50 protein-coding genes and 13 pseudogenes (1 of these 63 cut by a window edge) are annotated in these 56434 nt (G+C 66.3%); 33 read left to right on the top strand and 30 right to left on the bottom strand.

All coding sequences use genetic code 11. From position 1 onward, the window contains the following. The 6 genes and pseudogenes from PE067_RS14480 to PE067_RS14455 all read right to left on the bottom strand — a co-directional run. Positions 1-363, bottom strand: the 5' portion of a protein-coding gene (locus tag PE067_RS14480) for an ATP-dependent helicase C-terminal domain-containing protein (RefSeq protein WP_276190330.1). The gene continues 135 nt to the left of window position 1, outside the view; the window shows 363 of its 498 coding nt (coding positions 1-363); the start codon lies at positions 361-363; its stop codon lies off the left edge, out of view. Continuing rightward, complete coding sequence (locus tag PE067_RS14475) at positions 329-688, bottom strand: hypothetical protein (protein ID WP_276190329.1); 360 nt, start codon at positions 686-688, stop codon at positions 329-331. The genes PE067_RS14480 and PE067_RS14475 overlap by 35 nt, the downstream gene beginning before the upstream one ends. Further along, positions 685-948 carry a hypothetical protein gene (locus PE067_RS14470; RefSeq protein WP_276190328.1) on the bottom strand — a complete coding sequence of 88 codons (264 nt, stop codon included), beginning with the start codon at positions 946-948 and terminating at the stop codon, positions 685-687. Before PE067_RS14470 ends, PE067_RS14475 begins: the two co-directional genes overlap by 4 nt. Beyond that, positions 930-1436, bottom strand: coding sequence for a hypothetical protein (locus PE067_RS14465; protein WP_276190327.1), 507 nt, complete (start codon positions 1434-1436; stop codon positions 930-932). Before PE067_RS14465 ends, PE067_RS14470 begins: the two co-directional genes overlap by 19 nt. Positions 1437-1711: 275 nt before the next feature. Further along, the gene (locus tag PE067_RS14460) at positions 1712-2245 is read right to left on the bottom strand and encodes a hypothetical protein (RefSeq protein ID WP_276190326.1); all 534 of its coding nucleotides are present in this window, start codon (positions 2243-2245) and stop codon (positions 1712-1714) included. 273 nt (positions 2246-2518) lie between these two features. Further along, a pseudogene (locus PE067_RS14455) lies at positions 2519-3724 on the bottom strand (PLP-dependent aminotransferase family protein). A 182-nt stretch (positions 3725-3906) separates the two neighbouring features. On the opposite strand from PE067_RS14455, the gene PE067_RS14450 reads away from it, so the two are divergent. The 11 genes and pseudogenes from PE067_RS14450 (at position 3907) to PE067_RS14400 (ending at position 14181) form a co-directional block, all read left to right on the top strand. Beyond that, positions 3907-4590: a hypothetical protein gene (locus PE067_RS14450; protein ID WP_276190325.1), complete on the top strand. Its 684-nt coding sequence runs from the start codon at positions 3907-3909 to the stop codon at positions 4588-4590. After that, the gene (locus PE067_RS14445; RefSeq protein WP_276190324.1) at positions 4587-5423 is read left to right on the top strand and encodes a hypothetical protein; all 837 of its coding nucleotides are present in this window, start codon (positions 4587-4589) and stop codon (positions 5421-5423) included. Before PE067_RS14450 ends, PE067_RS14445 begins: the two co-directional genes overlap by 4 nt. 81 nt (positions 5424-5504) lie before the next feature. Then, a complete protein-coding gene (locus tag PE067_RS14440; RefSeq protein WP_276190323.1) occupies positions 5505-6875 on the top strand; it encodes a YcjX family protein in 1371 nt (456 codons plus the stop codon). 9 nt (positions 6876-6884) lie between these two features. Continuing rightward, positions 6885-7148, top strand: coding sequence for a hypothetical protein (locus PE067_RS21915; protein ID WP_346429702.1), 264 nt, complete (start codon positions 6885-6887; stop codon positions 7146-7148). Continuing rightward, positions 7145-8059: a TIGR01620 family protein gene (locus PE067_RS14435; protein ID WP_346429701.1), complete on the top strand. Its 915-nt coding sequence runs from the start codon at positions 7145-7147 to the stop codon at positions 8057-8059. Before PE067_RS21915 ends, PE067_RS14435 begins: the two co-directional genes overlap by 4 nt. Positions 8060-8196: 137 nt before the next feature. Next, a pseudogene (locus tag PE067_RS21910) lies at positions 8197-8952 on the top strand (IS5 family transposase). Positions 8953-9009: 57 nt separating this feature from the next. Beyond that, positions 9010-9483 (top strand): GNAT family N-acetyltransferase, encoded by a 474-nt coding sequence (locus PE067_RS14420; protein ID WP_276190321.1) that lies wholly within the window; start codon positions 9010-9012, stop codon positions 9481-9483. 262 nt (positions 9484-9745) lie between these two features. Next, a pseudogene (gene pbpC / locus PE067_RS14415) lies at positions 9746-11798 on the top strand (penicillin-binding protein 1C). Between the two features lie 67 nt (positions 11799-11865). Then, positions 11866-12297: an alternative ribosome rescue aminoacyl-tRNA hydrolase ArfB gene (gene arfB / locus PE067_RS14410; protein ID WP_276190320.1), complete on the top strand. Its 432-nt coding sequence runs from the start codon at positions 11866-11868 to the stop codon at positions 12295-12297. Beyond that, positions 12294-12809: an NUDIX hydrolase gene (locus tag PE067_RS14405; protein ID WP_276190319.1), complete on the top strand. Its 516-nt coding sequence runs from the start codon at positions 12294-12296 to the stop codon at positions 12807-12809. Before arfB ends, PE067_RS14405 begins: the two co-directional genes overlap by 4 nt. Then, complete coding sequence (locus PE067_RS14400) at positions 12763-14181, top strand: inorganic phosphate transporter (protein ID WP_276190318.1); 1419 nt, start codon at positions 12763-12765, stop codon at positions 14179-14181. The genes PE067_RS14405 and PE067_RS14400 overlap by 47 nt, the downstream gene beginning before the upstream one ends. Before the next feature lie 237 nt (positions 14182-14418). On the opposite strand, the gene PE067_RS14395 is transcribed toward PE067_RS14400, so the two are convergent. Continuing rightward, positions 14419-16080 (bottom strand): thiamine pyrophosphate-binding protein, encoded by a 1662-nt coding sequence (locus tag PE067_RS14395; protein ID WP_276190317.1) that lies wholly within the window; start codon positions 16078-16080, stop codon positions 14419-14421. 200 nt (positions 16081-16280) lie between these two features. Here PE067_RS14395 and msrA point away from each other — a divergent pair, with 200 nt between their 5' ends. Both msrA and PE067_RS14385 read left to right on the top strand, forming a co-directional pair. Next, positions 16281-16865, top strand: a complete 585-nt coding sequence (gene msrA, locus PE067_RS14390) for a peptide-methionine (S)-S-oxide reductase MsrA (protein WP_276190316.1) — start codon at positions 16281-16283, stop codon at positions 16863-16865. Continuing rightward, entirely contained in the window at positions 16866-17735 is an 870-nt protein-coding gene (locus PE067_RS14385; protein WP_276190315.1) for a 50S ribosomal protein L11 methyltransferase, read from the top strand. 159 nt (positions 17736-17894) lie between these two features. On the opposite strand, the gene PE067_RS14380 is transcribed toward PE067_RS14385, so the two are convergent. Both PE067_RS14380 and PE067_RS14375 read right to left on the bottom strand, forming a co-directional pair. Next, the gene (locus tag PE067_RS14380) at positions 17895-18089 is read right to left on the bottom strand and encodes a DUF1127 domain-containing protein (protein WP_276190314.1); all 195 of its coding nucleotides are present in this window, start codon (positions 18087-18089) and stop codon (positions 17895-17897) included. A gap of 228 nt (positions 18090-18317) precedes the next feature. After that, positions 18318-19041, bottom strand: a pseudogene (locus PE067_RS14375) (16S rRNA (uracil(1498)-N(3))-methyltransferase). A 13-nt stretch (positions 19042-19054) separates the two neighbouring features. Here PE067_RS14375 and ubiA point away from each other — a divergent pair. The 3 genes from ubiA (at position 19055) to PE067_RS14360 (ending at position 22953) form a co-directional block, all read left to right on the top strand. Next, on the top strand, positions 19055-20002 hold the full coding sequence (gene ubiA / locus PE067_RS14370) for a 4-hydroxybenzoate octaprenyltransferase (RefSeq protein WP_276190313.1): 948 nt from the start codon (positions 19055-19057) through the stop codon (positions 20000-20002). Positions 20003-20105: 103 nt separating this feature from the next. Beyond that, positions 20106-22589: an OmpA family protein gene (locus PE067_RS14365; RefSeq protein ID WP_276190312.1), complete on the top strand. Its 2484-nt coding sequence runs from the start codon at positions 20106-20108 to the stop codon at positions 22587-22589. 19 nt (positions 22590-22608) lie between these two features. Then, on the top strand, positions 22609-22953 hold the full coding sequence (locus PE067_RS14360) for a hypothetical protein (protein ID WP_276190311.1): 345 nt from the start codon (positions 22609-22611) through the stop codon (positions 22951-22953). Positions 22954-23055: 102 nt separating this feature from the next. Here the strand turns inward: PE067_RS14360 and PE067_RS14355 are convergent, their stop codons facing one another. The 7 genes and pseudogenes from PE067_RS14355 to glmU all read right to left on the bottom strand — a co-directional run bounded on the left by PE067_RS14355 (position 23056) and on the right by glmU (position 31570). Beyond that, positions 23056-24240, bottom strand: a complete 1185-nt coding sequence (locus PE067_RS14355; RefSeq protein ID WP_276190310.1) for an amino acid aminotransferase — start codon at positions 24238-24240, stop codon at positions 23056-23058. Between the two features lie 3 nt (positions 24241-24243). Further along, positions 24244-25095 (bottom strand): 3-mercaptopyruvate sulfurtransferase, encoded by an 852-nt coding sequence (gene sseA / locus PE067_RS14350; protein WP_276190309.1) that lies wholly within the window; start codon positions 25093-25095, stop codon positions 24244-24246. A 79-nt stretch (positions 25096-25174) separates the two neighbouring features. Next, positions 25175-25645: an SsrA-binding protein SmpB gene (smpB, locus tag PE067_RS14345; protein ID WP_276190769.1), complete on the bottom strand. Its 471-nt coding sequence runs from the start codon at positions 25643-25645 to the stop codon at positions 25175-25177. Between the two features lie 128 nt (positions 25646-25773). Beyond that, entirely contained in the window at positions 25774-27267 is a 1494-nt protein-coding gene (locus tag PE067_RS14340; protein ID WP_276190768.1) for a TonB-dependent receptor, read from the bottom strand. Beyond that, positions 27264-27758: a TonB-dependent receptor plug domain-containing protein gene (locus PE067_RS14335; RefSeq protein WP_276190308.1), complete on the bottom strand. Its 495-nt coding sequence runs from the start codon at positions 27756-27758 to the stop codon at positions 27264-27266. The genes PE067_RS14340 and PE067_RS14335 overlap by 4 nt, the downstream gene beginning before the upstream one ends. Positions 27759-28413: 655 nt before the next feature. Then, positions 28414-30226, bottom strand: a pseudogene (gene glmS / locus PE067_RS14330) (glutamine--fructose-6-phosphate transaminase (isomerizing)); the annotation flags it as partial. Between the two features lie 3 nt (positions 30227-30229). Further along, positions 30230-31570: pseudogene (gene glmU / locus PE067_RS14325) on the bottom strand (bifunctional UDP-N-acetylglucosamine diphosphorylase/glucosamine-1-phosphate N-acetyltransferase GlmU). Positions 31571-31688: 118 nt separating this feature from the next. On the opposite strand from glmU, the gene PE067_RS14320 reads away from it, so the two are divergent. Together PE067_RS14320 and PE067_RS14315 are read left to right on the top strand one after the other, a co-directional pair. Further along, a complete protein-coding gene (locus PE067_RS14320; protein WP_276190784.1) occupies positions 31689-32084 on the top strand; it encodes a hypothetical protein in 396 nt (131 codons plus the stop codon). Beyond that, entirely contained in the window at positions 31970-32377 is a 408-nt protein-coding gene (locus PE067_RS14315; protein WP_276190767.1) for an HAD family hydrolase, read from the top strand. Before PE067_RS14320 ends, PE067_RS14315 begins: the two co-directional genes overlap by 115 nt. 186 nt (positions 32378-32563) lie before the next feature. Here the strand turns inward: PE067_RS14315 and bfr are convergent, their stop codons facing one another. Then, positions 32564-33079 (bottom strand): bacterioferritin, encoded by a 516-nt coding sequence (gene bfr / locus PE067_RS14310; protein ID WP_276190307.1) that lies wholly within the window; start codon positions 33077-33079, stop codon positions 32564-32566. Continuing rightward, positions 33027-33317 (bottom strand): (2Fe-2S)-binding protein, encoded by a 291-nt coding sequence (locus tag PE067_RS14305; protein ID WP_081614927.1) that lies wholly within the window; start codon positions 33315-33317, stop codon positions 33027-33029. The genes bfr and PE067_RS14305 overlap by 53 nt, the downstream gene beginning before the upstream one ends. Before the next feature lie 129 nt (positions 33318-33446). Here PE067_RS14305 and PE067_RS14300 point away from each other — a divergent pair. The 5 genes and pseudogenes from PE067_RS14300 to lpdA all read left to right on the top strand — a co-directional run. Continuing rightward, positions 33447-33941, top strand: a pseudogene (locus PE067_RS14300) (S-adenosylmethionine:tRNA ribosyltransferase-isomerase); the annotation flags it as partial. A 110-nt stretch (positions 33942-34051) separates the two neighbouring features. Then, positions 34052-34189, top strand: a pseudogene (locus PE067_RS14295) (S-adenosylmethionine:tRNA ribosyltransferase-isomerase); the annotation flags it as partial. A gap of 82 nt (positions 34190-34271) precedes the next feature. Further along, positions 34272-35750, top strand: coding sequence for an MFS transporter (locus tag PE067_RS14290; protein ID WP_276190305.1), 1479 nt, complete (start codon positions 34272-34274; stop codon positions 35748-35750). Between the two features lie 57 nt (positions 35751-35807). Continuing rightward, entirely contained in the window at positions 35808-36389 is a 582-nt protein-coding gene (locus PE067_RS14285) for a DUF924 family protein (protein ID WP_062562066.1), read from the top strand. A 45-nt stretch (positions 36390-36434) separates the two neighbouring features. Beyond that, positions 36435-37827, top strand: a pseudogene (gene lpdA, locus PE067_RS14280) (dihydrolipoyl dehydrogenase). A gap of 84 nt (positions 37828-37911) precedes the next feature. On the opposite strand, the pseudogene PE067_RS14275 reads toward lpdA, so the two are convergent. The 7 genes and pseudogenes from PE067_RS14275 to PE067_RS14245 all read right to left on the bottom strand — a co-directional run bounded on the left by PE067_RS14275 (position 37912) and on the right by PE067_RS14245 (position 43366). Then, a pseudogene (locus tag PE067_RS14275) lies at positions 37912-39085 on the bottom strand (M20 aminoacylase family protein). Between the two features lie 148 nt (positions 39086-39233). Further along, on the bottom strand, positions 39234-39365 hold the full coding sequence (locus PE067_RS14270) for an FAD-dependent oxidoreductase (RefSeq protein ID WP_276190304.1): 132 nt from the start codon (positions 39363-39365) through the stop codon (positions 39234-39236). Positions 39366-39602: 237 nt separating this feature from the next. Beyond that, entirely contained in the window at positions 39603-40466 is an 864-nt protein-coding gene (locus tag PE067_RS14265) for an FAD-dependent oxidoreductase (RefSeq protein WP_276190303.1), read from the bottom strand. Between the two features lie 51 nt (positions 40467-40517). Then, a complete protein-coding gene (locus tag PE067_RS14260; protein ID WP_346429700.1) occupies positions 40518-41036 on the bottom strand; it encodes a thiamine pyrophosphokinase in 519 nt (172 codons plus the stop codon). Positions 41037-41198: 162 nt separating this feature from the next. Further along, complete coding sequence (locus PE067_RS14255) at positions 41199-41411, bottom strand: DUF2842 domain-containing protein (RefSeq protein WP_276190302.1); 213 nt, start codon at positions 41409-41411, stop codon at positions 41199-41201. Between the two features lie 34 nt (positions 41412-41445). Continuing rightward, positions 41446-42740: pseudogene (locus tag PE067_RS14250) on the bottom strand (adenylosuccinate synthase). Continuing rightward, positions 42653-43366, bottom strand: coding sequence for a hypothetical protein (locus tag PE067_RS14245; protein ID WP_276190301.1), 714 nt, complete (start codon positions 43364-43366; stop codon positions 42653-42655). Before PE067_RS14245 ends, PE067_RS14250 begins: the two are co-directional and overlap by 88 nt. A 175-nt stretch (positions 43367-43541) precedes the next feature. Between PE067_RS14245 and PE067_RS14240 the strand changes: the two genes are divergently transcribed. From PE067_RS14240 to ureG, 9 genes and pseudogenes are all read left to right on the top strand, one after another. Continuing rightward, positions 43542-43784: a hypothetical protein gene (locus tag PE067_RS14240; protein WP_276190300.1), complete on the top strand. Its 243-nt coding sequence runs from the start codon at positions 43542-43544 to the stop codon at positions 43782-43784. 15 nt (positions 43785-43799) lie between these two features. Next, the gene (locus tag PE067_RS14235) at positions 43800-44102 is read left to right on the top strand and encodes an urease subunit gamma (RefSeq protein ID WP_276190299.1); all 303 of its coding nucleotides are present in this window, start codon (positions 43800-43802) and stop codon (positions 44100-44102) included. 98 nt (positions 44103-44200) lie between these two features. Then, a complete protein-coding gene (locus PE067_RS14230) occupies positions 44201-44677 on the top strand; it encodes a HupE/UreJ family protein (RefSeq protein ID WP_276190298.1) in 477 nt (158 codons plus the stop codon). Continuing rightward, entirely contained in the window at positions 44674-45015 is a 342-nt protein-coding gene (locus PE067_RS14225; RefSeq protein ID WP_276190297.1) for an urease subunit beta, read from the top strand. The genes PE067_RS14230 and PE067_RS14225 overlap by 4 nt, the downstream gene beginning before the upstream one ends. A gap of 3 nt (positions 45016-45018) precedes the next feature. Beyond that, positions 45019-46728, top strand: a pseudogene (gene ureC, locus PE067_RS14220) (urease subunit alpha). A 134-nt stretch (positions 46729-46862) separates the two neighbouring features. Further along, a complete protein-coding gene (locus tag PE067_RS14215; RefSeq protein WP_276190296.1) occupies positions 46863-47072 on the top strand; it encodes a hypothetical protein in 210 nt (69 codons plus the stop codon). 31 nt (positions 47073-47103) lie between these two features. Further along, complete coding sequence (locus PE067_RS14210) at positions 47104-47577, top strand: urease accessory protein UreE (RefSeq protein ID WP_276190295.1); 474 nt, start codon at positions 47104-47106, stop codon at positions 47575-47577. Next, entirely contained in the window at positions 47564-48232 is a 669-nt protein-coding gene (locus PE067_RS14205; RefSeq protein ID WP_276190766.1) for an urease accessory UreF family protein, read from the top strand. The genes PE067_RS14210 and PE067_RS14205 overlap by 14 nt, the downstream gene beginning before the upstream one ends. Continuing rightward, positions 48229-48848, top strand: a pseudogene (ureG, locus tag PE067_RS14200) (urease accessory protein UreG). The gene PE067_RS14205 and the pseudogene ureG overlap by 4 nt, the downstream one beginning before the upstream one ends. 179 nt (positions 48849-49027) lie before the next feature. Here ureG and PE067_RS14195 read toward each other — a convergent pair. The 4 genes from PE067_RS14195 to recA form a co-directional block, all read right to left on the bottom strand. Continuing rightward, positions 49028-49822: a class II glutamine amidotransferase gene (locus PE067_RS14195; RefSeq protein WP_276190765.1), complete on the bottom strand. Its 795-nt coding sequence runs from the start codon at positions 49820-49822 to the stop codon at positions 49028-49030. A gap of 60 nt (positions 49823-49882) precedes the next feature. Continuing rightward, positions 49883-50182: a DUF1330 domain-containing protein gene (locus PE067_RS14190; protein WP_276190294.1), complete on the bottom strand. Its 300-nt coding sequence runs from the start codon at positions 50180-50182 to the stop codon at positions 49883-49885. After that, entirely contained in the window at positions 50179-52836 is a 2658-nt protein-coding gene (gene alaS, locus PE067_RS14185) for an alanine--tRNA ligase (RefSeq protein ID WP_276190293.1), read from the bottom strand. The genes PE067_RS14190 and alaS overlap by 4 nt, the downstream gene beginning before the upstream one ends. Before the next feature lie 163 nt (positions 52837-52999). Further along, the gene (gene recA, locus PE067_RS14180) at positions 53000-54070 is read right to left on the bottom strand and encodes a recombinase RecA (protein WP_276190292.1); all 1071 of its coding nucleotides are present in this window, start codon (positions 54068-54070) and stop codon (positions 53000-53002) included. Between the two features lie 231 nt (positions 54071-54301). Between recA and PE067_RS14175 the strand changes: the two genes are divergently transcribed. Next, entirely contained in the window at positions 54302-54913 is a 612-nt protein-coding gene (locus PE067_RS14175) for a sulfotransferase family 2 domain-containing protein (RefSeq protein WP_276190291.1), read from the top strand. Between the two features lie 26 nt (positions 54914-54939). Here the strand turns inward: PE067_RS14175 and PE067_RS14170 are convergent. Next, positions 54940-56434: ATP-binding protein (locus PE067_RS14170; protein WP_276190290.1), on the bottom strand; the 1495-nt coding region annotated here is incomplete at its 5' end.

The following is a 56434-nucleotide window of genomic DNA, read 5'->3' as shown; positions in this document are numbered from 1 at the left end:
CGTCGTCACGGCAATCGGCTTGGCCCCCGGCGACAGCATGGTGATACGCAAGGGGCGGTTCCCGACCATCGGATGCCGCGTCACGCCGAACAGTTCCTGCAGGCGGCAGCTCGATCCCCGGGCCCTCTGCGTCGTAATCGATCGCGACCCGCCGACCCAGGGGTGTTTCGCGAATGCCCCGGCGCGGCCTGATCCAGCCGGCCCGCATCCCGTCATGGCCGGCGCGGGCGCGCGCGCCTCGGTCAGGTCCAGCCCGCGCAGATCGGCCCGCGTGCGCGCCTTGCCCAGGCAAGGCAGCAGCCAGTCGCCATCCGCCAGCAGGCTGCCGTCATCGACCGGCCCCAGATCCGGCAACAGCGCCATCCGCGCCCGCAGACGCGCGGCCGGTGGGGTCCATGGCAGCCCCTCGATCCGCAACCCCTCCAGCGCGGCCAGCGCCATTGCATCCGCCGAGGGCGTTTCCAGCGCCCGATCCGACGGGATCAGCGCGCCCAGCCTGTTCCTGCAACCGCGCCAGAATGCGGCCCTCGCGGCGCGACCATGCGACAGTTTCGACCGGCCGGATGCGATCGGCGTAAAGCGCGCGCAGATCGGTTTCGTCCGGCGCGACCGCCATTCGGATCCGCGCCTCGCGCGTGTCGCCGTCCAGATCGGTCGCGACGATCAGCGCTGCGCGGCCGGGCGTCATCGGCGGCCAGCACGGGCGCCCTTGCCGCCCGACAGAACGTAACGCGCTTCATCGCCCTTGCGCCGCAGCCCGATGCGGTCGGGATAGGCCAGCGCGGCCATGGCACCGGGCGACATCGCGGCCGCTTCTGGCGCCAGCCTGCGCAGCCGCGCGGCCATCGTCGCGGATGCGCTGGATGGTGGCGCGGTTGACCATGCGGAGTGCGGCGCCGGATGGTTGCGCAGGGCCTGCAGGCGCAGGTTCAGGTCCGTCGCCCGCACCTTTCAACGGATCGCGTTCCGCCGAGCGCGGCCAGATCGGCGGCGCCGCGGCCCGCCGTGGACCAGCATATGCGCCAAGCCGCGGATGCAGCGGCAGCGCGGCCAGCGGCCTGCCCGTGCGTCGGTGATCCGCCCCGCGCGCGTCCAGCGCGCCCAGATCGCGCAGCAGGCGCCCGCGCCTCGGTCATGGCGGCGGCCTCGGCGGCGGGGTCAGAAAGGCCAGATCGGCGCCGTCCGCGCCCCATGACCGCCAGTTCCAGCGCCAGCCCGGCCAGATCGGCCACCGCGATTTCCGGGGGCGCAAAGGCCGGCAGCGCGCCTTCCTCGGCCCGCGCCCACAGGCGGTAGCAGATGCCCGGCGCCACCCGCCCGGCGCGGCCCCGGCGCTGTTCGGCCTCGGCCCGGCTGACGCGCTCGGTGACCAGCCGCGACATGCCCGAGCCGGGGTCGAAGCGCGCCCGCCGCGCCCGGCCGGCATCGACCACCACCTGTGACACCGGGAATGGTCAGCGAGGTTTCGGCGATGGCTGTCGCCAGCACGATCCGCCGGACCGGCGCCGGGCGGGGACAGCGCCGCGCTGCTGGGCGCTTGAATTCCATGCGCGCCGATACAGCGGCAGGACCTCGGCCGGAGCAGATCGGACAGCTGGGCAGCACGGCGGCGGATCTCGCCCTCGCCGGGCAGAAAGGCGAGGATCGTGCCGCCCTGTTCGCCGGGTTTCGCGGCCTCGGCCTGAGCGACCAGACGCGACGGCCTCGGGATCTAGATGCGGCGCCGGCGGGCAGCGGGCGGTCCAGCCAGCGGGTCTCGACCGGAAAGGCGCGGCCCGTCGGACCGCGTGATCAGCGGCGCGCCGTCCAGCAGCGCCGCGACAGGCTCGGCGTCCAGCGTCGCCGACATGACCACGCAGCCGCAGGATCGGGACGCAGCGCGCCCCGCGCCTCCACAGCAAGGGCCAGCGCCCAGATCGGCGTTCAGGCTGCGTTCGTGGAATTCGTCGAAGATCACGCAGCCGATGCCGTCGAGCGCGCGGGTCCGGATTGGAGCATCCGGGTCAGGATGCCGTTCGGTCACCACCTCGATGCGTGTGCCGGGCACCGACTTTCGCCGCGCATGCGGTAGCCGACGCGGCTGGCCCAGCGGCTTCGCCCAGGCTGTCTCGGCCAGCCGCTGCGGCGCTGCTGCGCGGGCGGCCAGGCGGCGGGGTTCCAGCATCAGGATGCGACCGGGGATGCCGGGCAGCAGCGCCAGGGGCACCCGCGTCGTCTTGCCCGCCCCCGGCGGCGCCACCAGCACGGCGCGGCCATGCGCCGACCAGCGCAGCGATGCAGGTCGGGCAGCACGGCGTCGATGGGCAGGGCGTCATCATGCGGGCATATGGCAGGTCCGCGAAGTCTGCAGCGCCGCCAGAATTTCTGCGCAAGCTGGAAAGAGGATGCCATTTCCCCCGCCACAAGCAGAGAACACTCATTCAGGGCGCTGAAGGTAGCGACAGCCTGACCACACCCCGGAGGCTTGGAGCGAGGCGGACGACAGCCGCCAGCCCGCATGTACTAGCTGCTGATCCGGTCAGCCGCGCAGCAGCGTGCCGATGCGGGCGATGCCTTGGTCGATCTGGTCATCGTCGCGCAGGAATAGCTGAGCCGCGCCAGTGTTGCGGTTGCTGCCATCGGCGTAGAAGGCCCCGCCGGCACAAAGGCCACGCGCTGTTCGGCGATGGCGCGGGCCAGGAATTCGGCGCCGTCGATGTCTTGGGGCAGGGTCAGCCAGATAGACATGCCGCCTTCCAGGGCAGGTCGAGGTCACGCCTGCGGGCATCTCGCGGTCCAGCGCCGCCAGCATGCGGTCGCGGCGGTGCTGATGGGCCGATCTGATCCGCGCCACATGGTCGTCGAAACAGGCGCGCGCGACGATATTCGTCGCCATCTGGCTGAGCGTCGGGGAATGCAGGTCGGCGGCCTGCTTCATCAGGACCAGCCGCCCGATGCTCCTGGGCGCGACCACCCAGCCACGCGCAGACCAGCGCCAGCGTCTTGGAAAACGAGCCGCAATAGATCGTGCGGCACTGTTCGATATCGCCCTTGCGCGCGATTTCCAGCGCAAGGATCGGGGCAGCACCCGCCTCGCCGTCGAAGCGCGAGGACTGATAGGCGGCATCCTCGATCACGGCGATGTTCAGCGCTTCGGCCTGATCCAGCAGGGCATGGCGGCCCTTCAGCGTGACCGTCTCGCCCGTGGGGTTGGCGAAATCGGCAGAAAGATAGGCGAATTTGACCGCGCCGCCTGCCTCCCGCGCCTCGGCCTGCAGGGCGGCGGGATCGGCGTTGGAAAACGGGTCCAGCCGGATATAGCGCGGCTCATAGGCGTTGAAGGCGCCAAGCGCGCCCAGATAGGTCGGCCAGCCGACCATCGCGGTATCGCCCGGCGACAGCAAGAGCTTGCCCAGATAATCCAGCGCCTGCTGCGCCCAGAGGTGATCAGGATATTGTCCGCATCGCAGGGAATGCCGATCGCGGCCATCTGCCCGACCAGCCCAGTCCGCGCCAGGGGGCGATAGCCTTCGGACGCCGAATATTGCAGCGCGACCGAGGCATTGCCCGGCTCCATCGCCTGCTGGAATGCCTGCGCAAAGGCATCGGCGGGAAACAGGTTCGGGTCGGGAATGCCGCCCGCGAATGAAATGATGTCGGGCTGATCCAGCAGCTTCAGCAGCTCTCGGATTTCCGAGGCCTTCATCCTCGTGTTGCGCGTGGCCAGGACATCCGTCCATTGCATGGCTGTCGACTCCGGTTGACATCAGAACGGCGCGAAACCTGCGCCTGCGCCCCGGAAAGTGCAATGGGGAAAGCGCAACGGCAAAGATCGCGGCCCGGCTTTCGCGCTTGACGCGCACGGGCTTTCGCGCTTGACGCGCAAGGGGTCCGGGATCGACAGAGATGCAGGCGTGTCGTGAATGGGTGAACAAGATGTTGAATGGCTGGCTTTTCCTGCTGCTGGTGCCTTTTGCCGGTGTGGCGATGGCGTCGCTTCTGGACGATGACGACGACGGGCCGGATATTGTCCCGCAACCCGAACCAGAGCCGGAACCGCAGCCTGAGCCTGAGCCTGAGCCTGAGCCTGAGCCTGAGCCTGAGCCTGAGCCTGAGCCTGAGCCTGAGCCTGAGCCTGAGCCTGAGCCTGAGCCTGAGCCTGAGCCGGTCGACCCCACGCAGGGCACCGATGGCAATGACGAACTGCACAATCCCGCAGGTTTCGAGGGGCTGATCGACGGCGGCACAGGCGATGACGGCATCACGCTGACCGGCGCGGACAACCCGGCAACCGGCCATATCCTGCGGACCAGATGGAACCCGGCCAGCGGTGATGCCGACTATGAGTGGCGGGGCACGGATGGCACATCATGGGCCCCGAATGACAGCGATGACGACCTGCCCGCCGGGCTGATTTCGGGCCGTGGCGGGGCGGGCAATGACACGCTGACCGGCGCGGGCGCGGGGCTGGATCTGGATGGCGGGGGCGGCGACGACCTGATCGCGATTTCGGGCCTGCCTGCCGGCAATCCGGCCAGCGTGCATGCGAAGCCGCCGCGCGGGGTGGCGCGGGCAATGACACGATCAACGCCGATGGCGACGGCATCGTGACGACCGGGGGCGCGGGCGACGACCTGATCGCGGCGTCGGGTGCGTATCACTGGATCAACCGCGGCGCGGGCGCGGATCGCATCGCGGTCTCGGGCCTGCGCGACAGCACCGTGGTTCTGGACGCGCAAGACAGCATCGAAGGGCGCGGCGCGGGCGATGACGGACTGACCTTCTGGCTGACGCAGGGCGCGCAGTTTCAGGGCGACGACGGCGCCGACCGGATGATCGTCAGCACCGGGTCGCAGGGCGATGGCGGCGCGGGCAACGACCTGTTGCGGACCGATGACCAGATGGGGGGCGAAAACACCCTGTCGGGCGGGGCGGGCAATGACACGCTGATCGGGAATTACGGGTTTGCCGATTACGGCCCATCCATGAACGACCGTTTCGCGGATCATGTCGGACGCAGCAGCGACCCGCTGGATGGCGGCGACGGCGATGACGTGATCCGCTTTGACCTTGCCGACACCGTCACCGGCGGCGCGGGCGCCGATCATCTGACCGGCTTTCTGCAGCAGGGCGAAACCGCGACCGTCACCGATTTCGACCCGGCCGAGGACAGCCTGCGCGTCAACCTGAACCCCGCTGAGACGGGGGCGGATTTCGGCAATGTCGGCATCTCGGAAAGCGAGGGCAACACGCTGATCACCGTCAACGGTCAGGTCGTCCTGCAGATCGAGGGCCGCACCGGCCTGTCGATCGGCTTCGCTCATGGCGACAGTTTCAGCGGGTCGGACGACAGCGACCAGACCCATACCGACCCTGACGGCAACGCGGTCCAGCCCGAGGCGCTGGATGTCATCATCGACGCATGGGAAGGTCTGGTGACCTGACCGCGCGGGCACCATGCCCCTACACGTCGCGCCCCGGCCCGCCTATCTTGAAGGCTCAAGAACAGGCGGACCGGGGACAGAATGGGCTTTGCCGACGATCTGATGCAGGGGCTGGGTCTGAGCGATCCGGTCATCCGGCTTGGCGTGACCGGGCTGTCGCGCGCGGGCAAGACGGTGTTCATCACCTCGCTGGTGGCCAATCTGCTGGACCGGGGCCGGATGCACGCGCTGCGCGCAGCGGCGGATGGCTCGATCAAGGCGGCCTGGCTGCAGCCGCAGCCCGACGACACCATTCCGCGCTTTGACTTTGAACGCCATCTGGCCGCGATGACCGGCCCCGACCCGCATTGGCCCGAAGGCACCCGCCATGTCAGCGAAATGCGCCTGTCGCTGCGCGTCCAGCCGCGCGGGCTGATTGCCGGGATGCGCGGCCAGCAGGTCCTGCATGTCGATATCATCGACTATCCCGGCGAATGGCTGCTGGACCTGCGGCTGATGGATCGCAGCTATGCGCAATGGTCGGACGAGGTCCTGACCCGCATCGAAAACCGCCCGCTGGCCGATGACTTCCTGTCGCTGGTCCACCGTATCGGACCCTCTGCCGCCTTCAGCGAAACCGCCGCGCAGGATCTGGCCCGCGCCTATACCGACCACCTGCGCGCATCCCGCGCGGCGGGCTGGTCGGACTGCACCCCCGGCCGTTTCCTCATGCCCGGAGAGATGGAGGGCTCGCCCGCCCTGACCTTTGCCCCCCTGCCCGCGGGCTTTCAGGGCAGCGCCTTCTGGCAGGAATTCTCGCGCCGCTTCGCCGCCTATAAATCCCGCGTCGTGCGGCCGTTCTTCCGCGACCATTTCGCAAGGCTGGACCGGCAGGTGGTGCTGATGGATGTTCAGGGCGCGATCCACGCCGGGCCGCAGGCGGTCGAGGACATGCGCCGGTCGATGGCCGACATCCTGTCCGCCTTTCGTCCCGGCCGCGCGGGCTGGCTGGCGCAGCTTCTGGGCACGCGGCGGGTCGAACGCATCCTGTTCGCCGCGACCAAGGCCGACGACCTGCACCACAGCCAGCACGCCCGCCTGACCAATATCGTCTCGGCCATGCTGCGCGAGGCCCGCGACCGCGCCGATTTTTCCGGCGCCCGGACCGCGGCGATGTCGATCGCATCCCTGCGCAGCACGACCGAGGAAATCATCAGCCGCGACGGCCATGACCTGCCCGCCGTGCGCGGCACCCTGATGGATGGGCGGCAGGCGGTGCTGTATCCGGGCGAGTTGCCCGAAAACCCGGCGGAACTGCTGGCCCTGGCCCGGCAGGGCGCGGCGGGCTGGCTGGATGCGGATTACGCGATCATGGATTTCGCGCCCGCGCCGAACACCCTGCGCCCCGGCGAAGGCCCGCCTCATATCCGGCTGGACCGAGCCGCCGAATTCCTGCTGGGCGACCGGATCTAGGGGCCGCAGATGACCGACGACACCGAAAACACGCCTGCACGCAAACGCCCCGGCCCCGTTCTGATCGAGGTCGAACCCGACCGCCCGGCGCGCGCCGCCGCCGCCCGCATCTGCAGGCCGATCCGCTGGAAACCGCGCCCCATGAAACCTCGCCCCACGGCGACGACCGCAGCCGCCGCGCGCCGCGCGACCCAAAGGCCGCCCGGCCTTCGCCCGCCGATGCACCGCCGGTCGATGACGGCGGCATCGCGCTGCCACAGCCGCGCACGATGATGCTGGTCTCGCGGCTGGTCGGGGGCAGGTCCTCGCGGCTGACGCGGTTTTTCATCAATACCGGCGCCGCGCTGTTCACCTTTCTGCTGTCGGTCGCGGCGCTGCGGTTCATTTCCAACCTGCTGAACAGCTATCCGCTTCTGGGTTGGGTCGGCATGGCGCTGTTTGCGCTGTTCGCCATCGGCGCGCTGGCCATGGCATGGCGCGAATACCGAACCTGGGCGCGCTTCGCCGCCATCGACCAGATCAGCCGCGCGGCGGGCGCGGCGCTGACCAATGGCGACCTGTCGGCGGCGCGCCAGGTCACCGACCAGTTGCAGCGCCTGTATCGCCCGCGCCCCGAGACGCAATGGGGTCTGGCCCATCTGCAGGACCGCCAGAACGAGGCGCTGGACGCCGAAAGCCTGCTGTCGCTGGCCGAATCCGACCTGCTGGCCACGCTGGACCAGCAGGCAAGGCGCGAGATCGAGGCCGCCGCCCGCACCGTCGCTGCCGCCACCGCCCTGATCCCGCTGGCGCTGGCCGATGTCATCGCGGCGCTGGCCGCGAACCTGCGCATGATCCGCCGCATCGCCGAAATCTACGGCGGCCGCGCCGGATCGGTCGGCGGCTGGCGGCTGGCGAAAACCGTGATGACCCATCTGGTCGCCACCGGCGCGGTCGCGGCGGGCGATGACATGATCCAGACCATCGCGGGCGGCGGCCTGCTGTCCCGCCTCAGCCGCCGCTTTGGCGAAGGCGTCGTCAACGGCGCCCTGACCGCCCGCGTCGGCATCGCCGCAATGGAGGTTTGCCGCCCCCTGCCCTTCATCCACCAGCGCAAGCCCTCGGTCGGCAATCTGGTGTCGCGCGGGTTGAAGGGGCTGTTTGGCGAGGATGAGGCGGCAACGCACGGCCCCGAGGCAGATTAGCCCCGACGCTCCCGGTTGCTCTGCGTTGCGAAGAGCCCAGAGCAGCCATTCACGATCTGCACATAAAATGCCAGGCTCAGGACCCATTGATTTCCGACTGGCGGCGTGATTCACGGTTCGAAAAGCGAGCGGTGACCATGTCTGATCTTTTTTGGTTGACGGACGCGCAGATGGCGCGTCTTGAGCCTTTCTTCCCAAGTCCCACGGCAAGCCTCGCGTCGATGATCGACGCGTGTTAAGCGGGATTATCTTCATCAATCGCAATGGCTTACGGTGGCGCGATGCCCCGGCAGCCTATGGCCCGCACAAGACACTATACAACCGTTGGAAGCGGTGGAGCGACAAGGGCATCTTTGCCCAAATGATGGCGGGTCTGGCGGCCGGGCACGGCGAAGAGAAGACCGTGATGATCGACGCCACTTACCTGAAGGCCCACCGCACCGCGACCAGCATGGGCGTGAAAAAGGGGGGCGTGGGCGCCTGATTGGTCGCACCAAGGGCGGCATGAACACCAAGTTGCACGCCATCTGCGACAGCCAGGGCGCCCCCTCAACCTGTTCGTCACTGCCGGACAGGTCAGCGATTACATCGGCGCGCGGGCATTGCTGAGCAGCCTGCCGGATGTCGATTGGCTGCTCGGGGATCGCGGCTATGACGCCGACTGGTTCAGAGAAGCGTTGAAAGACAAAGGGATACGCGCCTGCATCCCAGGCCGGAAGCAGCGGAAGAAAACCGTCAAGTACGACAAGCGCCGGTACAAACGGCGCAACCGGATCGAGATCATGTTCGGCAGGCTCAAGGATTGGAGGCGTGTGGCGACCCGGTACGACCGTTGCCCCAAGGTATTCTTGTCAGCAATCGCACTTGCTGCCCTCGTCATCTACTGGCTTTGAAACTCAATGAGTCCAGACCCTAGTGCTGGCTTCGAATTCATGGCGTGAGGATGCACAGTGGCAGAGCTAACATTCCGCAAGGCAGTCCTTGGTGATCTTTCCCAAATTGTCGCCATGCTGGCGGATGATGAGCTGGGGCGGTCGCGGGAAGTTGTTGGTGACCCTATCAGTGACGACTATGTTTCGGCCTTCAACAAGATCGACAGCGATCCGAACCAGATTCTGGCAGTCGTGGCAGGTGAGCGAGGCGCTCTGCTTGGCACGCTGCAAATCACATTCTTGCACCATCTTTCCCGAAGGGGCAGCTCGCGCGCGCAGATTGAGGGTGTGCGGATTTCGAGCGCTGCGCGTGGTCGTGGTCTTGGGTCAATGATGATCCAATACGCGATTGATGAAGCGCGTGGGAGAGGGTGCCGGATCGTGCAACTCATGAGCGATGTGCGGCGGCCCGACGCCCACCATTTCTATGAGAAACTTGGCTTCAAGCCATCTCACCTCGGTTTCAAACTCAACCTCGACCTCTCGGAGTGACACTGTCGTTCAAGTGTCTTGCATGGCCACAATTTTTGACGGCACGGCTTGCTGCCTGTTGCGCAAGCAGACGTGAACCGTCCGCTTCGTCCCGCATAGCAGACACAAGCCCCCCACAATGACCAGCCTTGTTAACCCAAGCGGCCGCAGACAACGGTCAGCTTGGGTGATGACGCTGCGCATCTGCGTGCCCGACCGAGATCCTGGACGCGGGCTTAGCAGACCTCTCACCCTCTCTACCGCGACGACTATCATACCGGTCATGCCACACCCGCGCCGCCTGTCCCTGACGATCCTTGCCCTTGCGGCTCTGCTGGGTATCGCAGCGGCCGGGCGCGACCGCGTGGACGACTGGATTGCGGCAACCGAACCGCTCTCTTGCTGGACGTCCCCGTCGGGACCAGGTGCTGGCGCGGACGGTAGCCTCGCTGCGCGCCTGCCGGGTCGCGGACGGGCGCTGGCGGCTGGATCCCGGCCCGGTCGATCCCCTGCTGGTCCGCATGCTGCTGGCACGGGAGGACCGGCGTTTCGCCGACCACCACGGCGTCGATGCCCGCGCCATGTTGCGGGCCGCATGGCAGGCGGCGGCGCATGGGCGGGCGGTGTCGGGCGGGTCGACCCTGACGATGCAGGTCGCGCGCCTGCTGGAGGACGGGCCGACCGGCGAATGGCAGGGCAAGATCCGGCAGGTGCGGCTGGCGCTGGCCTTGGAACGACAACTGACCAAGGATCAGATCATCGACCTCTATCTGCGGCTTGCCCCCTACGGCGCCAATGTCGAAGGGGTCCGCGCCGCATCCCTGCAGTGGTTCGGCAAGGAACCGCGCCGCCTGACGCCCGCGCAGGCAGCCCTGCTGGTCGCCCTGCCGCAATCGCCCGAACGCAGGCGCCCCGACCGCCATCCGCAGGCCGCGACTCAGGCGCGCGACCGGGTGCTGGTGCGCGTGGCCGAACTGGGCGTCATCCCCGAAAGCGACGCCCGCGCCGCGACGGCGGAACAGGTGCCGACGATGCGCCGCGCCTTTCCGGCGACGGCCCCCCTGCTGGCTGCGCGCCTGCGCCGCGAACATCCCGGTGCGACGCGGATCGACACGACCATCGACGCCACCCTGCAACGCCGCGCGGAAACGCTGGCGGCCCGCGCCACGCGCGCGCAGGGCGGGCGGCTGTCCGCCGCGATCGTGCTGGCCGATCACCGCAATGGCGAGATCCTGGCGCTGGTCGGCGCGGCAGAATTCACCGACGACCGTTCGGGCGGGTTCATCGACATGACGCAGGCGGTGCGTTCGCCCGGATCGACGCTGAAGCCGTTCGTCTACGGGCTGGCCTTTCACGATGGCATCGCCCATCCCGAAACCCTGATCGAGGATCGCCCGGCTGTCTTTAGCCGCTGGCAGCCCCAGAATTTCGACCGCCAGTTTCGCGGCACGGTCAGCCTGCGGCAGGCGCTGATCTGGTCGCTGAACATCCCCGTGGTCAAGCTGGCCGAGGCGGTCGGCCCGAACCGCATCACGCAGGCGCTGGAACGTGGCGGGATCCACCTGCGTCTGACCGGCAGCCCCGGCCTTGCCATCACGCTTGGCGGGGCGGGCGTCACGCTGACCGATCTGGCGCAGGGTTACGGCGCACTGGCGCGCGGCGGGCGCGGCATCACCCTGTCGCCCCTGCCGGGCGGCGCGCAGGACCAGCCGCTGGCGATGTTCGGCCCGGTCGCGGCCCGGCAGGTCACGCATATTCTGGCGCAGAACCCGCCGCCGACGGGCGCGGCCAGCGGGCGGATCGCGTGGAAGACCGGGACCTCCTACGGCCACCGCGACGCGCTGGCGGTGGGCTATGACGGTGCGCATGTCGTGGCGGTCTGGATGGGCCGGCCCGATGGCACCCTCGTTCCCGGCGTCTTTGGCGGGGATCTGGCCGCGCCCGTCATGTTCGACCTGTTCGACATGCTGCCCCGCAAGGCGCTGCCGAATCCGCCGCCACAGACGCTGACGCTGCCGAATGCCGCGCTGCCCCTGCCGCTGCGCCGGTTCGCCCCGGCGGGCACGGCCAGCGCGGTCGCGGCGCGGCCGAACCGGCCCGAGGGGTTGCAGCCGACCTTTCCCCCCGATGGCGCAACGCTGGACAGCAAGGGCAGACTGACCGCCAAGGCCCGCGGCGGCCGCGCGCCCTATACCTTTTTGCTGAACGGCACGCCCGCGGCGGTGTCGCAACCCGCGCCAAGCGCCGAACTGCCCAATCCCGGCCCCGGATTTGCCCGGCTGACCGTCATCGACGCCGATGGCCTGTCGGCAAGCGCGGCAATCCGGTTGCAGTAGGGGATCAATCTGTCGCGAGGGTGCAGATTAACCTTTCATTATCCCGGATGATGTACATATTCCGCCCATGCTGCGGATCGACGATCATATCTTTATCCAGGAATGGGAACTGTCCGAACAGTTCACCCGGTCTCAGGGACCGGGCGGACAGAATGTGAACAAGGTCGAAACCGCCGTCGAACTGCGGTTCGAGGCCGAACGCTCGCCCCATCTGCCTGCGGCCGTGAAAACCCGCCTGCGCCGTCTGGCCGGACGGCGCTGGACCGTGGATGGCGCCATTGTCATCCTGTCGCAGGAAACCCGGTCGCAGCTTCGCAATCGCGAAATCGCACGCGAAAGGCTTGCCGATCTGATCCGTCAGGCTATCGTTGCGCCAAAACGCCGGATCGCGACCCGCCCCACCTTGGGCAGCCAGCGCCGCCGCATCGCCGCCAAGGTGCAGCGGGGCACGGTCAAGGCCCTGCGCGGTCGGATATCCGGCGATGGTGAATTGGAATGATCGACCTGTTGCGTGACAAACTGGGCCTGTTCCTGGGCCGCCGTCCCGCGCCGCTGCAAATCGCGGCGCTCTGCCTTGACCTGTCCAGCGGCAAGGTCCTGCTGATCACCAGCCGGGGCACCGGCCGCTGGATCCTGCCCAAGGGCTGGCCGATGACCGGCCGCTCCCTCGGCGAGGCCGCCCAGCAGGAGGCATGGGAAGAGGCCGGCGTGCGCGGCCCCCTGATGCGCCATGAATTCGGCACCTATCACTATGACAAGAAACAGGATCGCGGCTTTGGCATTCCGGTTCTGGTGCATGTCTTCGGCATCGAGGTGCAAGAGCTTGCCGACGACTTCCCCGAGGTCGGCCAGCGCCGCCGCGCCTGGTTCACCCCGGCCGAAGCCGCCGAACTGGTCGAGGAAACGGGCCTGAAAACCCTGCTGCGCGAGCTGCCCGATCCTGCGGAGCTGGCCTGGACTTCCGATGGTTCGACCGCTGCGCGAGTTTCGCATTCTCGACAAGGATCTTGAGCGGCTGACCAATGCCGAAACCGCCAGCGCGCGGTTTTTTCGTCCGCAGTTGCGGCTGGCGATCGCGATTGTCCTGATCGCACTGGGCGGGTTGCTGGCCTTTGGCGCCCTGGGGGGCGAAACCGATGCCGGGATGCTGGCCGCCGGTCTGGCGGTTGCGACCTATATGGCCCTGTCGATGGGCGGCAACGACGCGGCGAACTCGCTTGGTCCGGCGGTCGGCGCGGGGGCGATCGGGCTGACGGCGGGGCTGGTCCTTGTCGCGATCATGCAGATATCCGGCGTCGTTCTGGCCGGGGCAGAGGTGACCGACCGGCTGGCCCGCGATCTGGTCACCGTCGATCTGTCGCTGACGCCGGGCCAATCCGTCCGCATGATGGTGGCCGCGCTGCTGGCCGCGTCGATCTGGGTCAGCCTGGCCACCTGGGCCGAAGCGCCGGTCAGCACCACCCATGCGGTCGTCGGCGCGATTGTCGGCGCCGGGATCGCGACGCTTGGCTGGCAGACGATCAACTGGCCGGTCATCGCGCTGATCGCGGCGGGCTGGCTGCTGTCGCCGATGGTCGCGGGGGTGCTGGCGGCCCTGCTGCTGGCGATGCTGCGGCGCCAGATCATCGACACCCCCGACCCGCTGGCCTCGGCCCGGCGCTGGCTGCCGCCGTTGATTGCCCTGACGGTGTCGCTGTTCGTCTTTCACATTCAGGTCTATGTGATCGGTTTCGGGGCGCTGCAATCGGGCGTGGTCGCGCTGGTGCTGGCGGCGCTGGCATGGGGGCTTTCCCTGCGTCGCATCGACCTGATGGTGGCGCGCGAAAGCGATGCGAAATCCGCGATCAAATCGGTGCTGAACCTGCCTCTGGTCATTTCCGCGCTGCTGATGGGTTTCGCCCATGGTTCGAATGACGCTTCGAACGTGACGGCGCCGCTGACGGTCATCCTTGACGGCACCCGTGCGACCGGAGGCATGGTGCAGGGACTGGCCCCGCTGCTGGCGGGTCTGGGGATCGCGGCGGGCACGCTGCTGTTCGGGCGCAAGCTGGTCCATATGGTCGGCAGCAAGATCACGCGGCTGAACAACAACCGCGCCTTTTGCGTGACGCTGGCGACGGCGATCACGGTCATCACCGCCTCGGCCGTGGGAATGCCGCTGTCGACGACCCATGTCGCGATCGGCGGGGTCTTTGGCGTCGGCTTTTACCGCGAATGGCGCGACCGGCGTCTGGCCAGACCCCGCGCCCAGATGCCGACCGAGGAACGCCGCCGCCGCCATCTGGTCCGCCGCTCTCATGTGCGGACGGTTTTCGGTGCATGGCTGGTGACGGTGCCGGTGGCCGCCGCGCTGGCGGCGCTGGCAACGGTGCTGATCGGCTGAACAGGGGTCGCAAGGCGCGGGCCTGCGAAAGGCCCGCGACCCGCAGACCTGACACCCGCGCCGGAACCTTCCGCAACGCCATCACGCAGCGGCGCCGCCCGGAACTGCCTGCGCCCCGACAGACTGCACCCCCGGCCTGCCCATACCCATCGCGGGATTTGTCCGGATGTCGCGGCACGATCCGTTTGCCACCCCGCATCCTGCCGCAGGCCGGGGGCCTGCCCGCGCGGCAGCCGCCTAACCGCGCCCCGCCGCAGCCAGCCCCGCCGCGCGCGTTTCGTCCAGCGTCGCGCCGGGGGTCAGGGCCTGCTGGTCCAGACGCAGCTCGATCACGGACAGGCGGCCGGATGCCCGCGCGCGCTGGAAGGCCGGGGCGAAATCGGCATCCGTGTCCACAACCTCTCCGTGGCCGCCATAGGCGCGGGCCAGCGCCGCGAAATCGGGATTGAACAGCGCCGTGCCCGAAACCCGGCCCGGATAGTTGCGTTCCTGATGCATGCGGATCGTGCCGTATTGGCCGTTATTCGCGACGATCACGATGACCTGCGCATCATGCTGCGCGGCGGTGGACAGTTCATTCACCGTCATCTGGATACAGCCATCCCCGGCCAGACAGACCACCACCCTGTCGGGGTGCTGCAATTTGGCGGCAATCGCCGCGGGCAGGCCGTAGCCCATCGACCCCGAGGTGGGCGCAAGCTGCGTGCCATAGCGGCGAAAACGATAGTAGCGATGCAGAAAGGACGCGTAATTCCCCGCGCCATTGGTCAGCACCGCATCATCGGGCAGATTGTCCGACAGCCAGCGGATCACCTGTTCCATCCTGACCGCGCCGGGGGTCGTGCGGAGCTGCTGCCAGCCCTCGTAAGCCGCGCGCAGGCTGGCCGTCCATTCGTCCCAACGGCGCGGCGCGGGTTGATCCGCCAGCGCGGCCACGACCCGACGCGGATCGGCCGCCAGCCCCGGATCGGGGCGCCACAGACGACCGATTTCGTCGGGCGAGGGATGGACGTGGATCACCCGCGCATGGGGCCGGGTCGGGTTCATCAGCTCATATCCGCGCGTCAGCGTATCGCCAAGCCGCGAGCCAAGCGACAGGATGCAATCGGCCCGTTCCAGCGCGGCGCCAAGGGCGGGGTTCATGCCGACGCCCAGATCTCCGACATATTCGGGCAGTCGGTTGTCCATATGGCCCTGACGGCGGAACGGCACGGCGACGGGCAGGCCCCAGTTCGCCGCGAAACGCGCCAGATCATCCGCCGCCTGCTGCGACCACAGCGAACCGCCCGGCACGACCAGCGGGCGCTGCGCCCCGGCCAGAGCCTCGGCAATCGCGCGGACCGCATCCGGCGCGACATCGCCCAGCAGGGGCCGCGCGGGGGCCAGATCGGGCACATCCGCGCGGGCGGAAATCATATCTTCGGGCAGGGCCAGCACCACCGGCCCCGGACGGCCCGTGGTCGCGATCTGAAAGGCGCGGGCCAGATATTCGGGGATGCGTTCGGTCTGGTCGATTTCCGCCACCCATTTCGCAAGGGGGCCGAACATGGCGCGGTAGTCGACTTCCTGAAACGCCTCGCGGTCGCGGTCGGCGCGGGCGATCTGGCCGACGAACAGGATCATCGGCGTCGAATCCTGCCGCGCGACATGGACCCCCGCGCTGGCATTCGTCGCACCCGGCCCGCGCGTCACCATGCAGATGCCGGGCTGTCCGGTCAGCTTGCCATGCGCCTCTGCCATCATCGCGGCGCCGCCTTCGTGACGGCAGACGACGTTCTGGATGCCCGAGGCATGCAGCCCGTCCAGCACCGCCAGATAGCTTTCGCCCGGCACCGAAAAGACGCGCGTGACCCCGTTCAGGCGCAGGGCATCGACCAGAATCTGTCCACCGTGGCGCATCTTGGATCCCTTTCCCGCCGCTGTCTGTGCCACAGGCTAGCGCAGCCGCGACGGCCAAGGCAACGCCCCGCGCAGATGACGCCGATCCAATCTTGCCGCCCGATCTTGCCGCCCGCGCGAACCCGATGATGCGGGTTTGCGTTGCACGATGAGGCGCCAACGCCTACCTAGAAGCCAGCTATCGAAAGGATACCACACAGATGACCGCTGCGACCCACAGGATTTTCGGCCGTCCGATGGATGCGCCCGTTCCGCATGGTTATGACCAGATCATCCTTGGCATGGGCTGTTACTGGGGGGTGGAGCGCCTGTTCTGGCAACAGGAAGGCGTCTGGCTGACCGAGGTCGGCTTTGCCGGGGGCACCGCCGAAAACCCGAGCTACAAGCAGGTCTGCACCGGCACCACCGGCCATGCCGAGGTCGTGCGCGTCGTCTATGACAGTTCGCGCATCAGCACCGAACATCTGCTGAAGCTGTTTTGGGAAAACCACGATCCGACGCAGGGCAACCGGCAGGGCAATGATGTCGGCACGCAATATCGCTCGCTCATCATGTATTTCACCGAAGCCCAGCATGCGGCGGCCGAGGCGTCGAAAATCGACTATGACAACCGCCTTGCCGTGCAGGGCTATCCCGCCATCACCACCCAGATCCTGCCCGCCGCGCCCTTCTGGCCCGCCGAAGAGGATCATCAGCAATATCTGGACCGCTATCCCGACGGCTATTGCAACATGCACGGCACCGGGGTGCAGGCCGCAGATCTGGAAGGGCTGGAGCGTAACTGAATGTCCACCTGGACCGCATTGACCCATCTTGTCGGCCGCGAAGCCGCCGAAAACCTGGCCGAAATCGCCGAGGATCTGGTCCCCGAACCCGTCGGCACCGGCGTTTTCGAAATCGAGGACGGCTCGAACCGGTGGGAGGTGGGGGTCTATTTCACCGAACAGCCCGATGAAATCGCGCTGGCGCTGCTGGCGATCGCGCATGGCGCGGAACCCTTTGTGGTGTCCGAACTGCCAGAGGTCGATTGGGTCGCCCATGTCCGGCGCGAACTGACACCGGTCGAGGCCGGGCGCTTTTTCGTCCACGGCAGCCATGACGCCGACCGCGTTCCCGAAGGCACCGAGGCCCTGCTGATCGAGGCCGCGATGGCATTCGGCACCGGCCATCACAACACGACCAAGGGCTGTCTGCTGGCGCTGGACCGGCTGTATGAGGGCGGGGCCGCATTCGACCGCATCGCCGATATCGGCGCGGGCACCGCGGTTCTGGCGATGGCCGCCGCCCGGCTTTACCCGGTGATCGTCGTCGCGGGTGATATCGACCCGGTGGCGGTCGATACGGCGCGCGCCAATGTCATTGCAAACGGGCTGACCGGCCGCGTCGAATGCGTCGAGGCGGTGGGTTTCGACCATCCCCTGCTGGACCGCGCCGCGCCCTATGATCTGGTCTTTGCCAATATCCTGAAACAGCCGCTGATCGACCTTGCCCCGGACATGGCGCGCCATGTCGCACCGGGCGGGCGGGCGATCCTGTCGGGGATTCTGGAAACCCAGCTCGAAGAGGTCGCCACCGCCTATCAGGCGCAGGGCTTTACCGTCGAAAGTCGCGATATCTTGGGCGAATGGGCGGTTCTGGTGGTTGTCCGCAACTGATCCGGTCTGTCCCGATCCGGTCGGGCCCCGCCCATACGCCCGACCCCGCCCAAAAGCGCAGCCGCGTCCACCCGAACCCGAAAACCCGGGTGCCAGACAAGAAAAAGGCCCCATCCGAAGCTCGGAGAGGCCGTTCTCTGGTGCCGGGTTGGTCCGGGCTCAGCCGCGCAGGGCGACGCTTTCGATATCGCCACGGTTCAGGCCGATATCATCCAGCTCGCGATCTGACAGGCGGCTCAGTGCGTTGCGCGTCACGCGCGCGTCATTCCAATGCTGCAGCGCAGCAATGAATTTCGAAACAAACCCAGCATTGCGCGTCCCGCCATGGACGCGGTTCGTGTCAATTGCCGACATCACTTCACCTGTTTTGATATTGCCCGCCTATCGGGCGTTTCGTCGATGCTGGTGATGTAGATCGGGCAGGTCATGAAAGCTAGGTCTGCCACCGGCAATGCTGCTATGCAGCCAAGGCATAAGGCAAAGAAATTACTACGTTTTTCTCACACCGTCGTGATCGCCCCCGGACAAGGATGCCCGGTTTTTCTGCGGTATGACAGCTAAGTGCTTGTGTCCTTGTGAAACTTATGCATTCCAGTCGCCCAGGGCGGCCTGCCACAAGGTGATCGCCGCAACCGCCGCCGTATCGGCGCGCAGGATGCGCGGCCCCAAGGCCATGCGCGTCACGCCCGGAACTGTTGCAAACCTGCCACGCTCTGCCTCGGACCAGCCGCCTTCGGGACCGATCAGAATGGCCCAGGGCCCCGGCTCCAGCCCCGCCAGAGCCTGCGCGGGGCCGGCAATCGCCTCATCCGCCCAGAGGATCTCGCCGATTCGCATCCCAAGCGTCCAGCAGCCGCGACAGCGGGCGCAAGTCGTCGACGGCGGGGACAAAGGTGCCGCCGCATTGTTCGGCGGCCTCGACCGCATGGGCTTGCAGGCGGTCCTGACGGATGCGTTCGGAATTGGTGTGGTCGGTCTGGACGGGCAGGATGCGCGCGACGCCCAGCTCTGCCGCCTTTTCGACGATGAAATCGGTGCGGGCTTTCTTGATCGGTGCAAAGACCAGCCACAGGTCGGGCGGGTTGCGCTGTGGCGCGGTCTGTTCCAGCGCCTGAGCCAGACCGCCGCGCCTGGTCAACTGGTCCAGCCGCGCCCGCCATTCGCCATCCCGGCCGTTGAAGACCAGAATTTCCTGCCCCGCAGCCATGCGCATGACGCTGGACAGGTAATGCGCCTGATCGGGGTTCAAGGCAAAGCCTTGTCCCTCGGCCAGTGGGTGATCTATGAACAGCCTGATTTTCGCCATGATAGGCAGGATAATGCAGACTGACAGCCGGACGCCAGCCTCTGTTGCCGACGCGCCAAAGGGTAATTGGGTCGATCTTTATGCGCCCGAACGGTTCAGGCCGTGGCTCAGGCTGTCGCGCGTTGACCGTCCCATCGGGATATGGCTGCTGCTTTTCCCGTGTTGGTGGGGCGTCGGACTGGCGATGATCGCGGACGGGGCACATTGGTCCGATCTGTGGATCATGCTGGCCTGCGCGGTCGGTGCCTTTGTCATGCGCGGTGCGGGCTGCACATGGAACGACATCACCGACCGCGACATCGACGCGCAGGTGGCCCGCACCCGGTCGCGCCCGATCCCGTCCGGGCAGGTCAGCGTCGCGGGGGCGGTGGCGTGGATGGTGGCTCAGTCGCTGGCCGGGCTGGCGATCCTGCTGACGCTTGGCGGGGCGGCGATCGTGCTGGGCATCGCCTCGCTGGCGCTGGTCGGGATCTATCCCTTTGCCAAACGCTTTACATGGTGGCCGCAGCTTTTTCTGGGGCTGGCCTTCAACTGGGGTGTGCTGCTGGCATGGGCCGCCCATACCGGCAACCTTGCCCCCGCGCCCGTGCTGGCATGGCTGGGCGGCATCTGCTGGACGATCTTTTACGACACCATCTATGCCCATCAGGATATCGAGGATGACGCGATGATCGGCGTCAAATCCACCGCCCGCCTGTTCGGCGCGGATTCGCCGCGCTGGATCGCGGGCTTTGCGGCGGCTGCCGTGGTGATGCTGGCGGTCGCGGTGATGGCGGCGGGACCCATGGGCGCGGGCGCCGTGCTGGCCGGGGCCGGTGTGCTGGGCTTTGCCGCGCATCTGGTCTGGCAACTGGCGCGCTTTACCCCTGACGACAACGCAAGCTGCCTGCGGCTGTTTCGGTCGAACCGCGATGCCGGGCTGATCCCGGCCGCCGCGCTGGTGCTGGCCGGGCTGTTCTGACGGCATCCGCGATCCGTCATCAGAGGGTCGTGATCAGGCCATGATTGCGGTTCCACCCTTGGGGCGGTAAACCCGCCGCAGCGGAAAATGCACGAAGATCACGATGGCAGATCAGGACAATCGCAAGACTTCGGCCGCGCGGCCGCCCCGTCGGTCGCCCCGTCGCTCGACGGCGCTGATCGCGGTTCTGGCGATGGCCGCCGCCGGTGGCGGTGCGTGGCTGGCCGCAAGCAGCGCCGCCGATTACTTTGAACGCCGCCTTGCCACGGATGCGCGCGCCGCGCTTGATGCCGCGAACCTGTCCTGGGCCGAGGTTTCGACCGATGGCACGCAGGTCCATATCGCCGGCACCGCCCCCGATGAGGTCGCCCGCTTTCGCGCCCTGACCGCCGTATCCCGCGCGACCGAGGCCGGGCGCGTCATCGACGACATGCAGGTCGAGGCCCTTGCCTCGATGCAGATCCCCGAGTTCGAGGTCGAGCTGCTGCGCAATGACGACGGCATTTCGATCATCGGGCTGGTGCCCGCCGGGCTTGACCGCGCTTCGGTGGTCGAGGGGCTGCAAAAACGCACCGGCCTGCAGAATATCGCGGACCTGCTGGAAACCGCCGATTACGAGGTCCCCGCCCATTGGGACGAGGCCTTCGCCTTCGGCCTGCGCGCCGCCCAGCTTGCGCCGCGCGCCAAGATCTCGATCGAGGCGGGGCGGGTCACGGTCCGCGCCATCACCGACAGCCGCGATCAGCGCATCGCGCTGGAGGACGCGCTGCGCCGCAACAAGCCCGCGACCGTCGCGCTGACCACCGACATCACCGCGCCGCGCCCGGTGATTTCGCCCTTTACCCTGCGCTTTGTCATGGATGGCGACGGCGCGCGCTTCGACGCCTGCGCGGCGGATACGGAACTGGCGCGCGACGAAATTACCGCGGCGGGGCGGCGCGCGGGCATTCCCGGCCAGCCCGGATGCCAGCTTGGTCTGGGCGCACCCTCGCGCGATTGGGGCCGTGCGGCGGCGCTTGGCATCGACGCGGTGGCCGCGCTTGGGGCGGGGTCGGTCACGCTGTCGGATACCGATGTCGCGCTGCAGGTGCCCGCATCCGTCGAACAGCAGCTCCTTGACGAAACCGTGGCGCGGCTGGAAACCGCCCTGCCCGCGCCCTTCACCCTGACCGCCCGCAAGGACGAGGCGCAGGACGGCATGCAGGGCCCGGTGGAGTTTTCCGCGACCGTCACCGGCCCCGATCAGGTCGCGCTGCGCGGCCGGATCGGCGATGCGCGGATGCGCGACACGGTCGAAACCATCGCCCGCTCGCGCTTTGGTCAGGTCGACAGCGCCCTGCGGCTGGACAGCGACGCGCCAAGCGGCTGGACCGTCAGCGTCGTCGCCGGGATCGAGGCGCTGGCCGGGCTGGAACGCGGCAGCGTCACCGTCACCCCCGACCTGATCCGGCTGAGCGGCACCTCGGGCAATCAGACGGCATCCGATATCGCCGCGATGACGCTGGCCGAACGGCTTGGCGCGGGTGCGAATTACGAACTGGCGATCCGCTATGACCGGCGGCTGGACCCGCTGCTGGCCCTGCCCTCGGGCGAGGAATGCGTGGACCGGCTGAACACCGTCATGCGCGAATCGCTGATCGGGTTCGAACCCAACAAATCGACCATCGCGGGCGATCCCGAACCGACGCTGGCATTGCTGGCCGATGCCATGACCGATTGCGACGAATACCGCATCGAGGTCGGCGGCCATACCGATTCCCGTGGTTCGGAAAGCTTCAACGCCGATCTGTCGCACAAGCGCGCACAGGCGATTCTGGACGCGATGACCGGCGCAGGCATCGCCACGCGGCTGATGGATTCGCATGGTTACGGCGAATCGGAACCCATCGCCGACAATGGCACCGAAGCCGGGCGCGAGGCCAACCGGCGCATCGAATTCCGCCTGAAGGACGAACGTCCCGTTGCGCTGACCCCGGTCGCGCCCGCCCAGACCGTGACCGGCACCACGACCGAGGAACAGGTCACCGACGCGCAGGACCAGCCGCAGGTCGATCCCGCCGAACTGACCCGGCATAGCATCGCAACCATCGCGGTGCGCCGGATCCTTGGCGCGGGGGCGACCGATGTCGGGATGAGCGCGCCGGTGCTGGTCATCGGCCCGGGGCGCGCGCCGGATGCGGCCGGCGACGATGCTGCGCAGGATGATCTGGCGACCCATGCCCTGATGATCGCGACAATCATCGTGAACGAACTCGCGGCCTCACCGGAAGTGGCCATTGATATCTCCGAGGAACTGGGCGACGACAGCGAGCCCGCAACCCGGCATACCCCGGTGACGAACGGGCCTGCGGCTGATACCGATGCGCGGGATCTGTCCGCAGATGACGCAGCACCGGGCAGCGAGGCCGAGGATGGGGATGGGGATGGGGATGACGATGGCGCGCCCGCAGCGGCGGCCACCGGCGATCTTGACCCGCAGGCGCGCTTTGTCGCGACCACGACCGCGCTGGCCGTCACCGGGCTTGGCGTGACCGTGCAGACGCCCGATGACGACACGCCCCGCCCCAGCAGGCGGCCCGACAACTGATCCAAAGGGCTGGTGCCTCATGAACCGCAACGAATTCATCATCGCCACCGCCGTGATCCTGTTCGCGGCCTTCATGCTGGGCTGGATCGTCAGCGCGCTGATCAGCCGCTTCAGCCGCGTCGCGCCGCAAAGCATGGACGAGTTGGACCGCATGGCGCAAAAGCTGCATCAGGCCGAAGAGGCCCGCGATGCCGCCGTGCTGAATCTGGAAACCCGCGAACAGGAGCTGACCGAACGCCTGTCACGCACGGCGACCGAACTGCGCTCGGCGCTGGACAACCTGCACGAAAGCCGCACCGAGATCGAGGAATTGCGCGACTACATCGACCGCCGCCTGAACAAGGGTTCCAAAGACGGCGCGTAAGACAGATGTCCCACCCCCTGCGCCACATGCAGGTATCGCCACGGTTTCCAGAATCGAACAGGGCCCGCCTTGGCGGGCCCTTTCGTTCACGTCGCGGCCGGATCACACGCCTGCGTCGATGATCGCGCGGGCCAGGATCGGGACGGTGTCGTTGTTCAGGCCCGCGATATTCAGGCGCGAATCGCCGACCAGATAGATGCCGAAATCATCCTTGATCCGCTTGACCTGTTCGGGCGAGGCGCCAAGGCGCGAGAACATGCCACGGTGATGGGCCACGAAATCGAAACGGTCGGAACCCGACAGGTTGCGCAGTTCCGCAGCCAGCAGTTCGCGCAGTTGCAACATGCCCTTGCGGACCTCCTCCAGCTCGGCACGCCAGTCGGTGGCAAGGTCGGGGCTGGTCAGGACGGTCGCGACGATCCGCGCGCCGTGATCGGGCGGGAAGCTGAAGGTCTGGCGGTTGAGGAACGCCATCGCGCCCTGCGTCAGATCGCGGGTCGCGCTGTCCGGGGTGATCGCGATCAGGATGCCTGAACGGTCGCGGTAGATGCCGAAATTCTTGCTGCAGGACGCGGCGATCAGCACTTCGGGCAGGCGCGAGGCGATCAGGCGGGTGCCGGCGGCGTCTTCTTCCAGACCGTCGCCAAAGCCCTGATAGGCCAGATCGACCATCGGGATCGCACCGGTCTTTTCCAGGATCGCGACGACTTCGTGCCACTGATCCAGCGTCAGATTGGCGCCGGTCAGGCCATGGCAGCAACCGTGCAGCAAAATCACGTCGCCTTTGACGGCGTGGGCCAGATCCTGCTTCATGCCTTCGAAATCGACGCCACGGGTCGCGTTGTCGAAATAGCGGTAGGGCACGGCTTCGACGCCCATGAATTTCAGGATGGAAACGTGGTTCGGCCATGTCGGATCCGAATAGAACACCCGCATTGCAGGATTCGCCATCCGCGCCAGTTCAAAGCCCTGACGCAGCGCGCCCGTGCCCCCGACCGAGGCCAGCGAGGCCGTCCGGCCCGCATCCAGCACGTCGCCCAGAACCATCTGCGTCATCGCATCGCGGTAATCCGCCTCGCCCGCAAGGGCGGTATAGGATTTCGTGGTCTGGCTGTCCCAGATGCGCTTTTCCGCCTCTTTGACGGCGCGCATGACCGGGGTGTGGCCGGTCGCGTCCTTGTAGACGCCGACGCCCAGATCGATCTTGCCCTGCCGCGTGTCCGCCTTGAACTCGCCCATCAGGGCAAGGATCTTGTCAGGTTCTTGTGGTTTCAGATTGGACAGCATGTCTCAGGCGTCTCCGGTTGCGACATCAAGGTCAGGGAAGCTGCCCCATTCGGCCCAGCTTCCATCGTAAAGCGAATGGTCGCGGTGCCCGATCCGTTCCAGCGCAAGGAACAGGACGGCCGCCGTGATGCCCGAACCGCAGGTGGTGATCGCGGGGCGGGACAGGTCGATGCCCGCCGCCTCGAATTCGGCGCGGATTTCGGGTTCGGATTTCATCGTGCCATCGGCGTTATACAGCCGGCCAAAGGGCAGGTTCTTGGCGCCGGGGATATGGCCCGCGCGCAGACTGGGGCGCGGTTCGGCGGCATCGCCACGGAAGCGTTCCGGACTGCGGGCGTCGATGATTTCGTGATCGTTCAGCTTGGATGCGGCGGCAACCTGCGTGACGTCGCGCACCAGCCCCGCCTGACGCTGGACGGTGATGTGGCGGTCGCGGGTGATCGGGGGCATGTCCTCGACAGGGTGGCCTTCGGCCTGCCATTTGGCGAAACCGCCATCCAGCACGGCCACGTCCTGCTTGCCCATCAGGCGGAACAGCCACCAGACGCGCGCCGCCGAACGCACCGGCGAATTGTCATAGACCACGACCTGATGGCCGTCGCCCACGCCCATCGCCCGCATCCGGCTGATGAATTTTTCGACCTGCGGCGCCATATGCGGCAAGTCCGAGCGGTTGTCGGAAATTTCGTCGATGTCGAAGAACCGCGCATTCGGGATATGCGCGTCATTATATTCGGAGCGGGCATCGCGGCCCGCGTCCAGAAACCATGTCGCGTCCAGAATGCGCAGATCCGGATCGTTCAGGTGAGCGGCCAGCCACTTGGTCGAAACCAGCGTCTTTGGGTCGTCGGACATGGAACTTCCTCGCTGCAAACAAACACTGTTTCGGATGTAACCGGGCTTGGCCCGCGCCGTAATGCCGCCTTGGGTCGCATTACCCCTGTTTCAGCAGCCTTTGCTTCTGGCGGTTCCAGTCGCGCTTGGCCGAGGTCTCGCGCTTGTCCGCGACCTTCTTGCCCTTGGCGATGCCGATCTTCAGCTTCACGATGCCGCGATGGTTGAAATACATGACCAGAGGCACCAGCGTCATGCCTTCGCGGCCGATGGCCTGCCACAGACGCGCCAGTTCCTTTTTCGACACCAAGAGCTTGCGGCGGCGGCGTTCCTCGTGTCCGAAGACGCCCGCCTGTTTGTAGGCGGCGATATAGCCGTTGATCAGCCACAGCTCGCCGTTTTCGACCGAGGCATAGCTTTCGGCGATATTCGACTGGCCGGTGCGCAGGCTTTTCACCTCGGAGCCGGTCAGCATGATGCCCGCCTCGAGGTCGCTTTCGATGAAGTAATCGAAGCGCGCCCGGCGGTTTTCGGCGATGATCTTGTAGTTGGGGTCGGATTTCGTGGCCATGATCGCGCAGAGATAGGGCGGCAGCGCGCGCCTGTAAAGGCTGTGTGACCGCCCGATGGCGCGCGGCAGGGCGGCATTCCGGGCCGGATCCATATGGAAACCCGGCCCGGCCTGTGCCTCGGATCGCCTTAGAAGGTGCCGCGAAGCGTCAGCGTGGCGCTGCGCGGTTCGCCATACCAGTTGCCGCCGTTCGGCACCCCGATGGTGGCGTAATAGGTCTTGTCGAACAAGTTGTTGACGTTCAGCGACAGGTTCCAGCGGTCGTCGATGCGATAGTCCACATGCGCATCCCAGACCGCATAGCCGCCCTGCTGGATCTCGAACCGGGGCTGCGTCCAGCCATCCGGCCCCATCTGCCAATAGGTGCCGGTATTGGCATGTTTGCTTTTCACCGTCACGCCGCCGCCGATGGTCCATGCGTCATAAGCACCCGGCAGATTATATTCCGACCACAGCTTGAGCATGTGCCGGGGCGTCAGCGCGTGATAGACTGCGTCCTCGTTTTCGTTCTTGTTGCGGTTGTAGGTATAGCCGGCAAAGATCTGCCAGCCCGGCACGACCTCGCCCGAAACTTCCAGATCCAGACCCTGGCTGACAACCTTGCCCAGAGGCAGATAGAACGTGCCTTCATCCTCATAGCGTGTATCGGCGATCCCCTCGCCCTCGCGCTCGATATGATAGAGCGACGCCGCGACATTCAGGCCGCCATTCAGGATCGCACCTTTGGCACCCAGTTCGAAGTTGCGGCCGGTGATCGGGTCCAGCTGGGTCGGGTTTTCCGGCGGACCGGCAAAGGTATTGCCCTGCGGCTTGTAGATTTCGGTGATGCTGGCATAGGCGGTCCAGTCGGGCGTCACGTCATAGGTGACACCGGCATAGGGCGTGAAGGTGCCGTTCTCGGTCCAGTGCCAGCTGGAATCGCGCTCGGTGACGTTGCCGTCCTCATCGTAACGCAGATACAGTTCGTTATGCTCGTAATTGGCATAGCGGCCCCCGACGATGACGTTCAGCTTGTCGGTCACCTCCATGTCCAGCCGAGCATAGACGCCTTTCTGCACCCCCCCATACGCCGGCCAGCCGTGATTATATCCGCCCGAGCTCGTCGGGGAGGGCAGATCGAGACCCGGAAAATCGTCGATCGAGACTGTCCCGTCCGGGAAGACTTCGGAATATCGGTTGCGCATCTGCTTGCCATAGCTGCGCCGCCAGTCGGCACCGGCTGTCAGCTTGTATTCCTTGCCCCAGGCATTGAAACGACCGCTGATATTGAGGTCCACCACGTCCGAGTGGTTGCCCACGTCTTCGGAAAACGCACCCGGGTCCCCAAAGATACCTGTCGCGGGATCGACCGGCCCGCCAAGGGAAAGCTGCATATAGTCGTAATCGAAACGCTGCCGCATGGCGCCGAATTTCAGCATCCAGTCGTCATTGAAGCGATGCTCGGCCCCGACAAAGATCTCTTTGGTGGTGGTTTTCCGCTTGGCCCAGTCGGCTGTCAGCGCAATCCCGCGATCAAGACCCAGCTGGGTGCCGTCGCTATAGGCCGGCAGGCCGGTCGCCCACCGCGTGCCGTATTGGTATTGATAGCTGACACCGGCATGAACCGTGGTGTCAGGCGTCAGATCATATTCCAGAATCCCGTAAAGGACCTGCTTTTCCTCGTCTGCCGGCGAATAGAAATAGTCGCGGTCACGCCGAGACCCCGATCATCCGCCCGCGCAGCCGCCCGTCCGACGTGATCGGACCGCCGATATCGGCCTCGACGCGGCGGTTGCTCCAGCTGCCATAGCCCAGTGAGATCGAGGCTGAATTCGTCCGTCGGCCGCTTGCGGGCCAGATTGACGGTGCCGCCCGGTTCTCCGGCGCCGGAAAACAGCCCCTCGGCGCCGCGCAACACCTCGACCCGGTCATAGATCGACAGGTCGAAATCCGGGCGCCATGTCCAATCGTAATTCGTGCCAAGCCCGTCGATCTGATAGGTGCCGATGTCAAAGCCGCGCGCGGAATAGACCGGGTTGCCGCCACCGTTTATCGTCGCCACGACGCCGGGGGCCTTGATCATCGCCTCGGACATCGTGGTCAGGTTCTGGTCCTGCAGCGTCTGATGGGTCATGACCGTGACGGCCTGGGGGACCTCTTTCAGGCTGTCGGCGCCGCGCGCGATGCTGGCCGCACCGGTCGCATAGGAATTGCTGTCTTCGGTCGCGCCCGAGGCCGACGACCACCGTCACCTCATCCAGCACGACGACGCCGGATTGATCCGCTGTTTCGGTCGTGGTTTGCGCCAGTGCCGCGTGCCACGGTGCCAGCAGGCCGATCCCCAGGGCGATAACGCTGGTTCCTGCGGCGAGTCTGGCTTGCCCCGGATTTCGCATCTGTTCCACGAACTCTGTCCCGTATAAGCGCCACGGGCACAGGCAATGCCCCGGCGAATGCGCCGGGAGGTCCCACAGCTTTTGATGTGTTTTCAGGATGTTTGCTGGCGGATCGGCAAAGCGACCGGGACATGGCTACAGCGCCGCTTTCAGGCGCGCGGCAAAATCACCGATTCCCGCTGGCTTGACGAGACGTCACGGTAAAGAAAACGTGATTGTGGCAAGAACGTAACATCCCTGCCGCGCGGTCGCGGCGGCTGCCGGATCGAACGGATTCAGCCCAAAGCTGCGGGCGAGGTTGCCAGACCCACCGCGATCAGCCGTCGCCCGCCGAAGAGGCCGGCCCCAAGGCCGGCCAGCGTCTTGGGCCGGTTTTCTGGACCGGGGTCGTTCTTCGACCGTCCGCGATTTCGCCAGATTGCGCGGCTGGTCCACATCGGTGCCCTTGGCGACCGCCGTGTGATAGGCCAGATATTGCATCGGCAGCGCATAGAGGATCGGCTGGAACATCCCGCCGCCCGTGGGCATCGCCAAGGCCGCCTTGAAGCCCTGCCCCGCCGCCTCGATCCCCTCGGGTCCGAAATCAGCAGCACCTGCCCGTGCCGCGCCATGACCTCCTGCATATTCGAGACGGTCTTGTCGAACAGCCCGTCGCGCGGCGCCAACACCACCACCGGCACATTGCGGTCGATCAGCGCGATCGGCCCGTGCTTCAGCTCGCCCGAGGCATAGCCCTCGGCGTGGATATAGCTCAGTTCCTTCAGCTTCAGCGCGCCCTCCAGCGCGACCGGGTAAAGCGGGCCGCGCCCCAGATACAGCACGTCCTGCGCCTCGGACAGCCAGCCAGCCAGACGGCGGCAGGTGTCGCTGAGCGCCAGCGCCTGGTTCAGCAGCCCCGGCAGGCTGCGCAGGTCGGCAAGATGCGCGGCAAGCTGCGCCTCGTCCAGCCGCCCGCGGTCGCGCGCCGCCTTCAGCGCCAGCACCGCCAGCACCGCAAGCTGGCAGGTGAAGGCCTTGGAGGAAGCCACGCCGACCTCGATCCCGGCCAGGGTCGGCAGGGCGATATCCGCATCGCGGGCGATGGCCGAGGTGCCGACGTTCACCACGCCGACCGTGCGCGCCACCTTGTCGCGGGCATAATGCAGCGCCGCCAGCGTATCCGCCGTCTCGCCCGACTGGCTGACGAAGAGCGCCCAGCTGTTCGGCGACAGCGGCGGCTCGCGATAGCGAAACTCGGATGCCACATCCAGGTCGCAGGGCAATCCGGCCAGCGTCTCGAACCAGTAGCGCGCGACATGGGCGGCATAATAGGCGGTGCCGCAGCCGACCAGCGTCAGCCGGTCCACGTCGCGAAAATCCAGCGCATCGGGCAGGACGATGCGATCCCCTTGATGTAGTGGTTCAGCGCATCGCCCAAAACAACCGGTTGTTCCGCGATCTCCTTGGCCATGAAATGCCGATAGCCGCCCTTGTCGATCTGGGTGGCGCCGACGTCAATCTGCTGGATCTCGCGATTGGCGGGGCGGCCCTCGGCGTTAAAGATCTCGGCACCCGAGCGGCGGATGATGGCGTGGTCGCCGTCCTCGAGATAGGTGATGCGGTCGGTAAAGGGCGCCAGCGCGATGGCGTCCGAGCCCAGAAACATCTCGCCCTCGCCATGGCCCACGGCCAGCGGGCTGCCCTTGCGGGCGGCGATCATCAGGTCGGGCTCACCCTCGAACAGGAAGGCCAGGGCAAAGGCGCCATGCAGGCGCGCCAGCGTCGCGCGCGCCGCCTCGGCCGCATCCAGGCCCTGCGCCATGTGCCAGGCGGTCAGCAGCGCCACGGTTTCGGTGTCGGTCTGCGATTCCGGCTGCAGGCCCAGCGCGATCACCTCGTCGCGCAGTTCGCGAAAGTTCTCGATGATGCCGTTATGCACCACGGCGACCGGGCCGCGGCGATGGGGATGGGCGTTCACCTCGGTCGCGGCGCCATGCGTGGCCCAGCGGGTGTGTCCGATGCCGGCGTGTCCCGTCAGCGGCTCATGCACCAGCCGGTCCGAGAGGTTGACCAGCTTGCCCACCGCCCGGCGCCGATCCAGCCGGCCGGCGTCGTCCACCGTCGCCACCCCGGCGCTGTCATAGCCGCGATATTCCAGCCGCTTCAGCGCCTCGACCAGCTGCGGCGAGACCTCGTGCTGTCCCAGGATTCCGATGATGCCGCACATGGCTCAACTCCCCTTTTTCTGGCGCAGCGCCTGCATCAGCCGGGTGGCGAGGCCGGGCTTCGTCACCTGTTTCGCGCGGCCCAGCGCCAGCGCATCGTCCGGCACGTCCTCGGTGATGACCGAGCCCGAGCCGGTCATCGCCCGCGCCCCCACCCGCACCGGCGCCACCAGCATGGTGTCCGAGCCGATGAAGGCATGGGCGCCGATCTCGGTCCGGTGCTTGCCGACGCCGTCGTAATTGCAGGTCACGGTGCCGGCGCCGATGTTGGTCGCCTCGCCGACATGGGCATCGCCGAGATAGGTCAGGTGGCCGACCTTGACGCCCTCGTCCAGCACCGGGTTCTTGATCTCGACGAAATTGCCGACATGCACGTCGCCGCCCAGTTCCGCCCCGGGCCGCAGCCGGGCAAGGGGCCGACGGTGGCGCCGGCGCTGACATGGCAGCCCTCGAGATGGCAGAAGGGCAGGATCTCGGCGCCGCTTTCGACGGTCACGCCGGGGCCGAAGACCACGTTCTGTCCGATCACCGCGTCGCGGCCGATGCAGGTGTCCAGCGAGAACCAGACCGCCGCCGGATCGGACAGCGTAACGCCGTTGTCCAGCGCATCCGCACGGGCGCGGGCCTGAAAGGCCGCCTCGGCCGCGGCAAGCTCGGCGCGGGTGTTGATGCCCAGGTTTCGTCCTCGTCGCAGGTCACGACATCGACGCGGTGACCGGCGGCGCGCGCCAGCCCCACGACGTCGGTCAGATAGTATTCGCCCGCCGCATTGTCATTGCCCAACTGCCCGACCAGATCGGCCAGCAGCGCCGCATCGGCGGCGATAACGCCAGGAATTGCACAGGCGGATGGCCCGCGTCGCCTCCATCGGCATCCTTGAATTCGACGATCCTTTCCAGCCCCTCGGGGCCGGTGACCAGACGACCGTAGCGGCCCGGATCGGCCGCCTCAAAGCCCAGAACCGCGACATCGGCGGGATGTTCGGCCAGTGCCAGCAGGGTTTCGGCCGTGATAAAGGGCGTGTCGCCATACAGAACGACCGCCCGCCCCCGAAAACCCGACAGCAGCGGCAGCGCCTGCGCGACCGCATGACCCGTGCCCAGTTGCTCCGCCTGCAGCGCGGTCTGGGCTTCGGCGTCCAGCTTTGCCAGCGCCTTTTCGACCAGCGCCGCGCCGTGGCCGGTGACGACCACCACCCGCTCGGGTTCCAGACTGCGCCCGGCGGCCAGTGCATGCGCGACCAGAGGCACGCCCGCCAGCCGGTGAAGGACCTTGGGCAGGTCGGATTGCATCCGGCTGCCCTGTCCGGCAGCCAGAACGATCAACGCAACGGGGTTTTCCGGCATTCCTGACTCGAGCCGCATTCATTGTCTTTCGGCTCTTCTAACTTTACGCAGATGCCGGGCCAAGGGCCAGCGGTTCACAGATCTTGACGGAAGGTTACAATGGCGGGAACGGTGGTCTTTGATACCGGACGGGACGCTTGCCGATACCTCGGGCGACCTGATTGCCGCCGGGAACGCCTGTTTCATCGACCGCGGGCTTGGCCCGCTGCTGGACCCGGCGCGCGATGCGCTGGTGGCCTTTCAGGGCGGCCGCGCGATCCTGCAGGCGGGCTATGCGTATTCCGGCGGATACGATCCTGCCCCCGAGGCGCTGGAACAGGACTATCCCCGCCTGATCGCCCATTATGGCCGCGCCATCGCGCCACCCATACCCGGCTTTACCCCGGCACCGAGACGGCGCTGGACCGGCTGGCCGACGCCGGCCACCGGCTGGCGGTCTGCACCAACAAGCCCTCTGCCCTGGCCGAGGTGCTGCTGCGCGAGCTGGGCATCCGCGAGCGTTTCGCCGCGATGATCGGCGCCGACACGCTGCCGGTGCGCAAGCCCGACCCCCGCCCCTATCGTCGCCGCCGTCGAGGGCGACGGGCGGCGAGCGTCGCGCAGTTCGTTCCGGGTCGGCGACACCGTTACGGATCTGCGCACGGCGCGGAGCGGCGGGAGTGCCTGTGGCCGCTGATCTCGCGCGCCTGGTCCCGAAGGCAAGGGCTGGCGCGGCTGGCGCCCGATGCGACGCTGGATCGGCGGCGGCCTGCCCGCGCTGGCGCAGAAGATGCGCTGGCCCGCGACACGCCTTCGGCGGCGTCCTGAGCGTCGACCTGCTGTCAAGATTTCCATGTCGACGAGATCCTGCGACCGGCAGCTGGACGACGCAGGAGACTTCTGCAATCAGAACAATCGGGACAATGTATCACGGCACGGGCCACCCATGCCGGTGGGCGGCTGACGACGGAAGGCCCATCGCGGGCGGCGCACCGCCTGCGACATGATTGCGCGTCAGGCCGGACCATCTGCCCGGCCGTGGCGCGGAACGATCGTTCCGCCTGACTTGGCGTTCAGCAGGCCATAGTTCTGTTCGCCGATGGAGGCGTAGAGATCCAGCTGGGTCTCGAGGAAGTCGATATGGCCTTCCTCGTCGGTCAGCAAATCATCGAACAGGTTCTTGCTGACATAATCGCCGACGTTGGAACAGTATTCGCGCGCCTCGATATAGAGCGTGCGGGCGTCATGCTCGGCCGCCAGGTCCGACTCGAGGGTCTCCTTGAGGTTCTGGCCGATCCGCAGCGGGTCCAGCTTCTGCAGGTTGGGATGGCCTTCCAGGAAGATGATTCGCTCGATCAGGCGATCGGCGTGGTTCATTTCCTCAATGGATTCGGCGCGCGACTTGTCGGCAATCTTGCCGAAACCCCAATCCTGTTGCAGCCGATAATGCAGCCAATACTGGCTGACCGCGGTAAGCTCAGACCGAAGCGCTGCGTTGAGATACTCGATGACCTTGGCGTCGCCCTTCATGGCTTTCCCCTTTGCGCGTGGCTTTCAGCCCCCGCAGGATCGGGGGCACGGCCAGATTATCGCATCCGCGCATGGTGTCCAGAAACAAGGGCATACAGCCGCCACAATCCGCGCGCTTGCCAAGCGCGTGATAGATCTTGCCGGGGGTGATGATCGTCTCGGGGTCCGAGGCCCGCATCCAGTCGACAGCCGCCTTGATGTCGTGGTCGGAAATCTGTGTGCAGTGGCAGACGATCATGGGTTCACCTGAGATTTGGCTATAACTGACAGATTCGCTCAGCGAAGTAAAGCCCGAGTTTTTCACTTTGGCTTCATCGCCGCGCGGGCCGGCTTGACGCCCCGGCGCGGCAGGGACAGAACCCGGGGCATGAGACTTGAGGATTTCGACTTCCACCTGCCCGAGGGGCTGATCGCGACCCGCCCTGCGCGGCCACGGTCCGCGGCGCGGTTGCTGCTGGCCCAGGGGGACGTGATCCGCGACCTGCATGTGGCCGACCTGGCCGAACTGCTGGGGCCGGGCGATCTTTTGGTGCTGAACGACACCAAGGTCATCCCGGCACGGCTGACCGGCACCCGCCGGCGCGCCACGCCGCAGGGCGATGCGGTGGCCAAGGTCGAGATCACGCTGCTGGAGCCCGCCGCCGACGGCTGGAACGCGCTGGCGAAGCCCCTGCGCAAGCTGAAGCAGGGCGAGGTGATCCGCTTCTCGGACGCGCTGTCGGCCGAGGTGGCCGAGATCGGCGAGGCCGGGCTGCGGCTGCGCTTCGACACAACCGGCGAGGCCTTCGACGCCGCGCTGGCCCAGGTCGGCGCCATGCCGCTGCCGCCCTATATCGCCGCGCTGCGCGCGCCGGACGAGGCCGACCGGACCGATTACCAGACCGTCTGGGCCCGCCATTCCGGCGCCGTCGCCGCCCCACCGCCAGCCTGCATTTCGACGAGCCGCTGCTGGCGGCGCTGCGCGCGCGCGGCGTGCGCTTCGCCCATGTCACGCTGCATGTCGGCGCCGGCACCTTCCTGCCGGTCAAGGTCGAGGACGTGACCACCCACAAGATGCACGGCGAATGGGGCGAGGTCACGGCTGAGGCCGCCGCCGCGATCAACGCCGCCCGCGCCGCCGGCGGCAGGGTGATCCCGGTCGGCACCACGGCGCTGCGGCTGATCGAGATCGGCGGCCACGCCCGAGGGACTGGTGAGGCCGTTCCGCGACGTGACCGAAATCTTCATCTATCCGGGCTATCGCTTCCGGGTGACGGATGCGCTGATGACGAATTTCCACCTGCCGAAATCGACGCTGCTGATGCTGGTCTCAGCCCTGATGGGCCAGGATCGCATCCGCTCCATCTATCGCCATGCCGTCGAGATCGGGCTATCGCTTCTTCAGCTATGGCGATGCCTCGCTTCTGATACCGTCGAGGGAATGATGCTGACCGTTCTGCGCACCACCTGGCCGCTGTTGCTGGGCATCCTTCTGCTGATGGTCGGCAATGGCATGCAGGGCACCCTGCTGGGCGTGCGCGGCAAGATCGAGGGCATCTCGACCACGCAGATGTCGGTGGTGATGGCGGCCTATTTCGGCGGCTTCCTGCTGGGTTCGCGCGTGGTGCCGCAGATGATCCGCAGCGTCGGCCACGTCCGGGTCTTCGCGGCGCTCGGCTCGCTGATCTCCTCGGTGCTGATCCTTTATGCGGCGGCGCCCGAATGGCTGGCCTGGGCGGCGATGCGGCTCTTGATCGGCTTCTGCTTTTCGGGCGTCTACATCACCGCGGAAAGCTGGCTCAACGCCTCGACCAGCAACGAGACGCGCGGCCAGGCGCTCTCGGCCTACATGATCATGCAGATGCTGGGCATCATCACGGCGCAGCTGCTGATGAACACGGCGGACCCGGCGGGCTACCTGCTGTTCGTGATCCCCTCGGTGCTGGTCAGCCTGTCCTTCCTGCCGATCCTGCTGTCGCGCCAGCCGGCGCCGCAATTCGCCACGCTGAAGCGGATGAGCTTTCGCGACCTTTTCGCCGCCTCGCCGCTGGGCTGCATCGGCATGTTCCTGATGGGCGGGGTGTTCTCGGCGTTGTTCGGCATGGCTTCGGTCTGGGGCTCGATGAAGGGCCTGTCGGTGCGCGAGATCTCGGCCTTCGTCGCGGCGATCTATGCGGGCGGCCTCTTGCTGCAATATCCGGTGGGCTGGCTTTCCGACCACGGCGACCGGCGGCTGATCGTGCTGGGGCTGGCGATTCTGGGCACGGCGGTGGCGGGCGCGACGGTGCTGCTGCAACCCGGGATCTGGGGCCTGCTGCTGGCGGCGGCCGTGGTCGGCGGCGTCGCCAACCCGGTCTATTCGCTGCTGCTGGCCTATACCAACGACTTCCTCGACAACAGCGACATGGCGGCGGCCTCGGCCGGGCTGCTGTTCATCAACGGGCTCGGCGCCATGGCCGGGCCGCTGATCACCGGCTGGCTGATGTCCTGGCTGGGCCCGGACGGATTCTGGGTCTATATCGCCGCGTTGCTGGCGCTGCTGGCGCTTTATACCTTCTATCGCCGCACCCGCCGCCCGGCGCCGATGCTGGACCAGAGCTTTGCGGTCATCGCCCCCTCGGCCACCCCCATCGCGGTCGAGGCGGCGCTGGAGACCGCCGGCCCCGACGACGGCCCGCCGCGCCCCGACTGACGGGGTTGCGGCGGCCGGCCGGCTCTGCAACCATCCTGCGGAAACGGAGGGCCGAGCATGACCGAAACCGTCACCCCGCAAGCGATCAACCGCTTCTGGCTCGATGAGGTCGGCGAAACCGGCTGGTATGTCCGCTCGGATCTGCTGGACGAAACCATCCGCCAGCGCTTCCTGCCGATATGGGAACGCGCCGCCGAACTGGCCCCCGCCTGGGCCGCAACGCCCGAGGGCGCGCTGGCCGCGCTGATCCTGACCGACCAGTTCCCGCGCAACCTGTTCCGCGAGGACGCCCGCGCCTTCGCGACCGACCCGCTGGCCCGCGACCTGGCCCGCGCCGCGCTGGACCGCGGCTTTCCCCGGCGCATCGGCCTGCCGGCGCGGCAGTTCTTCTTCATGCCCTTCGAGCATTCCGAGGACCTGGCCGACCAGGACCGCGCCGTGGCGCTGTTCCAGGAATTCATGCCCGGCGAAAGCCTGCGCCACGCGCAGATCCACCGCGACACGATCGCGAAATTCGGCCGCTTCCCCTGGCGCAACGCGGCTCTGGGCCGCAACCCGACTCCGGCGGAAATCCGCGTGATGCAGGCCGGCGGCTATGCCGCGCTGGTCTCCGGCAAGCTGTCGCTTGTGGATGTCTGAAAAATGGTTTAACGCTGAACTATCTTTTTCCAGAGGGGGAATTCCATGGCGCAAGGCTTCGACATGGTGGTGATCGGTTCCGGCCCGGGCGGCTATGTCTGCGCCATCCGCGGCGCGCAGCTGGGCCTGAAGGTCGCGGTGATCGAACGCGAGCATCTGGGCGGCATCTGCCTGAACTGGGGCTGCATCCCGACCAAGGCGCTGTTGCGCTCGGCCGAGGTGTTCCACCTGATGCACCGCGCCAAGGAATTCGGCCTCTCCGCCGACAAGATCGGCTATGATCTCGGCGCCGTGGTGCAGCGTTCGCGCGGCGTGGCGAAACAGCTCGCCGGCGGCGTCGGCCACCTGCTGAAAAAGAACAAGGTCACCGTCATCATGGGCGAGGCGACGCTGACCGCCCCCGGCAAGCTGTCGGTCAAGACCGACAAGGGGGCCGAGGAGGTCACCGGCAAGGCCATCGTGCTCGCCACCGGCGCCCGCGCCCGCAACCTGCCGGGGCTGGAAGCGGACGGCGACCTGGTCTGGAACTACAAGCACGCGCTGCAACCGCCGCAGATGCCCAAGAAGCTGCTGGTGATCGGCTCGGGTGCGATCGGCATCGAATTCGCCAGCTTCTTCAACACGCTGGGCGCCGACACCACCGTGGTCGAGGTCATGGACCGCGTGCTGCCGGTCGAGGATGCCGAGATCTCCGCCTTGGCCAAGAAGCAATTCGTCAAGCAGGGCATGAAGATCCTGGAAAAGGCCACGGTCAAGAAGCTGGACCGCGCCCCCGGCAAGGTCACCGCCCATATCGAGAAGGACGGCAAGACCGAGACGCAGGACTTCGACACGGTGATCTCGGCCGTCGGCATCGTCGGCAATGTCGAAAACCTCGGGCTGGAAAAGCTGGGCGCCAAGATCGACCGCACCCATGTCGTCACCGACGAATATTGCCGCACCGGTGTCGAGGGACTCTATGCCATCGGCGACGTGGCCGGCGCGCCCTGGCTGGCGCACAAGGCCAGCCATGAAGGCGTCATGGTCGCGGAAGCTGATCGCCGGCCAGCACCCGCACCCGATCAAGCCGAACTCGATCCCCGGCTGCACCTATTGCAACCCGCAGGTCGCCTCGGTCGGCCTGACCGAAGAGAAAGCGAAAGCAGCGGGTTACGAGATCAAGGTCGGCCGCTTCCCCTTCATCGGCAACGGCAAGGCCATCGCGCTCGGCGAACCCGAGGGACTGATCAAGACCGTCTTCGACGCCAAGACCGGCGAGTTGCTGGGCGCCCACATGGTCGGCGCCGAGGTCACCGAGCTGATCCAGGGCTATGTCGTCGGCCGCACGCTGGAAACCACCGAAGCCGAGCTGATGGAGACGGTGTTCCCGCACCCGACCCTGTCCGAGATGATGCACGAATCCGTGCTCTCGGCCTATGGCCGCGCCATCCATTTCTGACGGACAAGGGGCCGCGCGCCCCTGCTTCTTTCTTGCCGAAATATCCTCGGGGGTCCGGGGGCAGACAGCCCCCGGCGCAAGGGTTCAGCCCAGCGGCATCCGCGCCTCGGCCATGCCGGCATACCAGCTCGAACCGGCCGGAATCGCATTGTCGTCGAAGTTGTAGGCCGGATGATGCACCATCGCGGTGTCGCCATTGCCGACGAAGATATAGGCGCCGGGCCGCGCATTCAGCATATAGCTGAAATCCTCGCCCGCCATCAGCGGCGCCATCTCGGTATTCACGTCACCCGCCACAGATCGCGCGACTTCCGCCGCATAAACAGTGGATTGCGGATCATTCATCGTCACCGGATAGCCGCGTTCATATTGAACCTCCGCCTGGGCGCCAAAGGCGGCGGCGGTGTTGGTGGCGATGCGGGCGATGCCGTCCTCGAGCTGGTCGCGCACCTCGGGATGCGAGGCTGCGGGCGGTGCCTTTCAGCGTCACGACCTGGGGAATGACGTTATGGGCGGTCGAGTCGGTCTGCACCACGCAGACTGAGATCACGCCGCTTTTCAGCGGGTCGACGTTGCGCGAGACCACCGATTGCAGCGCCACGATCGATCTGCGCCGCGACCAGCGTGGTGTCGATCGCCTCATGCGGCTTGGCGGCATGGCCGCCCTTGCCGGTCACCACGATGTCGAACTGGTCGGTGGCGGCCATCATCGCGCCCTCGCGGATGGCGAAGCTGCCGACCGGATAGCCGGGCATGTTGTGCATGCCATAGAATTCCTGGATGCCCCAGCGCTCGACCAGCCCGTCCTCGACCATGGCGCGCCCGCCGCCGCCGCCCTCTTCGGCGGGCTGGAAGATGACCACGGCACGACCGTCGAAATTGCGCGTCTCGGCCAGGTATTTCGCCGCGCCCAGCAGCATGGCGGTGTGGCCGTCATGGCCGCAGGCATGCATAACCCCCGGATTTTTCGAGGCATAATCCACGCCGGTCTTTTCGGCGATCGGCAGCCGCGTCCATGTCGGCGCGCAGCCCGATCACCCTGCCCTCGGCTGTCGCTGAACGGCCCCCGGATCACGCCCACGACGCCGGTCCGGCCGATGCCCTCGGTCGACCTCGTCCACGCCGAATTCGCGCAGCAATCGGCCACCCGCCCCGAGGTGCGGGGCAGGTCATACATGATTTCCGGGTGCCGGTGAAAATCCCGGCGCCACGCGGTCATTTCTGGCAACAGTTCCGCAAATCGGTTCTTGATCGGCATGATGGGCTCTCCTTCGTCGGGATAACCGCGCCTGGGGAAACTGCGCGGCCCGCGCCTTAAAGACCCGGCCCCAGAACGATCGGCGACCCGTCGGTAAAGCGCCCATAGCGGAACCGCGTCAGATCATGCCCCGGATCGCGCCCCCGCATCAGATCGGCCATGACCTATCGACGCCCGGCCCGATCCCGAACCCATGGCCGGACAGGCTCGTCGCGATAAAGAAACCCGAAACCGGACTTTCATCCAGCACCGGCACCTGATCGGGCAAGGTGTCGATCATCCCGGCCCGTGCACGCGCCAGTTCGACCTGCTGACGCGCGGAGCGCGGGCGAAATCCTGTTGCAGCCTGGCCAGCCGACCGGGATGGGCGCGGGGTCCAGAACGCGCATCCGCTCGAACGGGGAAATCTCTTCAGCCTTCCAGCGCCGCGCGGTGCCCCAGCCATCCGGAAAGCCCTTTGGCGACAGCGGGCGCAGCCGGGTATGGCGCAACTCGCGCCGGATCAGTTCGCGACAGTTTAGATGGCGCATGGCGTAGGAACCAGCATCATGTTCGACTTCGGCGCCAGCGTATAGTTGCCGTCCTTCGCGGCGAAAGGCGAATTGCTGTCCGCCGCGCCTTCGAAATCAGCGGCAGTGGGACCGTCGCGGCCACTGTCGCCCGCACCGCAAGCTGCGGCAGGGGCGTTCCGGCATTCCCGCCAAACAGCCCTGACCATGCCCTGCCCGCCAATAACACCCGGCCGGCCCGGATCAGCCCGCGTTCCGTGGTGAACGCCCGTCACCGCGCCATTCGCGACCTCGACCGTGCGGGCGGCGCAGTTTTCCGCGATGCCCAGCCCTTCGGCATGGGCCATGGCGGCGATGGCGGGAACGGCAGTCCAGGGTTCGGCCCGCGCATCCGACGGCGTCGTCAACCCGCCGATCCAGCCCGAGGCATTGGGCAGAACCGCATCCAGTTCCGCCCGGTCGACCAGCCGCGTATCCAGCCCGTGATCGCGGGCAATCGCCAGCCAGTCCTGATAGCGCGCCATCGTCGCCTCATCCTCGGCCAGATAGGTGACGCCGCCGCGCACCAGCCCGACATGGGCGCCCAGTCCCTGATCCAGCCGTTCCCACAGGCGCAGCGATCTGATCATGATCGGCAGCTCCGCCGGATCGCGCCCCTGCTGGCGCACCCATCCCCAGTTGCGAGAGCTTTGTTCCGCCGCGATCCGGCCCTTTTCGCACAGGAACACCCGCAGCCCGGCGCGGGTCAGATACAGCCCGGTCATCACCCCGGCGATGCCGCCGCCGATGATGACGACATCGCAGACGCGCGGCGGATCGTCCGAGAAACGCACGGGATCGGTCAGGGAAATCGGGCCTCCGATACGGGTCATGCCACAAGGCCCGCAAATTGGTCGGATCTGTCCACGCCTGCCCCTACCCGCTTATCCCCGTTCAGGTCGTATCATGCCGTGGAAAAGCTGGCGGGCAAGCGGCTGAATGAATTTGCGCGGCAGGATCAGCAGCATCGGCCCGTCGATCTCCAGCCCGACCGGGCCGGTGACGCGGTTCGATGTGCCGATCCGCCCGTCCGGCGCAAATCCGATACCGTCGATGGGCCATTCCGGCCCCCGGCTGCGCCCCGAAACGGCGCCCATCGGAAACAGCGACAACCGCGTGCCGACGGGCAGGTCCAGCGCGCCCGGATGCGCGGGGCAGCGCAGCGCGCCACATCCTGGTCCGACAGCAGCAGCACGGGCGGCGCGGGGTGGCGCGCCAGCACATTCATCGCGGCCAGCGCATGGTCCAGCCGCCCGCCCGAAAACCCGACCGCGACGACAAAGGGCGCGGCGATCCCGGGTCAGGCATTTTTCGAAATCGGTGCTGTCCTGTTCGGCGACAGGATGCAACAGGTCCGCCGGGATCGCCCGGCGTGCCGCATCGGAAACCACTGTCGAAATCACCGATCACCGCATCGGGGACATGCCCCGCCGCAAGCACCCGGTCCGCCCCGCCATCCGCCGCGACCAGCCCCGGCGCAAGATCAAGCGCAAGCGCCAGATCATCGGCGGCAACCGGCCCCCCTCCGACCAGCGTGACGCCGGTGGCGAAGGGCGGCAGGGCGGTCATTCCTCTTTCCCGATGCCGCGAAAGACGCGCTTGAACGGAAAGGCCCAGATGATGCCAAGCGCGACATAGATCAGCAGTTCGATCCAGATCGGCTGGCGCCCCCATGTCCGGTCCATCCAGTTCACCAGCGTCACCGCGACGACGATATACAGCGGCAACCCGACCAGCAGGATCACCAGCGACCAGCGTTTGCGTGTCTTGAGGTCCATGTCCCGTCCCTTCGGATTGCCCGGCGTGTCGCGATCAATCCTCGAAAGGATCGGTCACCAGAATCGTGTCGTCGCGTTCGGGGCTGGTCGACAGCAGCGCGACGGGACAATGGATCAGTTCCTCGATGCGGCGGACGTATTTGATCGCCTCGGCGGGCAGATCGGCCCAGCTCCGCGCGCCGGCGGTCGATTCCTGCCAGCCCGGCATTTCCTCGTAGATCGGGGTGACGCGGGCCTGCAGGGCGGCGGCGGTCGGCAGGTGGTCGTAGCGGGTGCCATCGACTTCGTAGCCGACGCAGATCTTCAGCGTCTTGAAACCGTCCAGCACGTCCAGCTTGGTCAGGGCAATGCCATCGACGCCGGAAATCGCACAGGTCTGGCGCACCAGCACCGCGTCGAACCAGCCGCAGCGGCGCTTGCGGCCGGTGACCGTGCCGAATTCATGCCCGCGCTCGCCAAGGCGCTGGCCATCCTCATCCTCAAGCTCGGTCGGGAAGGGGCCGGAACCGACGCGGGTCGTATAGGCCTTGACGATGCCCAGCACGAAACCGATGGCCGACGGCCCCATGCCGGTCCCCGAGGCCGCCATCCCCGACATCGTCGTGGACGAGGTGACATAGGGATAGGTGCCAGAGTCGATATCCAGCAGGCTGCCCTGCGCGCCTTCGAACAGGATGCGCTGCGCCTGACTTGCGGGCATCGTTCATCACCTTCCAGACGGGCTGGGCGTATTGCAGCAGCTTCGGCGCGATCTCCAGCAGCGCGGCGCGCAGCGCGGCGCGGTCGATGGGCGTGGCGCCCAGACCCGCGCGCAGCGCATCGTGATGGGCCAGCAGGCGGTCGATCTGCGCGTCCAGCGTTTCTTCGTCCCCCAGATCGGCGACGCGGATGGTGCGGCGGCCGACCTTGTCCTCATAGGCCGGGCCGATGCCGCGGCCGGTGGTGCCGATCTTCGACGCGCCCGCGGCTTCCTCGCGCAGCTTGTCCAGATCCTGATGCAGCGGCAGGATCAGCGGCGTGTTTTCCGCGATCATCAGGTTTTCCGGGCTGATCTCGACGCCCTGCAGACGACAGCTTGTCGATTTCCGCGAAAAGGTGCCAGGGGTCCAGAACGACGCCATTGCCGATCACCGCCATCTTGCCCTTGCGCACGATGCCCGAGGGCAGCAGCGACAGCTTGTACACCTGATTGCCGATGACCAGCGTATGGCCGGCGTTATGGCCGCCCTGAAACCGCGCGATCACATCGGCGCGTTCCGACAGCCAGTCAACGATCTTGCCCTTGCCCTCGTCGCCCCACTGCGCGCCGACAACCACCACATTGGCCATGTTCTACCCTTTCGGTCACGAATGCCCCGCGCGTGCATAAGGGCCATTTCGCCAAGGTGAAAGCGCAAACGGCGCTGCCCGGATTTCGGGCGATTGCCCCAAATCCGGGCAGTTGCGGGATCGCGCGCCGCGCGGCGCCGCCAAATCTTGCCTGTCCCGGCCACCCCCTGACTAATCGAACGGCAAGGAGACCAGAAATGTTGCAACAGCCGATCCTTCCCGGACCGCATCATGGATTGCCGCGCGCGATGGGCACGCTGCGCGCCGAGTTCGCGCCCCACCTGCGCCCGGATCTGGCCCCGGGCGCACGGCTGACCAGCCTGCGCCAGTCGGGTTCCGCCAAGGGCGTGCTGACCTCGCCCGACTGTGGCGAGCTGGTGATCCTGAACACCTCGGGCGGGCTGACGGGGGGCGATGATTTTTCCGTCCTTGTCGGTGTCCAGCCCGGTGCGCGGCTGACGGTGACGACGCAGACCGCCGAACGCGCCTATCGCTCGACCACCGGGCAGGCGCAGGTGCGGATGCGTTACGACGTGGGCGATGGCGGCCATCTGGATCTGGTGCCGCAGGAAACCATCCTGTTCGACCGCGCCGTGCTGCGCCGCGATCAGGTGATCGCGCTGCATGGCCGCGCGACCTGCCCGTGGGCAGAAACACTGATTCTGGGCCGCACGGCGATGGGCGAAACGCTGGAAACGCTGGATCTGCGCGACAGCCGCCGCATCACCCGCGACGCAGAGCCGTTGTTCATCGAAAACCTGCGCCTTGATCTGCAGGCGCTGGCCCGGCAGCAGCGACGCGGTGCTGGGCCGGGACACCCGCGCTATCGCCACCGTGATCGCCGTGCGCGCAGATGCGGGCGATCTGGTCCAGTCGCTGCGCAATCTCCAGCCCGACGCGGGCGTGCGCATGGCGGCCTCGGCCTTCGACGGCAAGCTGATCGCGCGCATGACCGCATCCGACGGCTGGCCCCTGCGCCGCACGCTGATCCGCCTGCTGGCGCTGCTGCGCCACCAACCGCTGCCCCGCGTGTGGCAGGCCTGAACCACCGGACCCAAGATGAACCTGACCCCCCGAGAAAAGGAAAAGCTGCTGGTCTCCGTCGCCGCCATGGTCGCGCGCGGCAGGCTGGCGCGCGGCGTCAAGCTGAACCACCCCGAGGCCGTGGCCCTGATCACCGATTTCATCACCGAAGGCGCGCGCGATGGTCGCAGCGTCGCCGACCTGATGGAACTGGGCGCCCATGTCATTACCGCCGACCAATGCATGCCCGGCATCCCCCGCATGATCCACGAGGTCCAGGTCGAGGCCACATTCCCCGACGGCACCAAGCTGGTCACCGTCCACCACCCCATCCGCTAAAGGCAAGCCCATGAACAGAAACACCATTTTCACGCTGACCCTTGTCGCAGCCCTGCCGTCGGTCGCGCTGGCCCATCCCGGCCATATCGGTGATGGCAATGTCTTTTCTCAGGGTTTCCAGCATCCGGATCGGCGGCTTCGATCGCGTGCTGGCGATGCTGGCGGTGGGTCTGTGGGCGGCGACGGCGGATGATCGCCGCGCGATCTGGGCGCTGCCGGTGACCTTTGTCGCGGCGATGTTCGCGGGCTTTGCGCTTGGCGCCCATCACATCCCCCTGCCCGCGGTCGAGCCGATGATCCTTGCCTCATCCATCCTGCTGGGGCTGGCGGTCGCGCTGGCGCTGCGGCCCGCGCTGTCCTTTGCCCTGCCGGTGGTCGCGGCCTTCGGCGCAATGCACGGCCATGCCCATGGTGCCGAAGGTCCGGCAAGCGGGTTGCTGGCCTATGCGGCGGGCCTTGGTCTGGCAACGATAGCGTTGCACATGGCGGGCATCGGCCTTGGCCGCCTTGGCGCGACACGCATCCTTGGCGGCGCGACCGCGCTGGCCGGGGTGGCGCTGGCGGTGGCCGCATGAGCCGCGATTTCACGCCCGGAGAGGTCTTTCCCGCCGCAGGCAACATCACCCTGAACGCGGGCACGCAGGCCATCACCCTGATGGTCGCCAATACCGGCGACCGCCCGATTCAGGTCGGCAGCCATTACCATTTCGCCGAAACCAACGCCGCCCTGCGTTTCGACCGCGATGCGGCGCGGGGGATGCGGCTGGATATCGCCTCGGGGACCGCTATCCGCTTTGAACCCGGCCAAAGCCGCGAGGTCCGGCTGATCTCTTACGCCGGCGCGCGCCGGGTCTATGGCTTCAACGCCGCTGTCATGGGGCCGCTGGACGGCGCCCCGGCGGGAAAGGGCTGAGCCATGGCGCTGACCATTTCCCGCGCGGACTACGCGCAGATGTTCGGCCCGACCACCGGCGACCGCGTCCGCCTGGGCGACACCGATATCATCATTCAGGTCGAACGCGACCTGACCATCTATGGCGAAGAGGTCAAGTTCGGCGGCGGCAAGACCATCCGCGACGGCATGGGCCAGTCCCAGATCACGCCGCGCCGATGGCGCGATCGGACACCGTCATCACCAACGCGCTGATCCTCGACCATGCGGGCATCTACAAGGCCGATGTCGGCCTGCGCGACGGTCGCATCGCGAAAATCGGCAAGGCGGGCAACCCCGACACCCAGCCCGGCGTCGATGTCATCATCGGCCCCGGCACCGAAATCATCGCCGCCGAGGGCCGCATCCTGACGGCGGGCGGGGTCGATACGCATATCCACTTCATCTGTCCGCAACAGGCCGAACATGCGCTGGCCTCTGGCGTGACGACGATGCTGGGCGGCGGCACCGGGCCTGCGCATGGCACACTGGCCACGACCTGCACGCCGGGTCCGTGGCATCTCGCGCGGATGCTGCAGGCCGTCGACAGCCTTGCCGATGAATTTCGGCATCGCGGGCAAGGGCAATGCCAGCTCTGCCCGAGGGCGCTCGAGGAACAGATCCGCGCCGGCGCCTGTGCGCTGAAACTGCACGAGGACTGGGGATCGACCCCGGCGGCCATCGACAACTGTCTGACCGTCGCCGACCGCATGGATGTGCAGGTGATGATCCACACCGACACCCTGAACGAAAGCGGTTTCGTCGAGAACACCCTTGCCGTGATCCGGGGCCGCACCATCCACGCCTATCACACCGAAGGCGCGGGCGGCGGTCATGCGCCCGATATCATCCGCGTGGTGGGCTCGCCAAACGTCATCCCGTCATCGACCAACCCAACGCGGCCATTCACCAAAAACACCATCGAAGAGCATCTGGACATGCTGATGGTCTGCCACCACCTCGACCGTCGCGTGCCCGAAGACGTCGCCTTTGCCGAAAGCCGCATCCGCCGCGAAACCATCGCCGCCGAAGATATCCTGCACGATCTGGGGCGTTTCTCGGTGATCTCCTCCGACAGTCAGGCCATGGGCCGGATCGGCGAGGTCATCATCCGCTGCCTGGCAGACCGCCCACAAGATGAAGCGTCCAGCGCGGCGCGGCTGCCGGAGGAGACCGGCGACAACGACAATCTGCGCGCCCGCCGCTATATCGCCAAATACACGATCAACCCGGCGATTGCGCATGGCCTGTCCCATGAGATCGGCCGCATCGCGGTCGGGCAAGCGCGCCGATCTGGTGCTGTGGGATCCGGCGTTTTTCGGCGCCAAGACCGAAATGGTGCTGATCGGCGGCATGATCGCCATGGCGAAGATGGGCGACCCGAACGGCTCGATCCCGGCGGAACCGTTCCACGCCCGGATGATGTGGGGGGCGATGGGACGGGCGCGACACGCGACCGGCCTGACATTTGTCAGCCGTGCCGCGCTGGATGCGGGCGCCTGCGCCGAGATGCTGAAAACCCCGGTCGCCGTGCGCTACACCCGCGACATCGGCAAATCCGACATGATGCTGAACGCCGCCACCCCGCAGATCGAGGTCGACCCCGAAACCTACGAGGTCCGCGCCGACGGCGTCCTGCTGACCTGCCAGCCGGCCGAAGAATTGCCGCTGGCCCAACGCTATTTCCTGTTCTGAAGGACCGCCGATGACCCTTGCGCCGCCATCTCGCTACTGCAATGCAGCATTGCCGGAATCGGTGGTGCTCAAATCCGCGCCGGATGCCTATGTCATGGCCATCAGGGAACATGGGGTTCCCGTGGGAAAATCAGATGGCACATCTTTCGACGAATACGCATATTCCGTTCCTCTCCTCGGTCGCTGCTTCGATCACTGCGGCGGTCCGGTCCTTCGTCGAGGCCAAGGAACGCGTCACCGAATACAAGCGTCTGGATCTGCGTTCGGACGACGAACTGGCCCGCATGGGCCTGACGCGGGGCAAGATCCTGTCCTATGTCATGCGCGACGAGCCGCGCCGCTAAGCACCGGCCATGACCGGCGGGGGGCGGCACCATGTTGAACCTGCCCCTTGCAGCCGGGCTTGCAACGCCCCGCGCGACGGAAATCCGTCGCGCCACGCCTGCCGATGATGCCGTGGTTCTGGATTACGAATCGCGCTTTCTGCGTCGCAGGCGCCTGACCAGCCGCACGGGCCTGTCCTTTCTGGTCGATCTTGCCCAGACAACCAGCCTTGATGCGGGCGATGCCTTTGTCCTTGATGATGGCCGCCTGATCGGCGTGCAATCGGCGGTCGAGCCCTGCCTGCGCGTCGAAGGCCCGCTGCCGCGCCTTGCACGGCATATCGGCAACCGCCACACCCCTTGCCAGATCGCCGCCGACCACCTGCTGATCCGCGCCGATCACGTTCTGGAAACCATGCTGCGCGGCCTTGGCGCCGGGGTCACGCCGACGATGGCGGCCTTCAACCCCGAAGGCGGCGCCTATGGCCATGGCCGGACCATGGGCCACGATCATGGCCACCCCTGACCCTTCGGTCTTCGCACCCGCGCGGCGCGACATCGACCGGCTGTCGCTGGTGCAATGGCTGTCGCCGTCCTTTCCGACCGGCGGCTTTGCCTTTTCCCATGGTCTGGAAACCGTGATCGCGGGCGGGTTGCGCGACGCGACAAGGATCGGCGATTGGGTCGGCGATGTGGTGACGCGGGGCGGTGGCTGGACCGATGCGGTGCTGCTGTCGCTGGCGCTGAAGGACGAAGACATCACCGAACTGGCGCTGATCGCCCGCGCCCTTGCCGGTTCCGCCGAACGCCTGACCGAAACGATGGATCAGGGCCGCGCCTTTGCCGCGACGATTTCGGCGATGAGCGGGCGCGACCTGCCCGCCCTGCCCCTGCCCCTTGCCGTGGGTCTGGCGGCGCGCGGCCTTGACCTGCCCATCCATGATATCACCGCCCATTACCTGCATGCCTTCGCCGCGAACCTGATCCTGGGCGCGACCCGTTTCGTGCCGCTTGGCCAAAGCCGTGGCCAGCGCCTGCTGGCGGGCCTGCATCCGACCATCGCCGAAACCGCGCGCCGCGCCGTCTTTGCCTCGGCCGACGACCTTGGTTCCGCCTGTTTCGGGGCCGAGCTTGCCGCGATGGAGCATGAAACGCTGGACATAAGGATTTTCCGGACATGAGCACGAACGGCCCCCTTCGCGTCGGCATCGGCGGCCCGGTCGGCGCGGGCAAGACGACGCTGACCGAACAACTGGCCCGCGCGCTGGCGCCGCGCCTGTCGATGGCCGTCGTCACCAATGACATCTACACGCGTGAGGATGCCGAGGCCCTGATGCGCGCGCAGGTCCTGCCCTTTGACCGCATCCGGGGGTCGAAACCGGCGGCTGCCCCCATACCGCGATCCGCGAGGATGCCAGCATCAATCTGGCCGCCATCGCCGAACTGACCGCCGCGATCCCGGATCTGGAACTGGTGCTGATCGAATCCGGCGGCGACAATCTGGCCGCGACCTTCAGCCCGGAACTGGCCGATCTGACGATCTATGTCATCGACACGGCGGCGGGTCAGGACATTCCGCGCAAACGCGGCCCCGGCCTTGCGCGTTCGGATCTGCTGGTGGTGAACAAGACCGATCTGGCCCCGCATGTCGGCGTCGATGTGGCGCTGCTGGAACGGGATACGACGGCGGCGCGCGCGGGCAGGCCCTTTGTCATGGCGCAGTTGCGACATGGCATCGGCGTGCAGGATGTCGTTGAATTTCTGATCGAACAGGGCGGTTTGCAGCCGCGCCCCTGACAGAGCAACGAAAGGGGGACGGTGGCAGCGCCTCACCTCATCAGGGAATGTTTACGCGATAGGTTTCCGGGACAGGTTTCCGGCAGAAGCTTTTCCGCATCTGTCGGTTTTCCGCAAGATATGCGCGCCCACTATACGACCGCAGATATGCGGCCCGCTTACAGCGCCGCGCCCGAAGCTCAAGCCGCGCGATGCAGCAAATCCGGCGTGAAATCCATCCGCGCCATCCCCTCACGCTCAAAGATGCAAAAGGAATTCGGCGCCAGTTCCTGCCAATCGGCCTCTTCCGGCTCCAGCGGCTCGGACACGACCGCATAGCCCGCGCGCGACTGCGACCAGCGGTAAAACAGGCTTGGCGCGTGATCGTCGCTGGCATAACGCAGGGCATACAGCCGTTCGCCATCCGAAAAGGCCGCGGCAATGCGCACATGCGGGGCCGATCCGCGTGCCTGCGCCAGCGCCTCGAACTCTGCCGTTGCCTGCGCCATCGCGGCCAGCGGATCGATATCCAGCCCCCGGCCAAGCGCCATCAGAAACAGCGCCTCGCTATCCGTGACGCCTTTGCGATGGTGATAGACATCTTCCGGGATCAGCATTTCGGCCGCGCGGCGGTAGCCGTCATAACCCCCGAACTGGCCATTATGCATGAAGGACCAGCGCCCCGCCGTGAAAGGGTGACAGTTCGTCCGGCTGGTCGAGGTCCCGGTCGAGGCGCGGACATGCGCCATGAACAGATGCGATTTCACCGTGGCCGTCAGGCTCAGCAGGTTCGGATCGCTCCACGCGGGCATGACATCGCGATACAGGCCCGGTTCCTCGCGCTCACCATACCAGGCGATGCCGAAACCATCGGCATTCACCGGCGTCAGGCAGCGCGTCGCCTCATGGCTTTGCCGGACAAGCGAATGGCCCGGACGGCTGACGATATCCTCAAGATAGATCGGTGCCCCGATATAGGCGGCCCAACGGCACATCACCTGCCCCTGCTTCACGTCTTTTGACCATGGCTAGCACGGAGTCCTTAAGGAATCATGCTATTTCGCAGACGGCTCGCTTTCCTCGACGATCACAAGATCGCGCTCGGCCGCACCTTGGGCATGAACCAGCGCCGCCTGATATTCGGGCGAATGGTAGCAGGCGACAGCCGCGTCAAAGCTGGGAAAGCGCGCAACGACATTGCGGGTCTTTTCCGTGCCCTCAAGCTGCTGATAGCGGCTGCCGCGCGCCAGAAAGACACCACCATGCGCCGCAATCGCAGGCCCGGCTTCCTTCGCGTAGCGGCCATAGGCTTCGGCGTCGGTTACATTGACATGGGCAATCCACAGGGCGGTCATGCGCGTTCTCCGATCAGGGCCTCGACGCTGGCGATGGCGGCATCGGCGGCCGCAAGGCTGGGGGCGCCACCCTGGGCACGGTCGGGGCGGCCGCCACCGCCCTTGCCGCCAAGCGCGACGGTCGCCGCCTGCACCAGATCGACCGCCGAAATCCGCGCGACCAGATCCGGGGTCACGCCCGCCGCGACGGTGGCCTTGCCATCCGCCTCGGCCAGAACGACCACGGCACCAGAGCCCAGTTTCGCCTTCATCTCATCGACCAGCGGGCCAAGCTCCTTGCCGGTCACGCCATCGACACGGCGCGCGACCAACTTGATCCCGTTGATCTCTTTCGGCGCCTCATCCGAACCGCCACCCATCGCCAGCTGACGCTTCAGCTGCGCGACCTCATTGGCCAGCGCCTTGCGTTCATCGGCCAAAGCGCGGACCTTACCCACCACATCGCCAGCCTGAGCCTTCAGAATGCCAGCAATTTCAGTCATTTCGCCATCGACACGACGCAAGGCCTCCATCGCGGCCTGACCGGTCAGCGCCTCGATCCGCCGGATCCCCGCAGCCGAGGCGGTTTCCGAGGTCAGCGCGAACATGCCGATATCGCCGGTGCGCCCGACATGGGTGCCGCCGCACAGTTCCAGCGAATAGGTCCGCCCCGCCTGCCCCTTGCCCGAGCCTTCCAGCTCGCCCATGGACACGACGCGCACCTCGTCGCCATATTTCTCGCCGAACAGCGCCCGGGCGCCAAGCGCGCGGGCATCGTCAGGCGTCATGATCCGGGTTTCGACCGGGGTATTCTGGCGGATGAAATCATTCACCTCGCGTTCGACCTGCGCGATTTCATCCGCCGACATCGCCTTGGTATGGCTGAAGTCGAAGCGCAGCCGATCCGGCGCATTCAGGCTGCCGCGCTGTGCGACATGTTCACCAAGCGCGCGGCGCAGCGCCTCATGCAGCAGATGCGTGGCCGAATGGTTCGCGCGAATGGCACCGCGACGGTCGTGATCGACCGACAGTTGCGCACCCTGACCACGGCTGATCTGACCCAGGGTCACCTCGGCGACATGGATGAACAGCCCGCTGACCTTTTTCGTATCGGTGACCCGCGCCGCGCCGGTTTCCGTCTTGATCAGCCCGGTATCGCCGACCTGACCACCGGATTCCGCATAAAACGGCGTCTGGTTGGCGACGATCTGAACGGTTTCCCCTTCGGTCGCGGCATCGACCGCCGCGCCGTCGCGGACCAGCGACAGGATCTGTCCTTCGGCCAGTTCAGTGTCATAGCCCAGAAATTCGGTCGCGCCATGCTGCTCGGCCAGGTCGAACCAGATCGTCGCATCCGCCGTTTCGCCCGAACCCGACCAGGCCGCGCGGGCCTTGGCCTTCTGCTCGGCCATGGCTTCGTCGAAACCCGCGACCTCGACCGCGCGGCCCTTTTCGCGCAGCGCATCCTGCGTCAGGTCCAACGGGAAACCGTAGGTGTCATACAGTTTGAAGGCCGCCGCGCCGGGCAGATCGGCACCGTCAGGCAGGCGCGACAGCTCATCGTCCAGCAGGCGCAGACCGCGATCCAGCGTCTGGCGGAACCGGCTTTCTTCCAGTTTCAGCGTTTCTTCGATCAGCGCCTGCGCGCGCCCCAGTTCGGGATAGGCCGTGCCCATCTGGCGCACCAGCGCCGGGACCAGCCGATACATGACCGGGTCCTTGGCGCCCAGCATATGGGCATGACGCATCGCGCGGCGCATGATCCGGCGCAGCACATAGCCGCGCCCCTCATTGCTGGGCATGACCCCGTCCGCAATCAGGAAACTGGTCGAGCGCAGGTGGTCGGCGATGACACGGTGATGCACCTTGCCCGGCCCGTCGGGGTCCGAACTGGTCGCATGGGCGCTGGCCTCGATCAGGCTGCGCATCAAGTCGGTGTCGTAATTGTCGTGCTTGCCCTGCAGCAGCGCGCCGATCCGCTCCAGCCCCATGCCGGTGTCGATCGACTGCATGTCCAGCGCCCGCATCGAGCCATCCTCGAACTGCTCGTTCTGCATGAAAACGAGGTTCCAGATTTCGATGAAACGGTCGCCATCCTCATCCGCCGAACCCGGAGGGCCGCCCCAGATATGGTCGCCGTGGTCAAAGAAAATCTCGGTGCAGGGGCCGCAGGGACCGGTCGGGCCCATGCGCCAGAAATTGTCATCGGTCGGAATGCGGATGATGCGGTCATCCGACAGGCCCGCGACCTTTTTCCAGATATCCGCCGCCTCGTCATCGGTATGGTAAACCGTGACCAGCAGCTTGTCTTTCGGAATGCCGAAATCCCTGGTCAGCAATTCCCAGGCAAAGGGGATCGCGTCGGATTTGAAATAATCGCCGAAGCTGAAATTCCCCAGCATTTCAAAGAAGGTATGATGCCGCGCGGTATAGCCGACATTGTCCAGATCGTTGTGCTTGCCGCCCGCGCGCACGCATTTCTGCGCGGTGGTTGCGCGGGTGTAGTCGCGATGCTCAACCCCGGTGAACAGGTTCTTGAACTGGACCATGCCCGAGTTCGTGAACATCAGCGTCGGGTCGTTGCGCGGCACCAACGGGCTCGAGTCAACGACCTGATGGCCGTTGCGCTTGAAGAAATCCAGGAAGGTGGAACGAATGTCGTTCAGGCTAGGCATTTCTGGCGATCCCGCTGATGGGCCTTGAACCGGCGCTGTCTTGATATGCAGGGGAATCCATTACCCCCCGGCGCGACCAGCGTAAAGGCGCAACCTTGCCGGTGATCGCCCGCGCCATCAAAAAGGGGCCCGAAAGGCCCCTTTTCCGCGTTGACGGTCACGATCATTCTTCGGTCAGGTCGTCGTTTTCTTCGTCGGACAGGCCAAAATCCAGACCGTGGCTGGCGCGGATCTTGTCCTCGATCGCATAGGCGATATCGGGGTTGTCGCGCAGATATTGCTTGGCATTTTCACGCCCCTGCCCGATCCGCTCATCCCCGTGCGAATACCAGGACCCCGATTTCTCGACGACGCCCGCCTTGACGCCCAGGTCCAGAAGCTCGCCGACCTTCGAAATACCCTCGCCATACATGATGTCGAATTCGACCTGACGGAAGGGCGGCGCGACCTTGTTCTTGACCACCTTGACCCTGGTCTGGTTGCCGACAACCTCGTCGCGGTCCTTGATCGAGCCGGTGCGGCGGATGTCCAGACGCACCGAAGCATAGAATTTCAGCGCATTGCCGCCGGTCGTGGTTTCGGGGTTGCCGAACATCACGCCGATCTTCATGCGGATCTGGTTGATGAAGATCACCATGCAGTTGCTGCGGCCGATGCTGGCGGTCAGCTTGCGCATCGCCTGGCTCATCAGGCGGGCCTGGCTGCCCATCTGCATATCGCCCATATCGCCCTCGATTTCCGATTTCGGCGTCAGCGCCGCCACCGAATCGACGACAACCAGGCTGACCGCACCCGAACGCACCAGCGTATCGACGATCTCCAGCGCCTGTTCCCCGGTGTCGGGCTGGCTGATCAGCAGTTCGTCCAGATTGACGCCAAGCCGCTTCGCGTATTGCGGATCCAGCGCATGTTCGGCATCGACAAAGGCGCAGACGCCGCCTTTTTTCTGTTCTTCGGCCACGACATGCAGCGTCAGCGTGGTCTTGCCCGAACTTTCCGGGCCGAAAATCTCGATGATGCGGCCCTTGGGCAGGCCGCCGATGCCTAGCGCGATATCCAGACCAAGCGAGCCGGTCGATGTCGCCTCGATCTCGGCCACCGGGTTGTCGGCGCCCAGCTTCATGATCGAGCCCTTGCCGAACTGCCGTTCGATCTGCGCCAATGCGCTGTCCAGCGCCTTTTGCTTATCTGCCGTTTTCTTGTCGTTCATGTCGAAAAGTGTTGCCCCTGCCATCTGTCCTCAACCTTATCTCACACCCCTTGGGTCGGGGCAATCTTGGTGAACGATGTATGTTCTAGTAATGTTCTTTTCGGGCCCTGTCCATCCTCTTTGCCGTCCCGCAGGATTTTTTGGCCTGATGAACTGCCCCTGAGGCTTCATTGTGAAGCAGGATGGTTAACAACTGGTTTACGCAGTAAAACACGCAAAAATACGGATCGAAAAAGCCGGTTGGGGACGATCTTGATGTTGATTTTCTTTGAAAAAGACCTTGTTTTTCTGGCGACACCCAAGGCCGGATCGACCGCCATCGAATCGGCGCTGGAGCCTTTGGCAAGCCTTGCGGTCATGCGCCCGCCCCATCTGAAACATTCCGATTACCGCAGCTTTCGGCAACATATCGCCCCCTGGCTGCAACCGTCGGGCCACCGCAAGCCGACCACGGTCGCGGTGATGCGCGAACCCATCGAATGGTTGCGAAGCTGGTATCGTTTTCGCATGCGCGATGATATCGAAGATCCTCTGCATGAAATGACCGGCGTCACCTTCACCGATTTCGTGCAGTCCTATATGTCTGCGGACGGGCGGATGCGCGCGCGGATCGGGACCCAATCCGATTTTCTGACCGATCAGGGTCAAAGCGTCGATTGCATTTTCCGCTACGAAGAAATGGAGGAGTTTACCGAATTCATGGAAGATCGGCTGGATTGCGTCCTGCATCTGCCGCGGGTCAACGTGCCCCCTTCCGTCGACGTTTCCCTGTCGCCCGAGCTGGAAGCGCGCCTTCGCGAATTCCTGGCCGAGGATGCGGCGCTTTATGATTCGCTTGCCGTTCCACGCGAGACCGTCACCGCGTAACCTGCCCGCCAGCAGCGCCAAAGCGCTCAGGCCCCCTCTGCGTTGCGACCATCAAGCTGCTTGCTGACCAGCGCCGTCAGATCGCTGAGCGAAAACGGCTTGGCCAGAAAGCTCGCCCCCGGGATCGGCGCGTTGCCATCGGCAAAAATATCTTCGGTATAGCCCGACATGAAGATCACGCGGGTCGCAGGTCGATCACGCAGCGCGGTGCGCACCCAGGCCGGCCCGTCCATGCCGGGCATCACCACATCGGTCACGAAGACGTCGATCATAAGGCGCTGATCGGAAAGGATCTCCAACGCTTCTTCCGCGCAGGATGCCTCATAGACCCTGCACCCTTGCAGTTGCAGCGCCCGAGAGGCGAAGGCGCGCACCGGCGCCTCATCCTCGACCAGCAGCACGGTGGGTTCGGCGGGTTCGGCGCGAACGGCGCTTGGCTTTGGCGCAGGCGCGGGATCGGCCTCGGCCACCTGTCCGATATGGGCGGGGAAATACAGGCTGAAACGGCTGCCCTCGCCCACGACACTGTCGCAGAAAATGTAGCCGCCTGTCTGCTTGACGATGCCATAGGCCGTCGACAGGCCAAGGCCCGTGCCCTCTCCCACGCGTTTGGTGGAGAAGAAAGGTTCGAACATCTTGTCCAGAACGTCGGGCGGGATGCCGCATCCCTGATCCTGGACAGCGACACAGACATAGTCACCCGGCGGCAGAATCGCCTGTTCATGGGTGTTGTTGCTGTCAAAATGCACATTCCCCGTCGTGATCGTGATATCACCGCCATCGACCATGGCATCCCGTGCATTCACCACGAGGTTCATGATCACCTGTTCCAACTGACGTTTATCCGCGCGGATCAGGTGCAGCTTGGGATCATGGTGAAAGGTCAGGACGATGCGTTCGCCGACCAGCCGGTTCAGCAGATGGGTCAAATCGGACAGCGAATCGCGCAGGTCGAGCATCTGCAGCTTCAGCTTCTGTTTGCGCGAAAATGCCAGCAACTGACCGACCAGGGCGGCGGCGCGATTGGCGTTCTGATTGATCTGTTCCAGATCCGCGTAATCCGGATCCCCCTTGTCATGGCGCAGCATCAAAAGATCGCAATGCCCGCTGATCGCCGTCAGCAGGTTATTGAAATCATGCGCGATTCCACCTGCAAGCTGGCCGATGGCCTGCATTTTCTGGCTTTGCGCAAACTGCGCCTCCAGCTTTTTCAGATCGCTGGCATCGGACAGAACGGCGGTCACGCCGGATTCTTCGCTGCGCCGAAGCGTGACCTGAACGAAATGCTCGGGACCGGCAGAGCGGCTGCGCAGAACCTCGGGTCCGCCGACAAGCCGTCCGGTCGCAACATCCGCCACCCAATCGCAGAGCGGGCGGCCCGGCCCCTCGAGCAAGGTCGCAAGCGATTTTCCGTCGATCTGGCCGCCCAACAGCTCCCTTGCCGCACTGTTGGCACGGACGATCACCCCGGCCGGGTCCAGCAGCAGCAAGGCCACGGGCAATTCATCGAAATGGTCTTGC

Origin of the sequence: Paracoccus sp. DMF-8 (assembly GCF_029309835.1) — a bacterium.
In the GTDB taxonomy this organism is placed as follows: Bacteria; Pseudomonadota; Alphaproteobacteria; order Rhodobacterales; family Rhodobacteraceae; genus Paracoccus.
The sequence above is the reverse complement of the archived record's forward strand: the minus strand, read 5'-3'. Positions and strand labels throughout refer to the sequence as shown.

Excerpts from the sequence above, each read along its gene's own strand:
- arfB (WP_276190320.1), top strand. The coding sequence starts at position 11,866 with ATGCTGCGGATCGACGATCATATCTTTATCCAGGAATGGGAACTGTCC.
- PE067_RS14190 (WP_276190294.1), bottom strand. The coding sequence starts at position 50,182 with ATGACCGCCCTGTGGATTGCCCATGTCAATGTAACCGACGCCGAAGCC.
- sseA (WP_276190309.1), bottom strand. The coding sequence starts at position 25,095 with ATGTCCGACGACCCAAAGACGCTGGTTTCGACCAAGTGGCTGGCCGCT.
- smpB (WP_276190769.1), bottom strand. The coding sequence starts at position 25,645 with ATGGCCACGAAATCCGACCCCAACTACAAGATCATCGCCGAAAACCGC.
- PE067_RS14305 (WP_081614927.1), bottom strand. The coding sequence starts at position 33,317 with ATGATCGTCTGCCACTGCACACAGATTTCCGACCACGACATCAAGGCG.
- PE067_RS14380 (WP_276190314.1), bottom strand. The coding sequence starts at position 18,089 with ATGTCGGCAATTGACACGAACCGCGTCCATGGCGGGACGCGCAATGCT.
- PE067_RS14225 (WP_276190297.1), top strand. The coding sequence starts at position 44,674 with ATGAGCCGCGATTTCACGCCCGGAGAGGTCTTTCCCGCCGCAGGCAAC.
- PE067_RS14195 (WP_276190765.1), bottom strand. The coding sequence starts at position 49,822 with ATGTGCCGTTGGGCCGCCTATATCGGGGCACCGATCTATCTTGAGGAT.
- PE067_RS14355 (WP_276190310.1), bottom strand. The coding sequence starts at position 24,240 with ATGCTGTCCAATCTGAAACCACAAGAACCTGACAAGATCCTTGCCCTG.
- PE067_RS14210 (WP_276190295.1), top strand. The coding sequence starts at position 47,104 with ATGTTGAACCTGCCCCTTGCAGCCGGGCTTGCAACGCCCCGCGCGACG.
- PE067_RS14365 (WP_276190312.1), top strand. The coding sequence starts at position 20,106 with ATGGCAGATCAGGACAATCGCAAGACTTCGGCCGCGCGGCCGCCCCGT.
- alaS (WP_276190293.1), bottom strand. The coding sequence starts at position 52,836 with ATGCCTAGCCTGAACGACATTCGTTCCACCTTCCTGGATTTCTTCAAG.
- PE067_RS14230 (WP_276190298.1), top strand. The coding sequence starts at position 44,201 with ATGTCTTTTCTCAGGGTTTCCAGCATCCGGATCGGCGGCTTCGATCGC.
- msrA (WP_276190316.1), top strand. The coding sequence starts at position 16,281 with ATGACCGCTGCGACCCACAGGATTTTCGGCCGTCCGATGGATGCGCCC.
- PE067_RS14385 (WP_276190315.1), top strand. The coding sequence starts at position 16,866 with ATGTCCACCTGGACCGCATTGACCCATCTTGTCGGCCGCGAAGCCGCC.
- PE067_RS14255 (WP_276190302.1), bottom strand. The coding sequence starts at position 41,411 with ATGGACCTCAAGACACGCAAACGCTGGTCGCTGGTGATCCTGCTGGTC.
- PE067_RS14360 (WP_276190311.1), top strand. The coding sequence starts at position 22,609 with ATGAACCGCAACGAATTCATCATCGCCACCGCCGTGATCCTGTTCGCG.
- PE067_RS14440 (WP_276190323.1), top strand. The coding sequence starts at position 5,505 with ATGGGCTTTGCCGACGATCTGATGCAGGGGCTGGGTCTGAGCGATCCG.
- PE067_RS14475 (WP_276190329.1), bottom strand. The coding sequence starts at position 688 with ATGACGCCCGGCCGCGCAGCGCTGATCGTCGCGACCGATCTGGACGGC.
- PE067_RS14245 (WP_276190301.1), bottom strand. The coding sequence starts at position 43,366 with ATGCAGCGCGATCACCTGATCGCGGCGCAGCACGGCGCGGTCGAACAG.
- PE067_RS21915 (WP_346429702.1), top strand. The coding sequence starts at position 6,885 with ATGACCGACGACACCGAAAACACGCCTGCACGCAAACGCCCCGGCCCC.
- recA (WP_276190292.1), bottom strand. The coding sequence starts at position 54,070 with ATGGCAGGGGCAACACTTTTCGACATGAACGACAAGAAAACGGCAGAT.
- PE067_RS14395 (WP_276190317.1), bottom strand. The coding sequence starts at position 16,080 with ATGCGCCACGGTGGACAGATTCTGGTCGATGCCCTGCGCCTGAACGGG.
- PE067_RS14285 (WP_062562066.1), top strand. The coding sequence starts at position 35,808 with ATGACCGAAACCGTCACCCCGCAAGCGATCAACCGCTTCTGGCTCGAT.
- PE067_RS14265 (WP_276190303.1), bottom strand. The coding sequence starts at position 40,466 with ATGACCCGTATCGGAGGCCCGATTTCCCTGACCGATCCCGTGCGTTTC.
- ubiA (WP_276190313.1), top strand. The coding sequence starts at position 19,055 with ATGCAGACTGACAGCCGGACGCCAGCCTCTGTTGCCGACGCGCCAAAG.
- PE067_RS14205 (WP_276190766.1), top strand. The coding sequence starts at position 47,564 with ATGGCCACCCCTGACCCTTCGGTCTTCGCACCCGCGCGGCGCGACATC.
- bfr (WP_276190307.1), bottom strand. The coding sequence starts at position 33,079 with ATGAAGGGCGACGCCAAGGTCATCGAGTATCTCAACGCAGCGCTTCGG.
- PE067_RS14435 (WP_346429701.1), top strand. The coding sequence starts at position 7,145 with ATGATGCTGGTCTCGCGGCTGGTCGGGGGCAGGTCCTCGCGGCTGACG.
- PE067_RS14400 (WP_276190318.1), top strand. The coding sequence starts at position 12,763 with ATGGTTCGACCGCTGCGCGAGTTTCGCATTCTCGACAAGGATCTTGAG.
- PE067_RS14215 (WP_276190296.1), top strand. The coding sequence starts at position 46,863 with ATGGCACATCTTTCGACGAATACGCATATTCCGTTCCTCTCCTCGGTC.
- PE067_RS14270 (WP_276190304.1), bottom strand. The coding sequence starts at position 39,365 with ATGATCGACACCTTGCCCGATCAGGTGCCGGTGCTGGATGAAAGTCCG.
- PE067_RS14235 (WP_276190299.1), top strand. The coding sequence starts at position 43,800 with ATGAACCTGACCCCCCGAGAAAAGGAAAAGCTGCTGGTCTCCGTCGCC.
- PE067_RS14335 (WP_276190308.1), bottom strand. The coding sequence starts at position 27,758 with ATGACCCATCAGACGCTGCAGGACCAGAACCTGACCACGATGTCCGAG.
- PE067_RS14175 (WP_276190291.1), top strand. The coding sequence starts at position 54,302 with ATGTTGATTTTCTTTGAAAAAGACCTTGTTTTTCTGGCGACACCCAAG.
- PE067_RS14405 (WP_276190319.1), top strand. The coding sequence starts at position 12,294 with ATGATCGACCTGTTGCGTGACAAACTGGGCCTGTTCCTGGGCCGCCGT.